The 56293-nt window shown below is 68.0% G+C and carries 49 protein-coding genes and 1 pseudogene (2 of these 50 only partly in view); 27 read left to right on the top strand and 23 right to left on the bottom strand.

The window, feature by feature from the left end:
- Positions 1-1163, top strand: the 3' portion of a protein-coding gene (creD, locus tag AAW51_RS27370) for a cell envelope integrity protein CreD (RefSeq protein ID WP_047198389.1). The gene continues 262 nt to the left of window position 1, outside the view; 1163 of the gene's 1425 nt are visible here — the last part of the coding sequence; its start codon lies beyond the left edge, outside the window; its stop codon occupies positions 1161-1163.
- 128 nt (positions 1164-1291) lie between these two features.
- On the top strand, positions 1292-1873 hold the full coding sequence (locus tag AAW51_RS27375) for a hypothetical protein (RefSeq protein ID WP_053013959.1): 582 nt from the start codon (positions 1292-1294) through the stop codon (positions 1871-1873).
- A gap of 4 nt (positions 1874-1877) precedes the next feature.
- Here AAW51_RS27375 and AAW51_RS27380 read toward each other — a convergent pair whose 3' ends face one another.
- Complete coding sequence (locus AAW51_RS27380; RefSeq protein WP_047197148.1) at positions 1878-2774, bottom strand: LysR substrate-binding domain-containing protein; 897 nt, start codon at positions 2772-2774, stop codon at positions 1878-1880.
- Between the two features lie 104 nt (positions 2775-2878).
- Here AAW51_RS27380 and AAW51_RS27385 point away from each other — a divergent pair, with 104 nt between their 5' ends.
- From AAW51_RS27385 to AAW51_RS27395, 3 genes are all read left to right on the top strand, one after another.
- Positions 2879-3481: a short chain dehydrogenase gene (locus AAW51_RS27385; protein ID WP_047197149.1), complete on the top strand. Its 603-nt coding sequence runs from the start codon at positions 2879-2881 to the stop codon at positions 3479-3481.
- A gap of 186 nt (positions 3482-3667) precedes the next feature.
- On the top strand, positions 3668-4039 hold the full coding sequence (locus AAW51_RS27390; RefSeq protein ID WP_047197150.1) for a NirD/YgiW/YdeI family stress tolerance protein: 372 nt from the start codon (positions 3668-3670) through the stop codon (positions 4037-4039).
- 252 nt (positions 4040-4291) lie between these two features.
- Complete coding sequence (locus tag AAW51_RS27395) at positions 4292-5968, top strand: GMC family oxidoreductase (protein WP_047197151.1); 1677 nt, start codon at positions 4292-4294, stop codon at positions 5966-5968.
- A 22-nt stretch (positions 5969-5990) separates the two neighbouring features.
- Here the strand turns inward: AAW51_RS27395 and AAW51_RS27400 are convergent, their stop codons facing one another.
- The 5 genes from AAW51_RS27400 to AAW51_RS27420 form a co-directional block, all read right to left on the bottom strand.
- A complete protein-coding gene (locus AAW51_RS27400) occupies positions 5991-8297 on the bottom strand; it encodes a PAS domain-containing sensor histidine kinase (protein ID WP_047197152.1) in 2307 nt (768 codons plus the stop codon).
- 25 nt (positions 8298-8322) lie between these two features.
- Positions 8323-9753 carry a superoxide dismutase family protein gene (locus AAW51_RS27405; protein WP_053013960.1) on the bottom strand — a complete coding sequence of 477 codons (1431 nt, stop codon included), beginning with the start codon at positions 9751-9753 and terminating at the stop codon, positions 8323-8325.
- 1 nt (position 9754) lies between these two features.
- On the bottom strand, positions 9755-11008 hold the full coding sequence (locus AAW51_RS27410) for a PQQ-dependent sugar dehydrogenase (protein WP_047197153.1): 1254 nt from the start codon (positions 11006-11008) through the stop codon (positions 9755-9757).
- Positions 11009-11153: 145 nt separating this feature from the next.
- On the bottom strand, positions 11154-12443 hold the full coding sequence (locus tag AAW51_RS27415; RefSeq protein WP_047197154.1) for an HD-GYP domain-containing protein: 1290 nt from the start codon (positions 12441-12443) through the stop codon (positions 11154-11156).
- Positions 12444-12605: 162 nt separating this feature from the next.
- Positions 12606-13274, bottom strand: a complete 669-nt coding sequence (locus tag AAW51_RS27420; RefSeq protein ID WP_047197155.1) for a glutathione S-transferase — start codon at positions 13272-13274, stop codon at positions 12606-12608.
- Between the two features lie 402 nt (positions 13275-13676).
- Between AAW51_RS27420 and AAW51_RS27425 the strand changes: the two genes are divergently transcribed.
- The 3 genes from AAW51_RS27425 (at position 13677) to AAW51_RS31060 (ending at position 17321) form a co-directional block, all read left to right on the top strand.
- On the top strand, positions 13677-14441 hold the full coding sequence (locus tag AAW51_RS27425; RefSeq protein ID WP_047197156.1) for a TSUP family transporter: 765 nt from the start codon (positions 13677-13679) through the stop codon (positions 14439-14441).
- 160 nt (positions 14442-14601) lie between these two features.
- Positions 14602-16476, top strand: a complete 1875-nt coding sequence (locus AAW51_RS28660; RefSeq protein WP_169788096.1) for a sensor histidine kinase — start codon at positions 14602-14604, stop codon at positions 16474-16476.
- 188 nt (positions 16477-16664) lie between these two features.
- Complete coding sequence (locus tag AAW51_RS31060; protein WP_053013962.1) at positions 16665-17321, top strand: PEP-CTERM sorting domain-containing protein; 657 nt, start codon at positions 16665-16667, stop codon at positions 17319-17321.
- A gap of 49 nt (positions 17322-17370) precedes the next feature.
- On the opposite strand, the gene AAW51_RS27440 is transcribed toward AAW51_RS31060, so the two are convergent.
- Together AAW51_RS27440 and AAW51_RS27445 are read right to left on the bottom strand one after the other, a co-directional pair.
- Positions 17371-18906: a malonate--CoA ligase gene (locus AAW51_RS27440; RefSeq protein WP_047198394.1), complete on the bottom strand. Its 1536-nt coding sequence runs from the start codon at positions 18904-18906 to the stop codon at positions 17371-17373.
- 146 nt (positions 18907-19052) lie between these two features.
- Entirely contained in the window at positions 19053-19991 is a 939-nt protein-coding gene (locus AAW51_RS27445; RefSeq protein WP_047197157.1) for a LysR family transcriptional regulator, read from the bottom strand.
- A 120-nt stretch (positions 19992-20111) separates the two neighbouring features.
- Between AAW51_RS27445 and AAW51_RS27450 the strand changes: the two genes are divergently transcribed.
- Complete coding sequence (locus AAW51_RS27450; protein WP_047197158.1) at positions 20112-20756, top strand: glutathione S-transferase family protein; 645 nt, start codon at positions 20112-20114, stop codon at positions 20754-20756.
- Positions 20757-20794: 38 nt separating this feature from the next.
- Positions 20795-21784 carry a pyridoxamine 5'-phosphate oxidase family protein gene (locus tag AAW51_RS27455; protein WP_047197159.1) on the top strand — a complete coding sequence of 330 codons (990 nt, stop codon included), beginning with the start codon at positions 20795-20797 and terminating at the stop codon, positions 21782-21784.
- 44 nt (positions 21785-21828) lie between these two features.
- Here AAW51_RS27455 and AAW51_RS27460 read toward each other — a convergent pair whose 3' ends face one another.
- The 3 genes from AAW51_RS27460 to AAW51_RS27470 form a co-directional block, all read right to left on the bottom strand.
- Entirely contained in the window at positions 21829-22206 is a 378-nt protein-coding gene (locus AAW51_RS27460) for an Hsp20/alpha crystallin family protein (protein WP_047197160.1), read from the bottom strand.
- A 26-nt stretch (positions 22207-22232) separates the two neighbouring features.
- Positions 22233-22688, bottom strand: coding sequence for an Hsp20/alpha crystallin family protein (locus AAW51_RS27465; protein ID WP_047197161.1), 456 nt, complete (start codon positions 22686-22688; stop codon positions 22233-22235).
- A gap of 180 nt (positions 22689-22868) precedes the next feature.
- Positions 22869-23906 (bottom strand): phytanoyl-CoA dioxygenase family protein, encoded by a 1038-nt coding sequence (locus AAW51_RS27470; protein WP_047197162.1) that lies wholly within the window; start codon positions 23904-23906, stop codon positions 22869-22871.
- 177 nt (positions 23907-24083) lie between these two features.
- On the opposite strand from AAW51_RS27470, the gene AAW51_RS28670 reads away from it, so the two are divergent.
- Genes AAW51_RS28670 through otsA form a run of 4 tightly spaced genes read left to right on the top strand, consistent with a single transcriptional unit; the run spans position 24084 to position 28435 of the window.
- Positions 24084-24320 carry a DUF2061 domain-containing protein gene (locus tag AAW51_RS28670; RefSeq protein WP_053013963.1) on the top strand — a complete coding sequence of 79 codons (237 nt, stop codon included), beginning with the start codon at positions 24084-24086 and terminating at the stop codon, positions 24318-24320.
- Positions 24321-24356: 36 nt separating this feature from the next.
- Positions 24357-25127 (top strand): trehalose-phosphatase, encoded by a 771-nt coding sequence (otsB, locus tag AAW51_RS27480; RefSeq protein WP_047197163.1) that lies wholly within the window; start codon positions 24357-24359, stop codon positions 25125-25127.
- A gap of 58 nt (positions 25128-25185) precedes the next feature.
- Entirely contained in the window at positions 25186-27012 is a 1827-nt protein-coding gene (locus AAW51_RS27485; protein WP_047197164.1) for a glycoside hydrolase family 15 protein, read from the top strand.
- 34 nt (positions 27013-27046) lie between these two features.
- Entirely contained in the window at positions 27047-28435 is a 1389-nt protein-coding gene (otsA, locus tag AAW51_RS27490; RefSeq protein WP_047197165.1) for an alpha,alpha-trehalose-phosphate synthase (UDP-forming), read from the top strand.
- 31 nt (positions 28436-28466) lie between these two features.
- On the opposite strand, the gene AAW51_RS27495 is transcribed toward otsA, so the two are convergent.
- On the bottom strand, positions 28467-28727 hold the full coding sequence (locus AAW51_RS27495) for a zinc/iron-chelating domain-containing protein (RefSeq protein WP_047197166.1): 261 nt from the start codon (positions 28725-28727) through the stop codon (positions 28467-28469).
- A gap of 263 nt (positions 28728-28990) precedes the next feature.
- On the opposite strand from AAW51_RS27495, the gene mnmG reads away from it, so the two are divergent.
- The 9 genes from mnmG (at position 28991) to AAW51_RS27540 (ending at position 40794) form a co-directional block, all read left to right on the top strand.
- Positions 28991-30976: a tRNA uridine-5-carboxymethylaminomethyl(34) synthesis enzyme MnmG gene (gene mnmG, locus AAW51_RS27500; RefSeq protein WP_047197167.1), complete on the top strand. Its 1986-nt coding sequence runs from the start codon at positions 28991-28993 to the stop codon at positions 30974-30976.
- The gene (gene rsmG, locus AAW51_RS27505; protein WP_047197168.1) at positions 30976-31659 is read left to right on the top strand and encodes a 16S rRNA (guanine(527)-N(7))-methyltransferase RsmG; all 684 of its coding nucleotides are present in this window, start codon (positions 30976-30978) and stop codon (positions 31657-31659) included. The genes mnmG and rsmG overlap by 1 nt, the downstream gene beginning before the upstream one ends.
- A 485-nt stretch (positions 31660-32144) precedes the next feature.
- Positions 32145-32915: a ParA family protein gene (locus AAW51_RS27510; RefSeq protein WP_047197169.1), complete on the top strand. Its 771-nt coding sequence runs from the start codon at positions 32145-32147 to the stop codon at positions 32913-32915.
- A 22-nt stretch (positions 32916-32937) separates the two neighbouring features.
- On the top strand, positions 32938-33753 hold the full coding sequence (locus AAW51_RS27515) for a GNAT family N-acetyltransferase (protein ID WP_047197170.1): 816 nt from the start codon (positions 32938-32940) through the stop codon (positions 33751-33753).
- Positions 33750-34289, top strand: coding sequence for an RBBP9/YdeN family alpha/beta hydrolase (locus AAW51_RS27520; RefSeq protein ID WP_047197171.1), 540 nt, complete (start codon positions 33750-33752; stop codon positions 34287-34289). The genes AAW51_RS27515 and AAW51_RS27520 overlap by 4 nt, the downstream gene beginning before the upstream one ends.
- A gap of 29 nt (positions 34290-34318) precedes the next feature.
- Positions 34319-35224: a ParB/RepB/Spo0J family partition protein gene (locus tag AAW51_RS27525; RefSeq protein WP_047197172.1), complete on the top strand. Its 906-nt coding sequence runs from the start codon at positions 34319-34321 to the stop codon at positions 35222-35224.
- Between the two features lie 627 nt (positions 35225-35851).
- A complete protein-coding gene (locus tag AAW51_RS27530) occupies positions 35852-37774 on the top strand; it encodes a PrkA family serine protein kinase (RefSeq protein ID WP_047197173.1) in 1923 nt (640 codons plus the stop codon).
- 189 nt (positions 37775-37963) lie between these two features.
- Complete coding sequence (locus tag AAW51_RS27535; RefSeq protein ID WP_047197174.1) at positions 37964-39253, top strand: YeaH/YhbH family protein; 1290 nt, start codon at positions 37964-37966, stop codon at positions 39251-39253.
- On the top strand, positions 39250-40794 hold the full coding sequence (locus AAW51_RS27540) for a SpoVR family protein (protein ID WP_047197175.1): 1545 nt from the start codon (positions 39250-39252) through the stop codon (positions 40792-40794). Before AAW51_RS27535 ends, AAW51_RS27540 begins: the two co-directional genes overlap by 4 nt.
- 39 nt (positions 40795-40833) lie before the next feature.
- Here AAW51_RS27540 and AAW51_RS27545 read toward each other — a convergent pair whose 3' ends face one another.
- Positions 40834-42255 (bottom strand): FAD-binding oxidoreductase, encoded by a 1422-nt coding sequence (locus AAW51_RS27545; RefSeq protein ID WP_047198396.1) that lies wholly within the window; start codon positions 42253-42255, stop codon positions 40834-40836.
- A 406-nt stretch (positions 42256-42661) separates the two neighbouring features.
- Here AAW51_RS27545 and AAW51_RS27550 point away from each other — a divergent pair, with 406 nt between their 5' ends.
- From AAW51_RS27550 to AAW51_RS27560, 3 genes are all read left to right on the top strand, one after another.
- Positions 42662-43384 carry a hypothetical protein gene (locus tag AAW51_RS27550; RefSeq protein ID WP_157360091.1) on the top strand — a complete coding sequence of 241 codons (723 nt, stop codon included), beginning with the start codon at positions 42662-42664 and terminating at the stop codon, positions 43382-43384.
- Between the two features lie 331 nt (positions 43385-43715).
- Positions 43716-44144, top strand: coding sequence for a hypothetical protein (locus AAW51_RS27555; RefSeq protein ID WP_047197177.1), 429 nt, complete (start codon positions 43716-43718; stop codon positions 44142-44144).
- Between the two features lie 146 nt (positions 44145-44290).
- Positions 44291-44887 carry a cob(I)yrinic acid a,c-diamide adenosyltransferase gene (locus tag AAW51_RS27560; protein ID WP_047197178.1) on the top strand — a complete coding sequence of 199 codons (597 nt, stop codon included), beginning with the start codon at positions 44291-44293 and terminating at the stop codon, positions 44885-44887.
- A gap of 371 nt (positions 44888-45258) precedes the next feature.
- Here the strand turns inward: AAW51_RS27560 and AAW51_RS27565 are convergent, their stop codons facing one another.
- From AAW51_RS27565 to AAW51_RS31475, 9 genes and pseudogenes are all read right to left on the bottom strand, one after another.
- On the bottom strand, positions 45259-45609 hold the full coding sequence (locus AAW51_RS27565; RefSeq protein ID WP_053013964.1) for an EF-hand domain-containing protein: 351 nt from the start codon (positions 45607-45609) through the stop codon (positions 45259-45261).
- Positions 45610-46133: 524 nt separating this feature from the next.
- Complete coding sequence (locus tag AAW51_RS27570) at positions 46134-47255, bottom strand: 3-deoxy-7-phosphoheptulonate synthase (RefSeq protein ID WP_047197179.1); 1122 nt, start codon at positions 47253-47255, stop codon at positions 46134-46136.
- A gap of 267 nt (positions 47256-47522) precedes the next feature.
- Positions 47523-48014: a hypothetical protein gene (locus AAW51_RS27575; protein WP_047197180.1), complete on the bottom strand. Its 492-nt coding sequence runs from the start codon at positions 48012-48014 to the stop codon at positions 47523-47525.
- Positions 48015-48246: 232 nt separating this feature from the next.
- Positions 48247-49710: a metalloprotease TldD gene (gene tldD / locus AAW51_RS27580; protein WP_047198398.1), complete on the bottom strand. Its 1464-nt coding sequence runs from the start codon at positions 49708-49710 to the stop codon at positions 48247-48249.
- Positions 49711-49775: 65 nt separating this feature from the next.
- Positions 49776-50930: a GGDEF domain-containing protein gene (locus tag AAW51_RS27585; protein WP_053013965.1), complete on the bottom strand. Its 1155-nt coding sequence runs from the start codon at positions 50928-50930 to the stop codon at positions 49776-49778.
- 86 nt (positions 50931-51016) lie between these two features.
- Positions 51017-51796 carry a helical backbone metal receptor gene (locus AAW51_RS27590; RefSeq protein ID WP_047197181.1) on the bottom strand — a complete coding sequence of 260 codons (780 nt, stop codon included), beginning with the start codon at positions 51794-51796 and terminating at the stop codon, positions 51017-51019.
- A 31-nt stretch (positions 51797-51827) separates the two neighbouring features.
- A complete protein-coding gene (locus AAW51_RS27595) occupies positions 51828-53045 on the bottom strand; it encodes a zinc ribbon domain-containing protein (protein WP_047197182.1) in 1218 nt (405 codons plus the stop codon).
- Positions 53046-53105: 60 nt separating this feature from the next.
- Positions 53106-53828 (bottom strand): hypothetical protein, encoded by a 723-nt coding sequence (locus tag AAW51_RS31065; protein ID WP_053013966.1) that lies wholly within the window; start codon positions 53826-53828, stop codon positions 53106-53108.
- Between the two features lie 501 nt (positions 53829-54329).
- Positions 54330-54482: pseudogene (locus AAW51_RS31475) on the bottom strand (zinc-ribbon domain-containing protein); the annotation flags it as partial.
- A 437-nt stretch (positions 54483-54919) separates the two neighbouring features.
- Between AAW51_RS31475 and AAW51_RS27610 the strand changes: the two are divergent.
- Positions 54920-55354 carry an RNA recognition motif domain-containing protein gene (locus AAW51_RS27610; RefSeq protein ID WP_047197184.1) on the top strand — a complete coding sequence of 145 codons (435 nt, stop codon included), beginning with the start codon at positions 54920-54922 and terminating at the stop codon, positions 55352-55354.
- 146 nt (positions 55355-55500) lie between these two features.
- Here the strand turns inward: AAW51_RS27610 and fumC are convergent, their stop codons facing one another.
- Positions 55501-56293: the 3' portion of a class II fumarate hydratase gene (gene fumC, locus AAW51_RS27615; RefSeq protein WP_047197185.1), read on the bottom strand. Its footprint extends 608 nt past the window's final position; the window shows 793 of its 1401 coding nt (coding positions 609-1401); its start codon lies off the right edge, out of view; its stop codon occupies positions 55501-55503.

The following is a 56293-nucleotide window of genomic DNA, read 5'->3' on the forward strand; positions in this document are numbered from 1 at the left end:
TGACCGCCGTGCCGACGCAACTCGACGTCGAGGCCAGCGTGGCGATCGAGCCGCGCCAGCGCGGCCTGTTCAAGGTCAACACCTATGTCACCAAGGCCCGGCTGCAGGCACGCTGGCCGCATCTCGGCGCGCTGCTGCCCAAGGCGAAGCGCACCGATTCGCACGTGGAGTGCAGCGCGCCGAAGCTGATGGTGTCGCTCGGTGACGCGCGCGGCATCCGCGTGGCACAGGTGCAGGTCCAGGGAGGTGCACTGGCGGTGTTGAGTGGCACGGGCCACCCCGCTCACCGGCGCGGCTTCCACAGCGTGCTGCCCGAAGCGCTGCGCAACGACCGCGACGCCGTGCAGGCCGAGGTGCAGCTCGAGCTGCTCGGCACCGGCTCACTCGCGCTCGCGCCGGTGGCCGAAACCACTCAGGTGCACCTGACGTCCAACTGGCCCCATCCGTCGTTCGGCGGGCGATTCCTGCCGGCGTCGCGCGAGGTCAAGCACGACGGCTTCGAAGCCAGCTGGCGCGTGTCGTCGCTCGCCACCAGCGCCGCTGCCGATTTCGCACGGGGTGCGACCCTGTGCAGCCTGCGCGGCGAGGCCGATCTGTCATCCCAGGAGGTGTCGGGCGGGACGGCGGCACCTCAGCCGGCCAGCTGCATCGAAACCTTCGGCGTGTCCTTTATCGACCCCGTCAACCCCTATGTGCTGAGCGACCGTGCCACCAAGTACGGCATGTTGTTCGTCGGCCTGACCTTCGTCGCCGTGGGCATCGTCGAGGTGTTGCGCCGGCGCCGTGTGCACCCGGTGCAGTACCTGCTGGTGGGCAGCGCGCTGGTGATCTTCTTCCTGCTGCTGGTGAGTCTGTCCGAGCACCTCGCCTTCGGCCTGGCCTATGGCCTCGCCAGCTTCGGCTGCATCACGCTGCTGACGTACTACGCAAGGCACATGTTGGGCAGCTGGGGCGCCGGCCTGGCCTTCGGCGTCGGGGCGTGCGCCTTGTACGGCGCGCTCTACACGCTGCTGCAGATGGAGCAGACCGCCCTCGTGATGGGCTCGCTGCTGCTGTTCGTGGTGCTGGCCCTGGTGATGGTGGCGACCCGCAAGCTCGACTGGTATGCCCTGCCGTCGACGCTCGGCACGCTGCAGGCGGACGACGACACGGGTCGACGGTGAACACACCGGCGCCTGCCGGCATGCGCGTTGCCTCTTGGACCTGAAGGGCTTGCGCGCGGCACGGCAGGCCTCGCGGCGGCGAGGCCCGGGGCTGGTCTGCGGCACAACCCACAGGAGGAGAAGCTTCGGTGACCCGCGACGCGCTGCTGTCGATGCTGATGTATTTCGTGATCCCGATCTGGTTCATCGCCGGCATTGCCGACTGGCTGTGCCACCGCGCGACCCGCATCGAGCACACCAGTGGGCCCAAGGAGTCGCTGATCCATTTGCTGATGTTTGCGCAGGTCGGGCTGCCGCTGGCAGCGGCGCTGATGTTCGAGATCAACGCCCTGCTCATCGCGTTGTTCATCGTGATGTTCTTGCTGCACCAGGCCACGGCGTTGTGGGACGTCAGCTACTCCGTGAAGCTGCGCCCGATACCCCCCATCGAGCAGCACGTGCACAGCTTCCTCGAGATGTTGCCGCTGATGGCGATGCTGATGGTGTTCGCGATGCACTGGGGCCAGTTCCTGGCCCTGTTCGGCCAGGGTGACGAAGCGCCCCGCTTCGTGCTGGAGCTGAAGGACGATCCGCTGCCGCTGCACTACGTGGTCGGCGTGCTGGTGGCAGCGGCCTTGATCGAGTTCGCACCTTTCGTCGAGGAACTGATCCGGGGTCTGCGGGCGCGCGCCCGCGTCGGCAACCGCCGCACCGACGCACCCCGCCCCTGAACGTTCAGGCCACCGACGACGGGGCCATACACGCCAGCAGGTGCGCGATGAAGCTGCGCAACTTGGGCAGGGCCTGCCGATCGGGCAGATAGACGAGGTGCACCGGCCGCGGTGCCGGCAGGAAGTCGTCCAGCACCGGCACCAGTCGCCCCGCCGCCAGGTCGTCGGCCACCAGCACCTCCGGTTGCATCAGCAGCCCGGCGCCTTGCAAGGCCGCGCGGCGCAGCGCCTCGCCATTGTTCGACGCGAACACCGCGTCCTGCGGCCAGTCGCCGCCCGGCTCACCGCCCATCAGCTGCCAGCTTGTGCGGCGTGTCCACACCAGGTGGCTGAGGCAACGGTGCCGGGGCAGATCGGCGGGTGACAGCGGCCGGCCATGGCGGCGCAAATACTCGGGCGCCGCGCACACCACCACGCGGTAAGGCGCCAGCGGCCTGGCCACCAAGTGCGCGTCGACGCGCTCGCCGATGCGCACCGCCAGGTCGTAGCCCTCCTCGACCAGATCGACCAGGCTGTCGCTGAGCACCAGTTCGACACGCACCTGCGGATGGCGCTGCAGGTAGTCGCCGACGTGCGCGGCCACCACCGCCGCCCCCAGCGTGACCGGCGCGCTGACGCGCAGCAGCCCGCTCGGCTCGGACCGCAGCCCCTCGATCGAGGCCTCGGCCCAGCGCACCTGTTCCAGCACCTTCTTGCAGTCTTCACAGTAGGCACGCCCGGCCTCGGTCAGGTGCTGGCGGCGGGTGGTGCGCTGGATCAAACGTGTGCCCAGATAGGTTTCCAGTTCCTGGACATGCTTGCCGACCATCACGGCCGACAGGTCGAGCCGCCGCGCCGCCGCGGCGAAGCTGCCCGCCTCGGCGACCGCGACGAAAACCTCCATGCTGCGCAGCTTGTCCATCGATTCAAAACCAACAGTTTCGGATGCGCGAAATTTATCGCCATTTATCGCATCGAGACGAAGCAAAACAATCGGGCTTCCTTCCACCTCTCTCAGGAGTCCTGATGAAAAAAATCCTCCTCATCGGTGCCACCGGCACCGTCGGCTCGGCGGTCGCGCAGCAACTCGGCGAGCGTCACCAGGTGATCCGGGTCGGTCGCCGCGGCGGCGACCACCAGGTCGACATCACCGACGCCGGCAGTGTCGACCGCTTGTTCGCCGCCGTCGGCCGGGTCGACGCGATCGTCTCGACGACCGGCCAGCTGCACTTCGGACCGCTCGCCGACACCACCCCGGACCAGTTCGCCATCGGCCTGCACGACAAGCTGCTCGGGCAGGTGCGGTTGGCGCTGGTCGGGCAGCACCACCTGAACGACGGCGGCTCGATCACGCTGACCACTGGCATCGTGGCGCAGGAACCGATCGCGCAGGGGGCCAACGCGACCACCGTCAATGCTGCGCTCGAAGGTTTTGTGCAGGCCGCCGCCATCGAGCTGCAGCGCGGGCTGCGCATCAACGCGGTCAGCCCCAGCGTGCTCACCGAGTCGTGGGCCGGCTACGGACCGTTCTTCCCGGGCTTCGAGCCGGTCCCGGCCGCGCGCGTCGCGCTGGCGTATCAGCGTGCGGTCGACGGCGCGCAGAACGGGCGTGTCTACCGCGTGTGGTGAGCCAGGCGGCCCCGGCTGGCAAGTTTTGCTCCCGGGCCGCAATAGTTGCCGGGCCAGAGGTGGCAGGTCCTGCCGCACCTGACGGCAGCGGGGCCTTGGGGCCCGGCACGCTTTCCGCTACTGGCGATGGCCGGCTCGGCGCGGCACCTGGGGCCAGGTGCCGCCGGCTGCGACCAGGAGACCGCCATGCCCAGCTCGATCCAACTGCTCTTGCCCGTGCTCGTGATGCTCGGCGGCCCTCGCGTTGGCGCTCAGGCGCCGGCCCCGGCGCCGCAGGCCCAGCAGCCCCAACAACAGGCCGTCTCGGACATCTTGCGCGCCCCCATCGAAGGCCGCGAGGTGCGGCTGCGGGGGCGGTTGATGCGCGGCGTCGGCGAGGGCAAGTATCTGTTTTCGGACGGCTCCGGGACCATCCGGCTCGACGCCTCCCAGATCCAGCTGCCCCACGACACCAAGCTGAGCGGCCAGACCACCGTCGAGGTGATCGGCGAGGTCGGCAGCGGCGTGTTCGACGCGCCTTCGGTGCAAGTGCACAGCGTCACGCTGATCTCGCCCTGACCCCGGCCACGCAGCAGCGCGGCGCGTCGTAGACTGCGCCTGCCGCCAGGGCTGTTCACACGCTTGCAGGCCACCGGCCCTGCGGGCGATCTCCGCAAAGCGAGGTCTTACAGGCACCGCTTTGTGTCCTCATGCGAGTCCTCGCAGCGTGTGAACAGGGCACCAGACACGAACAACAGGCCGCGCGGCGCGACCGGCATCCGCACGCCCCCCTGGCGGCTCCGGCGCGCACAGCGTGCCGCGGAGACCCCCGTGCCGAGTTCCTCGACTTCCGACAGCTTCGACTACGTCATCATCGGCGCCGGCACCGCCGGCTGCCTGCTCGCCAACCGTCTGAGCCGCGATGGCCGCCACCGGGTGCTGCTGCTGGAAGCCGGGCGGCGTGACGACTACCACTGGATCCACATCCCGGTCGGCTACCTGTACTGCATCGGCAACCCCCGCACCGATTGGCTCTACCACACCGAAGCCGAGCCCGGCCTCAACGGCCGTCAGCTGCGCTACCCGCGTGGCAAGGGGCTGGGGGGCTGCTCGAGCATCAACGGCATGATCTACATGCGCGGCCAGCGGCGCGACTACGACGGCTGGGCGGCCCTGTGCCGCGACGACAGCTGGCGCTGGGACGCCTGCCTGCCCTACTTCAAGCAGCATGAAAACCACTGGCGCCTGGACCCCCTGCACGCCGACCAGGCCTCCGACGCCTTCAAGGCCGCCCATGGCCACGGCGGTGAATGGCGGGTGGAGCGCCAACGTTTGCGCTGGGACGTGCTCGACGCCTTCGCGTTGGCGGCGCAGCAGGCCGGTGTCCCCGCGAGCGACGATTTCAACCGCGGCGACAACGAGGGCGTGGGCTATTTCGAGGTCAACCAGCGCGCGGGCTGGCGCTGGAACACCGCCAAGGCGTTTTTGCGCCCGGTGTGTTTGACCCGGCCCAATTTCGTACTCTGCACCGGTGCCCATGTGACACGCTTGTCGACCGAGCGCGATGCCGACGGCGTGTTGCGGGCGACCGGCTGCGAGGTGGTGACGCGCGAGGGCCGCCGCACGGTGACGGCGACGCGGGAGGTGATCCTCGCGGCCGGCGCCATCGGTACGCCCCAACTGCTGCAGCTGTCGGGCATTGGTCCGGCCGACTGGCTGCACCGGCATGGCATCGCGGTGCAACACGACCTCCCGGGCGTCGGCGAGAACCTGCAGGACCACCTGCAGATCCGCGCGGTGTATGCGGTGCAAGGCGTGAAGACGCTCAACACGCTGGCCCGCTCGTGGTGGGGCAAGGCCATGATCGGGCTCGAATATGCCTGGCGTCGCAGCGGGCCGATGAGCATGGCGCCTTCGCAGCTGGGCGCGTTCACGCGTTCCTCACCCGAGCAGCCCTGGCCCAACCTCGAATACCACGTGCAGCCGCTGTCGCTCGACGCGTTCGGCGAGCCGCTGCACCGGTTCAACGCCTTCACCGCCAGCGTCTGCAACCTCAACCCCAGCAGCCGCGGCCACGTGCGGGTGCACTCGCCCCGCTTCGAAGACGCACCGCAGATCCGCCCGTGTTACCTGAGCACCGAGGCCGACCGGCAGGTCGCGGCCGACTCCTTGCGCATGACACGGCGCATCGTGTCGCAGCCGGCCTTGCAGCGCTTCAGGCCCGAGGAAGTGAAACCCGGCGTGCAATACCAGAGCGACGAAGAACTGGCGACGCTGGCCGGCGACATTGCCACCACCATCTTTCATCCGGTCGGCACCTGCCGCATGGGCCGGCCCGACGACCCGATGGCGGTGGTCGATCCGCGTCTGCGCGTGCGCGGTGTGCGTGGGCTGCGGGTGGTCGACGCGAGCGTGATGCCCACCATCACCAGCGGCAACACCAATTCACCGACCTTGATGATGGCCGAACGCGCTGCGGAGTGGATTCTGGCGGCCTCCACCGGCTGAAGAAGAAGGTGAAGGCCTTGGCCTAATTCCGCGCCGCAGCCACCCGACGCAGATCGGCCGCCACCTCGCCCAAGTCGATCGGCTTCGTCCAATAGCCGGTGAAGCCAGCTTCGCGCGCACGGCGGATGTCGTCGGGCAGCGCATCGGCCGAGCACATGAAGGCCGGCACGTGCTCGAGGCCGGGCACCTGGCGCAACTGCGCCAACAACTCGAACCCGTTCAGGTCCGGCAGATTGGCATCGAGCGCCAGCACGTCGGGCGGCCATACACGTGCCAGTTGAATGCCCTGCTCGGCGCTGTCGGCCACGCGCAACTCGACCTCGGTCTGCAGCCGCATGGCCTCCTCGAACAGCAAGGCATTGACCGGGTTGTCCTCGACATACAGCAGCCGCAAGCGTGCGCCGCCGCCCGCGGCGTCCGGCACCGGCACCGACAACGGCGGTGGCACCGGGGGTTCGGCCGGCCCGGCCGGCCGCCGCAGCAGCACCGCCATCACCAGCGGCAGCTCGACGCAGGCCTGGGTGCCTTGTTCCGGGACGCTGCTCAGCCTGAGCGTGCCGCCCATCTCCTCGAGGAAGCGGCGCGCGATGATCAGACCGAGGCCGGTCCCTTCGATGGCCGAGCTTTCGTGTCCGAGGCGCTCGAAGGGCTGGAACAAGGCCGCCATCTGCGCTTCGGTCATGCCGTGCCCGGTGTCCGCGACCACCAGACGGATCGCACCCTCCTGGGTCTCTTCGGTCGACAGCCGCACGCTACCGCCGTGCCGGTTGTACTTGATCGCATTCGAGACCAGGTTCAGCAGCACCTGGCGCAAGCGTTGTTCGTCGGCCTGCACCATCACACCGGCCGGCACGTGCTGCTGCAGGTGCACGTTGTTTTGCTCGGCGAGCGGCCGGAGCAGTTCGGCCGTCTCGGCCGCAACATGGCCCAACTCGACCGGCCCGAGCTGCAGCTTCAGCGCGCCCTCCTCGACCTGCTGCAGGTCGAGCACGTCGTTGACCAGCGCGACCATGTGCCGCCCCGCGTGCAGGATGTGATGCAGTTGCTCGGCCTGCTCGGTGTCGCGGCGCTTGGCGGCCTGGTGCGCGAGCAGTTGGGCAAAGCCCAGCACCGCATTGAGCGGCGTGCGCATCTCGTGGCTGAGCCGCGCCAGAAAGCGTGTCTTGGACCGGCTGGCGCGTTCTGCGGCCTCGGCCACGTGCCGTGTGCGTTCGGCCTCGTGCAAGGCCGACACGTCCCGAAAGTAGACAGCCAGGCCCAGCTCCGACGGATAGGCATGCACCTCGAGCCAGCGCCCGAGCGGCGCGTAGTACTCCTTGAAGTTCACGGCCTGGTGCTGCGCCATCGCACGTTCGTATTCGCGCTGGAACACGCTGCCGACCGCGGTCGGAAACTCGTCCCAGACGTTGCGGCCGAGCAAGGCCTGGCGCGGCCGCTCCAGCACCTCTTCGGCGCGCCGGTTGATATAGGTGAAGCGCCAGTCGCGGTCGAGCGTGAAGAAAGCGTCGGTGAAGCTTTCCAACGTGGTGACCAGCCGGTCCGCCAGCTCGCGCAACTCGCCTTCGGCCTGCTTGCGGTCGGTGATGTCCTGGATGGCCCCGCTGACCTGCACGATCGTGCCGCCGGCGTCGCGCTGCGCCAGACCGATCACACGCACATGGCGTCGCTTGCCCTGGGCGGTGATCAGCTCGGTCTCGAGATCGTAGGGGGTGCCGCGGTGCAGGCATTGCATCACGGCCTGCTGCAGGCGCGCGCGGTCGCGCTCCACGTAATAGCCGAGGGCGGTCTGGAGATCCGGCGTCCAGCCGGGCGGGGTTTCGTAGATGGCCGCCACTTCCTCCGACCACCGCAGGCGCGAGGTGGCCGCGTCCAGCGACCACGCCCCCAGGTGCGCCACGCTGCCCGCGATGCGCAGCAAGGCCTCGTTCTGCCGCAGCCTGTCTTCGGTGCGGTGTTGCTCTGTGAGATCCGAGGCCACTACGAGCGACGCTTCGCGCCCTGCGAAGCGGACCGCTTCGCTGATCAGCTCGACGTCGATCAGCGTGCCGTCGCGGCGGCGGTGGCGCAGGCTGGTGCGATGGTGACGCCCGTCGGACGCCGGCAGCCCAGGGCCCGCGCTGGGATCGGGCGGCGCGTGCAACTCGCCCAGGCTCATCGCCAGAAACTCCGCTTCGCTGTAGCCGTAGTGCTGCAGCGCGGCCCGGTTGACCGCCAGCACCCGCTGCGTCTCGATGCATACCACCCACATCGGCAACGGGTTGCGTTCGAACAAGGTACGCCAGCCCGACGGGTCCTGGCCGCCCCTGTCCTGCGGGTGCTCCTGGCTCATCGCGCGCCTCGCTTCGGCGGCGGCGTCAGGGCCGACCGACCTCGATCACGTCGAAGGGCAGCAGCGGTGGCGGGTTCTTCTGGCGTTCCAACTGCCCGTTGACCACCAGGAGGCCGGCGCCGCGGCCCGCGGCCAGGGTCGTGGGATGCTTGAACGGCAAACCCGTCGTCCGCTGTGCGACGCGGGCCCGCGTGTAGCCCTCGTCGAGTTCCAGCCGCACCAGTTCCGACTCGACATTGCGCACGACGAACAAGCTGCGCCCTTGCAGCAGCAGGCCGTCGCCATGCAGCAGCGACCCGCCGTCCACCGGGATCTCTCGCACTTCGCGGCTGCGCGGGTCGATGCGCCACAACTGGCCGGTGCTGGTCTGCACCGCCAACAGCCAGCGGCCATCCGATGTGGCGACGATTCCGTTGAGGTTGGGTGCGTCGCCGCGGTAGCGGACCGGCGTGGCGCCGAGGTCGAGCCACGCTTCCAGTTGGCGGGGCAAGGGGCCCGCATGAGCTGCCCGGAACAGCACGGGGCGGGCTGAATCGGTCACATAGGCAAAACCGTCGGCGGCCAGCACCACGTCGTTGAGAAAAGTCTGCGGGCCAGATGGAGTGTCGAGCACGGCCTGGGTGCGGCCGGTGGCGGCATCCACCACCGCCAGCTTGCCGCTCGCGCCGCCCGCCACCCACAGCCGGCCCTGTGCGTCGAGCTTCAGGCCGAGGGCGGCCTCGCGGCCCGGCGACCCGCCGAGCGCGAGCAGTTCGGCCTTGGCGCGGCCGGGCACCAGCTTGTAGAGGTGGCCCTCGGACGACGAGCCCACATAGGCCACGCCGGTCTTCTCGTCGACGGCGATGCCCTCGGGAAACACGTTGGCGCCGTCGAAGGTGTGGCGTGCCAGCGGCGTGCGCCCCGGCAAGTCGATCACACCACAGGCGATGCGGGGTCCGGCATTGCCGGCCGGGTCGCTGCGGTAGTCGTCGGGCCGCTCGTGCACCACCAGGCTGCGGCCCAGCACCGAGGTCTTGTCACCTGGCCGGGCCGTCAGCTTGGCGCTGCGCAGCGTGAGGCGGGCACGCCCGTCGGGGCCGACGGCGAGGTTGGGCAGGTCGCCGCCGTGCACCTGGTCGGCCGGGGCGGAGGGGTCGCCGTGGTTGCGGCTTTGGGTCGGGTCGAAATGCGGGCCGGCGGCACCGAAAGGCACCACCTTGTTTTCGGCCGGGTCGGGCCCGGGCGCGCACTCGCCATGGCGGTGCACATGCACGGCATGCTGGCCCGGCGGCAACCCCTGCAGGTCGAGGTCGATCTGCAGGCCTTGCGGCGTGTCGGTGAAGCGGGCCGTGCCTTTGGCAAGGCCGGCGCTGTCGACCAGCGTGGCCGAGGCAGCGGAAGCCGGGGGCTGGGCGGTCGCGGAGCCGACCAGCATGAGCAGGGCTGCGAGGGTGTGGGCGTGGTGGTGCTGCTTCATCTCATTTGCCCTCGTAGCGCACGCGGTAGATCACGCCGTTTTCGTCTTCGGCCACGAGCAGGGAGCCGTCCGCCGCTTGCGCCAGCCCGGCCAACCGGCCGAAGCGCGCCGGCCGGCGCGCCTCCTGGTGCTCGTCGGCGGCCGTGCTGCCCCCTGGCTGCGTGAGCGGCGCCGGCGGCGGCATCAGCCAACCGGAAACGAAGTCGTCGATGCCGACCGGCTTGCCGGCATTGTCGAAGCGCACCCGCACCACCTTGTAGCCGCTCGGCGCGGCGCGGTTCCACGACCCTCGCATCGCGACGAAGGCACTGTGCCGGTACTCCGCGGGGAACTGGCTGCCGGTATAGAAGAGCAGCCCCAGGGGCGCGGCATGCGCGGTGTAGGTGAGCACGGGCGGCTCGGTGCGCAAGCAGAACTCGGCCTTGGTGGTATGCGGCGGCTCGTTGGCCTGCAGCCGGTCGACCTGCCGGTCGCCATAGCAATAGGGCCAGCCGTAGTGCTTGTGCTTATCGATGCGGTTCAGCTCCTCGGGCGGCTGGTCGTCGCCACGCCCATCGGACCCATGGTCGAAGCCATACAGCGCGCCCGTCACCGGGTGCCAGGCGAAGCCGATCGTGTTGCGCAAGCCGCGCGCATAAACGTCGCGCGCCGAGCCGTCGGGTGCGGCGACGAGCAGCGTGGCACTTTCGGCGTTGGTCTCGCGGCAGTTGTTGCAGGTGGAGCCGACGGTGATGTAGAGCAGGCCGTCGGGGCCGATGGCGAGCGTGCGGTTCGGGTGCTGCCCGGCATCGGGCAAGTCCTTGATGAGGACCCGCGGTGTGCCCAGGCCACCGTCGGGCTGCACGTCGGCCACCAGCACCTTGCGGTCGGACGCCAGGTAGAGCTGCCGTCCATGCAGGTACAGGCCATTGAGCCACTTGATGTTCTGCGCGACCGTCTTGCGCTCGTCGGCCACGCCGTTGCCATCGGTGTCACGTAGCAGCAGCACGTCGCCCTGCTCGCGGCGCGACGCGTAGACGTCGCCGTTGGGCGCCACCTGCAGCCAGCGCACGTTCTGCAGGTCACGCGCGTACACCGACACCTTGAAGCCCGGCGGCACGGTCAGCCGTGACAGCAGCCGTTCGTCGAACGGCACCGGGGTCGGGTCCACCACAGCACCCGTCAGCGGGTGCGGCCCGTCTCCGGGCGGCAACTGGGCCAGCACCGCCGGTGCAGCCACGATCAGGCCCGCCAGCACTGCGAGGGGCGAGGTCATCACATGCTCTCCTGGGAATTTGACCCGGGCGCACTGAGCACGGCGACCTGCCGTACTTCGCCCGTTGCAAGCCAGGCAGCAAGAAGCAATCCCAGATGGGACGGCGCCTGGCGCCCTTTGCAGCGCCTGTCGCGGCCCGTCCGGTTCAGGTGCCAGCGTTGAAGATGGCCACCACTTCCACCGCCAGATCGGCGTGCTGCGCGGAGGTGCGCTGAACGCGCAAGGTCAGTTCGCGGCCCAACTCCTGCAGGCGCCAGCGGATCTCGCGCAGCACCAGCGTGAGCTCGAGTTGGATGGCAGGCGAGACCTCCCCCTGGCGCAGGCGCTGCAACTCGTCGGGGTTGCGGGTGTTGACGCCGGCGCTGATGAGGGCCATGCAGATGCGCTCGTAGCGAAACGCGGCGCCGCTGAAGGTATGCCGCGTCGCCGGGTCGATCGTCGCCAGCCGGGCGGCCAGCAGGGGTCGCAGTTGGTCGACCCGCTGCATGCCCGCCACCAGGTGCTCGACTTGCGCCAGCGTGTCGTCCCAGGGCGGCAACACCGGCGCTTCGAGTTCGGCGGCCAGAGCCGCGCGGTTGGACGCCACCGCATCGATCAGCGCGCGGTCGAACTCGTCAGGCACCAGCTTCAGCGCCACGCAGGCGCTGTTGAGCGGCGTGCGGCTGCCCTCTGCGATACCGGCCAGCAGTTCGCTCGCGCCCAGGATGCGCCCGGGCCTGCCGATCGCATCGCCCTTCAGGCCGGCCGGGTAGCCGAAGCCGTCGAGGCGTTCATGGTGCTGCAGCACCGCCTCGGCCACGCTCTTGTGGAGTTGCGGGATGTCGCTGATCAGGCGGTGAGCCACCAACGGGTGGACGCAGACCTGCTTCCATTCGGCCAGGCTGAGCGCGCCACCGCTTTGCAGCACCGCGGGGTCGATGTAGAGCTCGCCGACATCGTGGAACAGGCCCGACAGCATCGCGGCCTGCAGTTGCGTCTCGTGGTCGTGCTGCAGGCGCTGGTGCAGCGAGATGGCCAGCAGGCTCACGGCGACCGCATGGTCGAGCTTGTGCGGGTCCTGGCCGCAATAGAGCGTCAGCAGCGTCTGCAAGGTGTCGATCGACGGAAAGGCACTCAAGCAGCCGAGCGCCGACTTGGTCGCCGCGGGCAGTCGCACCGCCTTCAAGGTCGCGTGCTGTTCGAGCAGACGCAGACCGGCCTCGGCCAGTTGCTCGCTCGACACGCCGCCGGCCACGCGCAAACTGCTCTCCAACGGCTTGCGCAGCTTGTACTCCAGCAGCCGCTCCCTGACGCGCTCGTCGATGCGCGCGCCCTTGCTGAGCAACTTCATCCCGTTGCCCGCGACGATGTCCTCGGTTGCCTCGATCTCCTGCGACTTGGCCGCATCCATGACCCGGTCGAGGTAGTGGCGGTTCACATCGGCAGGGGCGGTCATGGCGGGCACCGGCAGCGGCGCGGCAAGCAGGCCGCTGCTCGGGAAGCAGTCGTGGTGACCGTTTTATCGGCCGGTACGTCGCCGCCCTTGAGCAGCGCCGTGCGCAAAAAGTCCAGAACGTGCTGACAACGGGCTGAACAAGGTACAGGGCCCGCCCTGCGCTTACTTCAGCCGGAACGGCCCGCCTTTTTCCAGCGCACGGCGATAGGCAGGGCGGGCGTGGAGACGCTCGAGAAAGTTCATCAGCCGGGGCCGGCTCTGGTCGAGCCCTGCTCGCGCGGCGGCCGCCTCGAGCGGGAAGCTCATCTGGATGTCGGCCGCACTGAAGGTGTCGCCGGCAAACCAATCACGCCCGGCCAGTTCACCCTCGAGGAAATCGAGGTGACGAGCCAACTGGGGCGTGACCATCATCGCCTTTGCGCGGCCGGCGATCGAGCGGGCCACGGGCTTGGCGAAGAACGGCATCGGCGCGGTCTCGATGCGATCGAAGATCAGCTTCAGCAGCAAGGGTGGCATCGCCGAGCCCTCGGCATAGTGCATCCAGTAGGTGTAGCGCAGCCGCTCGGGGCTGCCTTCCGGCGGCACCAGTCGGCCGGCGCCATAACGCCCGGCCAGGTACTCCAGAATGGCCCCGGACTCCGCCAGCGTCAGGTCGCCGTCGCTGATCACGGGCGACTTGCCCAGCGGGTGCACGGCGACCAGCGAGGCCGGCGCGAGCATGGTCTTCGGGTCGCGCTCGTAACGCTTCACTTCATAAGGAAGTTCGAGTTCTTCGAGCAACCAGAGCACACGCTGAGAGCGGGAGTTGTTGAGGTGGTGGACGACGATCATCTGCACTCCGCAAGGCCGTGACGGGCCGGTGACGAGGCCGCCAGCATGCCCGAATTGGGCGCGAGACGGTGCCCAGCCGAGAGGCCGAAGGCCGTCGGCAAAGATTCGACTGCTCGAAAATAGGGCAGGAAAACCCCTAGTGCTGACGTGCGATCATCAGCCTACAGTCACGTCACTCGCTGCGAGCCCGGCCTTCCAGGTGCTTGCACAGGGCGGGGGTCTGAGGAGACACAGAGAAGCAGTACAAAAGTACTCTGTGACGCATAGCGAATGTCACAATTGCGAGGGCGCTGGCCGATGTCAGCGCCCTTTGTTTTTGTGCTGCGCCATGGCGGCATCGCGGCCCACATGCCCGCGGCAGCCCGCGGTCGAGGCGCTTCAACTCTTCACCATGTCCCTCTGATGTTCGAGTTCGTCTTCGTCACGCTCGCGTCCGGGTTTGCCGGTTTCATCGACGCGATCGTCGGCGGCGGCGGCCTGATCCTGGTGCCGGCACTGTTCGGTGTTTTCCCCGGCGCCGCCCCCGCGACGCTGTTCGGCACCAACAAGGGTGCCGCGGTCTGGGGCACGGCCTGGGCCACGCTGCAGTACGCCCGACGGGTCGAGATGGTGTGGTCGGCGCTGCTGCCCGCTGCCGCGGCAGCCTTGTGCGGCGCGGCGCTGGGTGCCTGGACCGTCACGCAAGTCTCTCCGGAGGGCCTGCGCAAGGCGCTGCCGCTGATCCTGCTGGCGGTGCTGCTCTACACGCTCGCACGCAAGGACCTGGGGCGCGAGCATGCGCGCCGTTTCGGTGGCGGCATCGAGGCCGCCCTCGCCTCGATCATCGGCCTGCTGGTGGGCTTTTACGACGGCTTTTTCGGCCCGGGCACCGGCAGCTTCTTCGTGTTCCTGTTCGTGCGAGTGCTCGGCTACGACTTCCTGCACGCGTCGGCCAGTGCCAAGCTGTTGAACACCGCCACCAACCTGTCGGCGCTGGCCCTGTTCATCTCCAAGGGGCACATCTGGTGGCACTACGCGCTGGTGATGGCGGTCGCCAACATCGCCGGCAGCCTGCTCGGCACCCGGCTGGCCCTGCGCCACGGTGCGGGCTTCGTCCGCGGCGTGTTCATTGCCGTGGTGTCGGCGCTCATCTTGAAGACCGGCTACGACGCCTTCCTCGCTGCTTGAAGCCCTCGGTGCGGTGGCCACCGTTGTGGCCCTGCTTCACCTGCCAGGGGTCAAGCGTGCAATCCGCCACCCCATCAGGCGATCAAGCCCGCAGGCGCCTGGGTCGATGCGCCATGCGCTGCGCATGCGAGTACAGTCCGGCGCCATCCACGGATGGAACATGCGCAGCAGTACCCTTGCCCTACCGTCGCGGCGCCGCTCCGGCGTGAGCACGCGCGTCAAGATCGGGCTGGGGTTCGGCAGCCTGGCCCTCGCCGTGTTCTTGTTCGTCGGCTGGGCGTCGGCCCGATCGGCCCGCCTGCAGGTCACGGCCGACGCCGGCCTCAGCCTCGCCGAAGTCGCACGCCACCTGTCGTCGTCGCTCGACGCGGGCATGGGCGAACGCTACCGTGAGATCCAGAACATCGCGGGACTCGAACACCTGCACCGCCGCGAACTGGACCCCGCCGCCTGGCGTGTGGTTCTCGAACAGCTGCAGCAATCGTTTCGCCACTACGCCTGGATCGGCGTGACCGACCCGCAGGGTGTGGTGGTGGCCGCCACCGGCGGCGTGCTCGAAAAGCGCGACGTGGCGCAGCGCCCGTGGTTCGTCGAAGCACGCACCCGGCCCTTTGTCGGCGACGTGCACGACGCGGTGCTGCTGGCGCGCTTGCTGCCGCAGGTCGACAACGAGCCCCTGCGTCTGGTCGATGTGGCAGCGCCGATACGCGAGGGCGAACGTATGGTGGGCGTGCTCGGCGCCCACCTGAGCTGGAAATGGGCTCAAGAGCTCCGCGAGCAGGCGCTCGCGCCGGTGGAGGCGGCACGGCACATCGAGGTGATCGTGGTCAACCGCGCGGGCGAGCAGCTGCTGGGCCCCAAGGGCGGACCCCGCGTTCCATTGGCACCGGCCACCGTCGAACGGCTGACGCAACAGCGCCATGGCATCGAGCCCTGGCAGGACGGTCGGCGCTACCTCAGCGCCGCCCATCGCGCCGGCCCGCGCGCCGGCTACCCCGGCCTGGGTTGGACCGTGCTGGTGCGCCAGCCGGTCAGCATCGCGACGGCGCCGGCGCGCCACCTGCAGTGGCGGATCTGGGGTTATGGCCTGTTCGGCGTGCTCGGCTTCGGCCTGGCCGGCTGGTGGCTGGCCGGACGGCTCGCCGCGCCGTTGCGCCGCGTCGCGCGCGAGGCGCAATTGCAAGCGCCGCAACACGACGCGGTGGGCGGTTCGCCTCAGGACGAAGTGACGCAGCTGGCGTATGCCCTCGGTGCCCTGGTGACACAGCTGCGCGACCGAGAGCGCGAACTGGTGAGCTTGAACGAGACGCTGGAGCACCGGGTGGCCGAACGCACCCGGGCTTTGGAGCAGGCCAATGCCGATCTGCAGAGCTTCACACGCACCGTCTCGCACGACCTCAAGGGCCCGATCGGCTCGGTGGGCAGCGCCACCCGCATGGCGCTCGAGCTGAGCGGCCCGCAACTCGACACGCGTGCGCGCGACCTGCTCTCGCTCTCGGCCGCCGAGTGCGACCGCCTCGGGGTGCTGGTCGACGAGTTGCTGGCGCTGGCGCGCGTCGACCAGCAGGCGTTGCGCCGCGAGCCGCTGGACATGAAGGCGCTGGCCCAGGCGGCCGCGGCCGATGTGTTGCGCAGCGCTGCGCCCGCCGCCGTGCCACTCGACCTGCGGATCGACGACCTGCCACCGATCGACGGTGACCCGGTGCTGCTGCGACAGGTCTGGCACAACCTGTTGTCCAACGCCGTCAAGTTTTCTCGCCGTGCTGCACAGCCGCGGGTCGAAGTCGGTGTCAGCAGCGACGAGCGGCGCCATGTGTTCCATGTGCGCGACAACGGCGCCGGCTTCGACCGCCAGCTGGCCGATCGATTGTTCGACGTGTTCCAGCGCCTGCACTCTCAAGACGAGTTCCCCGGCACCGGGGTGGGCCTGTCCATCGTCAAGCGCATCGTGAACCGCCACGGCGGCGAGGTGTGGGCCGAGGGTGCGCCGGGCCAGGGCGCCTGCTTCTACTTCGCGTTGCCCCGCTCGGCGTAGGCATGGGATCGGCGTGAAACGCCGAAGGCACGTCCCGCCGCGGCCCACCCTTCCCGCAACAGTTCGACACCAGTGCTTACCCGGGCCTCACCCGGGGCCTTGCACGATGCGTTGGCGGCCTTCCGGGCCGTTTTCCCTCTTCCCGCGGCCGCGGCCGTGCCCTTCGACGATACGACCAGGAGATCTTCATGCAAGCTCTGTCTCGCCAGGCGCGCGCCTGCGCCCTCGTCCTCGGCAGTCTGTTCGCGGCCGGCAGTTCGCTCGCCGCCACGGTGGCCGGTGAACTGTTCGATGTGTCCTATGACGACACCGGCTTCCCCGCAGGTAGCGGCTTCAGCCTGGTCGCGCCCGACACGGTGCGCTTCACGCTGCGCGGTGACGGTGACATCACGGTGGGCCCGACCCCTGACTCGATCGAAACCGACTCGGCCAGCGACTCACTTGGCTTCACGCTGCTGCCGAAGGCGGGCATCACGGTGAGCGGCGTGCAGATGTTCGTCACCGGCAGCTTCGACAACCCGACCGAAAGCGCGACGCTGACCTACAGCGAATCGCTCGCCGCCGCCGGTGCAAGCGACGGCGACGCGGTGTCGTTGGGGGTGTTCACCTCCGGCGCGCTGCCGAGCGGCTCGGAGGTCAGCTTCGCCGGGACCACCCTGCCGGTGGCCGTGTCGTTCAGCTATTTGCTCAACGGCTTCAGCAGCGACCCCTTCGTCGCCTCGACCGCATCGCTGGCCTACATCGATTTCCGCGTCGCGGCCGTGCCCGAGCCGGAAACGTATGCGCTGCTGTTGGCAGGCCTGGGTCTCACCGCCGCCGTCGCGCGGCGTCGCAAGGCCGGCTGAGCGTACCGGCAACGGCTCGGGTTGCAAGCCAGCAGGGCCCGAGCCGGCTTCAGGATGCGAACAGCCGTTGGTGCTGCTCACGCAGTAGCGCCTTCTGCACCTTGCCCATCGCGTTGCGCGGCAACTCGGCGTCGAAGAACACCCGCTTGGGCACCTTGAAGCCGGCGATGCGGTCCTTCAGCGCGGCGATCATCGGACCTTCGGCCAACTCCACGCCCGGCTTGGGCACCACCACCGCCACCACCGCTTCGCCGAAGTCGGGGTGCGGCACGCCGATCACCGCCGACTCGGCCACACCGTCCATCTCGTTCAGATAGCCTTCGACCTCGGCCGGGTAGACGTTGTAGCCGCCGCTGATCACCAGGTCTTTGCTGCGGCCCACGATGGTGAGGTACCCCTCGGCGTCGAAGCGGCCCACGTCGCCGGTCTTGAACCAGCCGTCCGCGGTGAACTCTTCACGCGTCTTCTCGGGCATGCGCCAGTAGCCGGCGAAGACGTTGGGGCCGCGCACTTCGATGCCGCCGATCTCGTTTGCCGGACATGGAGCCCCCGTCTTGGCATCGGTCACCCGCACCTGCACGCCCGGCAACGGCCGGCCGACGGTGCCGCCGCGCCGCTCGCCGTCGGCGGGCTTGCAGGGGTTGGAGGTCAGCATCACCGTCTCGCTCATGCCGTAGCGCTCGAGGATGGTGTGGCCGGTGCGGTCGCGAAAGGCCTCGAAGGTGTCGAGCCGCAGCGGTGCCGAGCCGCTGATGAACAAGCGCATCGAGCGGCAGGCCTCGTGTGTCAGTCCGGGCTCGGCCAGCAGGCGCACATAGAGCGTGGGCACGCCCATGAACACGGTCGCCTGGGGCAGGTGCTCGATGACACGCTGGGGATCGAACCGCGGCAGCCAGATCATCTTGCTGCCCGACAACAGCGCGCCATGGATGGCGACGAACAGGCCATGGATGTGGAAGATCGGCAGCGCATGGATCAACACATCGTCGGGCTGCCAGTCCCAGTAGGCTTTCAAGGTCAGCGCATTGCTGAGCATGTTGCCGTGGGTGAGCATGGCGCCCTTGCTGCGCCCGGTGGTGCCCGAGGTGTAGAGGATCACCGCCAGCTCGTCGTCGCCGGGCTCGACCACCGCGTGTTGGTCGCTCATGTGCGAGGCACGTTCGAGCAAGGAGCCGCTGCGGTCTTCGTTGAGCGTGAAGACATGGGCCGTGCCACGCGAGAAGGCCAGCTTGCTGATGGCCGAGAAGTTGCGCCCGGCGCACACCACCACGCTGGGTTGGGCGTCTTCGATGAAATAGGCCAGCTCGTCCTGTTGGTAGGCGGTGTTGAGCGGCACGTGGACATGGCCCGCTCGCAAGGTCGCGAGGTAGAGCATCAAGGCCTCGACCGACTTGTCGGTCTGCACCAGGATGCGCGCGCCGCGTGGCAGGTCGAGCGAGGCGAACAGGTTGGCGATCATCGCGCTGCCGCGCTCCAGGTCGCGCCAGCGGTAGCGCAGGCCGTCGTCGGTCTCGACGGCGATGGTGTCGAGGTCGTCGGGAAAGGCGGCCCGCAAGGCGGCGTAGAGGTTGGGATGGGCTGGCATGGGGGTGTCGTCGCAGAGGTTCGAGGGGCGCGCACACAGGGCCGGCGCGTCGGCCACGGCAGGCTGCCGAGGGTAGCACCGTGGGACGCGGCATCGGCAGGCCGGTCTCTACCGACTCAACCCTGTGGCATCAGGTGCACTCGCCCTCACCTGCCCTCGGCCTCGGCTGCTGCAGGCATGGGCTCCGGCGCCGCCAGTTGCAGCCGTTCGCGCAGACGGGGCGCGGCAAAGTCGACGAAGGCCCTGACCTTGGCGGCGGCCTTGCGGCCCTCGGGGTAAACCAGATGGACCGGTGTGGGCGGCGGTTCGTGCTCGGCCAGCACGATCTGCAAGCGCCCTGCCACCACGTCAGCGGCGACCTGATAGGACAAGGCGCGTGCGAGCCCGTGGCCGGCCAGCGCCGCACCGATTGCCACGTCGCCGCTGTTGACCACCAGCCGCACGGCCGGCTCTGCGGCCGTGGCATCGCGGCCGAAGCGCCAGGGTGCGGCACGGCCGCCGGTCTGGGCGATGCCGATCGCATGGTGGCCTTGCAAGTCGGCCGGCACGGCCGGTATCCCCCGCCTGCCGAGATAGTCGGGCGAGGCCACCACGACGGCGCGCACCGAGCCGACGCGCACAGCGGTGAGCGACGAATCGGGCAGGCGGGCGATGCGCACCGCGACATCCAGGCCTTCGTCGACCAGGTTCACCACCCGGTCGACGAACAGGCTGCGCACGTTCACCTTGGGATAGGCCGCGAGGAAGTCGAGCAGCAGGGGCGCGACGTGCAGGCGGCCGAACATCGACGACGCCGTCACCGCGAGCCAGCCCTGCGGTTCGGCATAGTCGCCGCCGGCCGCCGCATCGGCTTCCTCCAGGTCTTGCAGGATGCGCTTGCAATCGGCCAGGTAGCGCTCGCCCGCTTCGGTCAGCCGCACGCTGCGGGTGGTCCGGTGCAACAGGCGTGCACCGACCCGCTGCTCGAGCGCCACCACCGCGCGGGTCACCGCCGGGGCGGACAGGCGCAGATGGCGAGCCGCGGCCGCAAAGCCGGCCTGTTCGGCCACGGCGACAAACACGCGCAAGGTGTCGAGACGGTCCATGTCGCTATTCCACGCGGTGGAATGCTGAAGTGTCAACAGCGGCGATTCTGCAAGCGCAGGGCAATGGATAAGGTGGCGGCTGTAGTTTTCACCTGCTCATCGACACACAAAAGGCTTCCCATGAACCCCAACGGCACACACCCCCTTCCCTCACAGCCCCTGCGCCTCTACCGCCATGAACTGTCGGGCCATGCGCACCGCGTCGAGCTGTTGTTGTCGCTGCTGGGCCTGCCCTTCGAGCGGGTCGACGTCGATTTGCGCCGGCGCGAACACAAGCAGCCGGCCTTCCTCGAGAAGAATCCGTTCGGCCAGGTGCCGGTGATCGAGGACGGCGAGCTGACGCTGGCCGACAGCAACGCCATCCTGGTCTACCTCGCGACGCGCTACGACGGCAGTGGCCGCTGGTGGCCGCGCGACCCGGTGGGAGCGGCCAACGTGCAGCGCTGGCTCAGCGTCGCCGCCGGAGCGCTCGTCAACGGGCCCGGCAATGCCCGCCTGGCAGTGCTGTTCCGGCAGCAAGGCGACCCGCAGGCGCAAGAACTCGCGCACGTGTTGCTCGAACGCCTCGAGGCGCACCTTGGGACCCGCGAGTACTTCGCAGCCGATCATCCGACCGTGGCCGACGTGGCCCTCTACAGCTACACGGCGCATGCGCCCGAAGGCGGCGTCTCGCTACAGCCCTATGCACGGCTGCGGGCCTGGCTGCAACGGATCGAGGCACTGCCCGGTTTCGTGCCGATGCAGCGCTCGCCCACGCTGGCTTGAGCGCCATGTCCGCTGGCCCAGATCTGAAGGCGGCTTCCATGTCGCCCCCGCCCCCCGCCTCGCCCGAGACCCTGCCCGGCTGGCCCGGCCCGGGCTCGCCGTTTCATCCGGGCGAGCGCGAACTGCAGGAGCGGGCCGGCCTGCGCGAGCGCATGGAGCAGGTCGGCCGCAAGGTGGTCCGCGGCATGATGCCGGCGCAGCACCGGGAACTGTTCGCCCAGCTGCCCTGGATGCTGGTGGGCAGCCTGGACGCGCAGCAAAGACCTTGTGCCTCGGTGCTGGTCGGGCCGCCCGGCTTCGTGCACGCCCAAGACGAGCGGCATCTGCGCATCGCCTGCCTGCCGCGGGCAGACGAGCCGCTGGCCGCGCATTTGGCGCTCGGCAGCCCGGTGGGCCTGCTGGGGCTGCAGCTCGAGACGCGGCGGCGCAACCGGATGAATGGAGCGGTGGCCGCGCTCGACGAGCAGGGCTTCACGGTGCGAGTGGAGCAGAGCTTCGGCAACTGCCCGCAGTACATCCAGGCGCGCACCCCTCGCTTTGTCGAACGGCCCCACCTGCCCGCCGCATCCTGGCCCGAGGGCACGCTGTTGAGCGAGCATGCACGATCGCTGGTCGCCGGTGCCGACACCTTGTTCATTGCATCGGCGGCGGCGCCGGTGCCGGGTGATGCGTCGCGCGGAGTCGACGTCTCGCACCGCGGCGGACGCAGCGGCTTTGTGCGGCTGTCCGAGCGCGACGGGCAGACGCTGCTGACGCTGCCCGACTACCGGGGCAACTTCATGTTCAACACGCTGGGCAACTTGCAGCTGTGGCCTCACGCCAGCCTGCTGTTCATCGACTTCGATCGGGGCGATGTGTTGCGCCTGGCCGGGCAGACGGAGATCGTCTGGGACGGGCCTGAAGTGGCGACCTTTCCCGGTGCGCAGCGGCTGTTGCGCGTGCAAGTGGAGGCCGGCACGTGGCAGGCGGGGGTGCTGCCGTTGCGGTGGTCGGCGCCCGAGTGGGCGCCGCAACTGCGCGATGCATGAAGCAGGGCGCGCGCGTACAAGGCGCGAGCCCTGCGGCAGTGGCCTCAGGCCACCTGCACGGCGATACGCCGCGGCTGTGCGTGCTCCTGCTTGGGAATGCGCAGGTTGAGCACGCCGTCTTTCAGCGTGGCCTCGATACGGCCGGCGTCGAGTTCACGGCTCAGCGTGAAGGCGCGCCGGTAGCGCGGCACGCGCACTTCGGCATACACCGCTTCCAGGCCTTCGGGCGTGGCTGAGGCCACCGGCCCTTCGATCTGCAGCGTGTCGCCGTCGACCTTCAGCTCCAACTGGTCTTTGGAAACGCCCGGCAGATCGGCCAGCAGCGTGATGCCGGCGTCGTCTTCGAGCACGTCGACACGCGGCACCATGGCACGCACTTCAGTGCCGTTCTGGGGGGTCGTCAATGGCTTGTTGTCGCTCATGATGTTTACCTCCTGGTGCAGCTGCTTCACTGGATCGCGATACGTTGCGGCTGCGGCGATTCACGTCGCGCAATGCTCACGTGCAGCACGCCGTCGCGGTAGGTGGCGGTGACCCGCGAGGGGTCGATGTCCTCGGGCAAGGTGATGGCGCGCTTGAAGCTGCCGTACACCCGCTCGCGGCTGTACACCGTGACCTTGCGGTCTTCCCCTTCGGGCAAGGTCGACGCTCGCTCGCCGGACAGCGTCAACACGCCACGGTCCAGCGTCACGTCGAGCTTGGCAGGGTCGAGGCCAGGCGCGAAGGCGTAGATCTCGACACTGCTCGGTGTGTTGCCGATGTTGAGCGCCGGGAAGGTGCCCGGTGCCACCGAACGGAGGCTGGTCGGCAGACCGGCGCTGCCGAACACGTCGTCCAACTCCCGGCGCAGGCGGTCGAATTCGCCGAACAGGCTGGCCGGGAAGCTCTGCAGGGATGCGTACATGATGCTTCCTCCTCGTGATGTGGGCGGAGCCCGTGCTGCAGGTGTGCACGCCATCGTGGACACGGTTGCAGAGGGCCTCCAGGCCCGAGATAGTTCTGCGCTGCCTGTTTTCAAGAGGCCGCAAGAGGTGGGTTCGCGCGTCGTGCGGCAATGGCCGCAGGCGCCCTCTTTCCGATAGCGTTAGTCGCCGGGTGGAGCCCCGGGCGTCTTCAGCCCGACGTCACGCCATGGATTGCGGCGCCCGCCCCAGCGCTCACGACGGTCCAGCGCGGCCCAGTACCAAGGTGCGCGCGCCGGTGCGAGAGCGGGCAGCGACAGCAAATCACCTCCGGTCCACGGCAGGAACGGGTTGCGGCGTCCGTAACCCCACAACTCGATGCGCATCGACGGCCGTACGCTGGGCCCTCGCGCGTGGAAGCCGAAGGTGTCGGCCACCACCAGGGTGTTGGCCGGCACATCGAACAGCCGCGGTGCCGGCAGCCCCAGCCGGGCCAGCGCGTCAGGCGCGATGCGGAACGAGCCGCGCGCGGTGTAGCGGTCGGGGTGCCGGTGCGCGATGAGGCTCAGCTCGCGTTCCCACGCGAGGCGTTCGTCGCTGAGCCGGTGGGAGCCGGGCACGTAGCAAAAGGCGCCTTCGTCGGCGCGCACGTCAGTCAGGAAGTACCAGGCCTTCACGGTGGGATGGAAGGTGTCGGCGTGCAAATGCGTCTGGGGGTCGGGCGCTCCCGGGCGCGCCTGCGACAAGATGGTCTGGATGTAGGCCACGGGGCGCTGGTCGAAGCTGCCCGCATAGCGGGTCAGGCCGCGCCACAAGGCGCCTTCGACGATGCCGAGCAGCTCGGGCACGGCTTGCAGCACGGTGTGGTCGAGCGCGATGCGGCGTGTCACGGTGTCGCCTTGCACCATCTCGCGAGCGGGCGCTGGCCGGGCCAGCAGGCGCTCGCGCAAGCGTGCGAAGTCGGCGGGCGGCAGCACGTCGCGCCGCACCACATAACCGTCACGGTCGAAAGCGGCACGGTCTGACGGCGCCACGCCGTCGGCGAGGCGCCGCCGGCGTGCGGCGGCCAGCGCATGGGCGCAGCGCAAGCGGCGTTCATGCAGCCCCCAGGCGTTGAGCCGCGGCGAGCCGATCAGCGGGTGGTCGTGGAAGGACTTGGCCGAGGTGAACAAGGACAGCAGCCACCAGGGCGCCAGCGCGACGTGCTTCAAGGGGTTCATGGCGTGACCGTAGCAGCGAGGCACGTGCCCGCGCCGGGCGCGGGCCGTGGTCCGCCCAGCCCGCGTGGCCGCTATCCGTGTCATCGAAGCAAGCAATTGGCTTCGGAGGATGATTAACTTCACACTATCACCTACCGACTGCCCCGCAGCCCCACCTTCTCTCGCAGGAACCGTCCCATGGCCAAAACCGCAAGCTTCGGCGTGATGCACCTCGGCATCGCCTTCACGGTCAGCTACATGCTGACCGGCAGCGTCGCGATCAGCGGGGCGATCACCATCGTCGAGCCCTTGTGCAACACGGTGGCCCACTACTTCTTCGACAAGTACTGGGGCCACCCGCCTCTGGTGGCCCAGGTGCGCCAATGGCGCGACAACCTGTTGCGTCCCTTGCGGCGATCGTCGGTGCCCGTCTGACGGTCAAGGAGCGGTTTTTGCTCTAAGGTCGGGGCCATGCAACTGCCGCCCCGACCGGAGCCTTTGTCCCCCTTGTCCTCGCCGCGACCCTCGATCGACGCCAACACGGCCCTGTTCCTCGACTTCGACGGCACCCTCGCCGACCTGGCGCCCCGCCCTGACGCGGTCCACGTGCCGACGTCGTTGATCGACACCCTGCTGCTCTTGCAGCAAGTTCTGCAGGGCGCCCTGGCCATCGTCTCGGGCCGGCCCATCGCACAACTCGATGCACTGCTCGCACCCTTGCGCGCGCCGGCGGCCGGCGTCCACGGCGTGGAACGTCGCTCGGCCGACGGTTATGTGTGGCACCTGGCGGCACCTTCGCTCGACCGGGTCGAGGCCACCGCCCGCGCGCTGCAGGCCGAAGTGCCGGCCCTGCTGATCGAACGCAAGCCCGGCGCGGTCGCGCTGCACTACCGCCAGGCGCCCGAGCTGGCGCAGCATTGTTTCGACGCGATGAGCGCGGCGGTGCGCGAGTCCAGCGGCCTGACGCTGCTGCACGGCAAGATGGTGCTGGAGGTGAAGCCGGCGATCGCCACCAAGGGCCACGCGATCCAGGCTTATCTGCGCGAGCCTCCCTTCCTCGGCCGGCGCCCGCTGTTCGCGGGCGACGACGTCACCGATGAGGCGGGCTTCCAGGCGGTGCAGGCGGAAGGTGGCGAGACGATCAAGGTCGGTGAAGGCGAGACGGTGGCGTCGCACCGGATGGCCGATCCCGGCAGTCTGCGACACTGGCTGGCCGAGTGCGCTGCACGCCTCGCGCCATGACATCACGACACGGTGTAGGGCACCCTGCAGACGCACCTCATCCATGAGGAATCACAACATGAGTGCCCATCCTGCCGACGCCGCAGGCCCGCGCGGTCTGCCGCCCCCTTCTTCGCTCGACGTCGGCGTCATCGGCAACTGCGCCTACAGTGCTTTGGTCGATCGTTACGCCCGCGTCGTCTGGTGCTGCTTGCCCAGGTTCGACGGCGACCCGGTGTTCAATGCCCTGATCGACCCGTCGGACGACGGCGCGCTGTGGAGCTTCGAGCTGGAGTCGTTCGCGCGCAGCGAGCAGTACTACGAGCCCAACACGGCCATCTTGCGCACGCGCTTGTACGACACGCAGGGCCAGGGCATCGAGGTGGTGGACTTCGCGCCCCGCTTCATCAGCCGCAACCGCATGTTCCGGCCGCTGACGCTGGTGCGCCGCGTCAAGCCCATCGCCGGCGCGCCACGCATGCGTGTGGTGCTGCGCCCTCGCTTCGAATGGGGCACGGTGCGCCCTACGCTGACGCAGGGCAGCCACCACATTCGTTATGTCGGCCCGACCCAGACCTTGCGGCTCAACACCAACGCGCCGCTCAGCTACATCTTCGCCGAGTCGCACTTTGTGGTCGACCGGCCGATGGACTTCATCCTCGGCCCGGACGAGACGCTGCAAGAAGGCATCCGCGAAGTGGCGCGCGCCTTCGAGCAAGACACCGCTGCCTATTGGCGCACGTGGAGCAGCCGGCTGCACATCCCGCTCGAATGGCAGGAAGCGACGATACGCGCGGCCATCACGCTCAAGCTGTCGCTGTTCGAGGACACCGGCGCGATCATCGCGGCGATGACCACCAGCATCCCCGAGGCGCCGGGCAGCCAGCGCAACTGGGACTATCGTTATTGCTGGCTGCGCGATGCCTTTTTTGTCGTGCGGGCGCTCAACAGCCTGTCCGAGATCGGCACGATGGAGGACTACCTGCGCTGGCTCGGCAACGTCGTCGCGCAAGCGGCGGGGGGGCACATCAAGCCCTTGTACGGCATCGGCCTCGAGCTGGACCTGCAGGAGCAGGTGCTGCCCCACCTGCCCGGCTACCGCGGCATGGGCCCGGTGCGGGTGGGCAACCAGGCGCACGAGCACTTTCAGCATGATGTGTATGGCAACGTCATCCTGGGCGCCGCGCAAGCCTTCCATGACCGACGTTTGCTGCGGCCCGCCGGCCTGGCCGAGTTCCAGCAGCTGGAGCAGGTGGGCGAGCAGGCCTGGCGGGTGCACGACCAGCCCGACGCCGGCATGTGGGAGCTGCGCACGCGCGCCCGGGTGCACACCTCGTCGTGTTTGATGAGCTGGGCCGCCTGCGACCGGCTGGGCAAGATCGCCACACGCTTCGGTCTCGGCGACCGGGCCCAGTTCTGGCACCAGCGCGCCCACCACATCCGCGAGCGCATCCTGCGCGAGGCGTGGTCGGAACGGCGCCAGGCGTTTGCCGAAAGTTTCGGCGGCCAGGACCTGGACGCCAGCGCCTTGCTGATGGCGGAGGTCGGCTTCATCGAGCCGCGCGACCCGCGCTTTGTCGCCACGGTGGACGCGCTCGAACGCAGCCTGTGCGACGGACCCTACATGCGCCGTTATGAAGCGCCGGACGATTTCGGCAAGCCCGAGACGGCCTTCAACATCTGCACCTTCTGGCGCATCGACGCCCTCGCGCGCATCGGCCGTACCGCCCAGGCGCGCGAGATCTTCGAAGCCATGCTGGCGGCACGCAACCATCTGGGCCTGCTGTCCGAAGACACCCATCCGCTGACCGGCGAGATGTGGGGCAACTTTCCGCAGACCTATTCGATGGTCGGTCTGATCAACGGAGCGGTGCGCCTGTCGGTGCCGTGGGACACCCAGATCTGACCGACATCTACACACAAGCAACAAGGAGGACCGCATGGGACGAGTCGTCGTCGTTTCGAACCGCCTCGCCGACCCTCGCAAGCCCGCAGCCGGCGGCCTGGCCGTGGCCCTCGGTGAAACGCTCAACGCCACCGGCGGCCTGTGGTTCGGTTGGAGCGGCAAGATCGTCGAGGCCAGCGAGGGCGGCACCCCCGGCGAGGGGGAGTTGCACCTGCAGCAGGCCGGCAATGTGAAGCTGGCCACGGTGGACCTGTCGCGAGACGATCACGACAGCTATTACCTCGGCTATTCCAACCGGGTCCTGTGGCCGGTGTTCCATTACCGCCTGGACCTCGCCGACTTCAACACCAGCCATCTGGCCGGCTACCGCCGCGTGAACCAGTTGTTCGCGCGCAAGCTGATGCCGCTGCTGCGCTCGGACGACGTGATCTGGGTGCACGACTACCATCTGATCCCGCTCGCAGCAGAACTGAGGGCGATGGGCTGCGCCAACCGGATCGGCTTCTTCCTGCACATTCCGTTGCCCCCGCCGCTGATGCTGGCCGCCCTGCCCGGCCACGAATGGCTGATCCGCGCGCTGTTCGCGTATGACCTGGTGGGCCTGCAGAGCGAGGCGGACACGATGCACTTCGCGCGTTATGTGCAAGCCGAAGCCGGCGCCGAGGAACTGGGCAACGATCACTACCGGGCCTTCAACCGCACCGTGCGGGTGAGTGCCTTCCCGATCGGCATCGACGTCGATGAGTTCTCACGGCTGGCCGAAGGCAAGGAGGCGCGCGAGACCTATGAAACCATGCGGGAGCAGTACTCGCGCCGGCGACTGTTGATCGGCATCGACCGGCTCGACTACTCCAAAGGCCTGCCGCAGCGCATTCGGGCGTTTCAGGAGTTGCTCGCCAGCTACCCCGAAAACCACCGCAGCGCGACGCTGATCCAGATCGCCTCGCCGACCCGCGAGAGTGTCGACGCGTACGCCGACATCCGGCACGAGCTGGAGCATCTGTGCGGACAGATCAACGGCGACTACGGCGAGCTGGACTGGATGCCGGTGCGCTACATCCACCGCACGGTGGCGCGCAAGCGGCTGCCGGGGCTGTGCCGGGTGGGCCGGGTCGCGCTGGTGACGCCGTTGCGTGACGGCATGAATCTGGTGGCCAAGGAATACATCGCCGCGCAGGACCCGGCCGACCCCGGCGTGCTGGTCTTGTCCCGTTTCGCCGGCGCCGCCGAACAACTGCGCGAGGCCTTGCTGGTCAACCCGTACGATGTGCAAGGCACCGCCCAGGCGATCCAGCAGGCCTTGCAGATGCCGCTCGAAGAACGCCAGGCGCGCCACAGCAAACTGCTGGAGCGCATCCGCCTGCACGACGTGCACTGGTGGCGGCGCGCGTTTCTGGACGCGCTGGCACAAACGCCGACCTGAGCCACAGGCGCCTTCCGGGGCGCCCCTCACCTCACGGCAACGGGCCGGTGGCCTGTTCCACGTAGCCCAGCCAGCGCAAGGCCTGCTCGCGGCTGTCGCCGCACATCTCCGGGTCGGGCCGCAGCGAGCCGCACACCGCCGGCCGCTCGGCATGGCCGAACAGCCGACAGCGCAGCTCCTGGTCGAGTTGCACGCAGGGCACGCCGGCCGGCTTGCCGTTCGGCATCCCGGGGATCGGGCTGCTGATCGACGGCGCGATACAGCAGGCGGCGCAACGGGGGCGGCATTCCATGATGGCGGTGGACGTGTGGGGCGTGAGGCCCTTCAAGGTGAGTGGGCCGGCAAGCGCAGGATGGAGGCGAGGCGGGAACTTTAGCGGCATCCCGACCACGGTGCGCGTGGGCAGTGGCCACCAGCGTGCAAAGTTGCCCGCACCAGGCGAAGCAAGCCCCGACCCCCTAGAGTGACTTCCCTCCGGGGCACTTCTAAAATCACACGTTTGCCCCTTCCTTTTCCTCTGCGGCCCGACGGCTGGCCGCTGCACGAGGTCTCAAGATGCTTTACCCGAAAGAGTTCGACGTCATCGTCGTTGGCGGCGGCCACGCCGGCACCGAGGCGGCGCTGGCCGCCGCCCGCATGGGCTGCGACACCCTGCTGTTGACGCACAACATCGAGACCTTGGGGCAGATGAGCTGCAACCCGTCCATCGGTGGCATCGGCAAAGGCCATTTGGTGAAGGAGATCGACGCCGTCGGCGGCGCGATGGCGGCCGCCACCGATGAGGCCGGCATCCAGTTCCGCATCCTCAACAGCTCCAAGGGGCCGGCGGTGCGGGCGACCCGGGCGCAGGCGGACCGCATCCTGTACAAGGCCGCGATCCGCCGCCGGCTCGAGAACCAACCCCATCTGTGGTTGTTCCAGCAGGCGGTGGACGACCTGATGGTCGAGGGCGACAAGGTGGTCGGGGCGGTCACGCAGGTGGGCATCCGGTTCCGCGGCCGCGCGGTGGTGCTGACGGCCGGCACCTTCCTCGACGGCAAGATCCACGTCGGACTGCAGAACTATGCCGCCGGCCGCGCGGGCGACCCGCCGGCCGTCTCGCTGTCGGCCCGGCTGAAGGAATTGAAGCTGCCGCAGGGGCGGTTGAAGACCGGCACGCCGCCGCGCATCGACGGCCGGACCATCGATTTCAGCCGGCTCGAGGAGCAGCCGGGCGACCTCGACCCGGTGCCCGTCTTCAGCTTCCTGGGTTCTGCCGAGCAGCACCCGCGCCAGGTGCCCTGCTGGATCACCCATACCAATGCGCGCACGCACGAGATCATTCGCTCCGGCTTTGACCGCAGCCCGATGTTCACCGGCGTCATCGAAGGCGTGGGCCCCCGCTACTGCCCCAGCATCGAGGACAAGATCAACCGGTTTGCGGACAAGGACTCGCATCAGATCTTCCTGGAGCCGGAAGGGCTGGAGACACACGAGTTCTATCCGAACGGGATCTCCACTTCCCTCCCCTTCGACGTGCAATTGGCCGCCGTGCAATCGATGCCCGGGTTGGAGGCCGCCCACATCCTGCGGCCGGGCTACGCGATCGAGTACGACTACTTCGACCCGCGCGAGCTGAAGTCGAACTTCGAGACGCGGGCCATCGCCGGGCTCTTCTTTGCGGGCCAGATCAACGGCACCACCGGTTATGAAGAGGCGGCGGCGCAAGGACTGTTCGCCGGACTCAACGCGGCGTTGCAAGTACGGGGGCAAGCGCCGTGGGTGCCCGGGCGCGAGCAGGCTTATCTAGGTGTGTTGGTGGACGACCTGATCACCAAGGGCGTGACCGAGCCCTACCGGATGTTCACCAGCCGCGCGGAGTTCCGGCTGCAGCTGCGCGAGGACAACGCGGACCTGCGGCTGACCGAAGTCGGGCGTCAACTGGGGCTGGTGGACGATCGCCGCTGGGAGGCCTTCAACCGGAAGCGCGATGCGGTTTCACGTGAAACAGAGCGACTGCGTTCGACCTGGGTCCACCCCGGCATCCTGTCTGCCGAACAGGCGGAACGCTGGGTCGGGAAAGCATTGGAACGTGAATACAGCCTGGCCGACTTGCTGCGCCGTCCTCAGGTGGGGTACGCCGAGGTGGAACAAGTGGCGCGCGCCGCTCGCCCTGACGCTGGTGTTTCACGTGAAACCTTGGTTGGAGAGTTGGGCGCCGCCCTCGCCGACGCAGTGCTCGAGCAGGTGGAAATCGGCATCAAATACGCCGGGTACATCGACAAGCAGAACGAGGAAGTGGCGCGTGCGGCCTATTACGAACACCTGCAGCTGCCCGAGGATCTGGACTATTCGCAGGTCACCGCCTTGAGCCACGAGGTCCGCCAGAAGTTGAACCGGCACCGCCCGCAAACCTTGGGACTCGCGTCGCGCATTTCCGGGATCACGCCAGCCGCCATTTCCCTGCTGCTGATCCACCTGAAGAAGGGCCGCTTCAAGGGTTTCACAGATGCGGCCGGCCCGAACGGCACCGGGCGCCCGACCCCGGCGGAAACGGCGTGATGCCGCCCCTTCTGACACACGAGCTCGCGCCGACGCTAGAGCTCGGCGCGCAGCAACTCGCCCTCGCCCTGACCCAAGAAACGCAACAGCAGTTGCTGCGCTACCTCGACCTGATGGGGAAGTGGAACCGGGTCTACAACCTCACCGCGATTCGCGACCCGCGCGAGATGCTGAGCCAGCACCTGCTGGACAGCCTCGCGGTGGTCGGCCCGTTGCAAGAGCACTTGCGTCGGCAGGCGCCGCCGACGGAGCAGCCGTTGGTGCTGGACGTTGGCAGCGGCGCCGGGTTGCCGGGGGTGGTCCTCGCGATCTGCATGCCCACACTGCGCGTCGTCTGTGTCGACGCCGTCGCAAAGAAGATCAGCTTTTTGCGCCAGGTGGCGGCTGAGCTCCACCTGCCGAACCTGGACCCGCGGCACGCCCGCATCGAAGAGCTGCCGCCCCTCGATGCCGACGTGGTCACCTCGCGCGCCTTTGCTTCGCTGCAGGACATGGTGCAGTGGACCCGCCGCCACGTGGCGCGTCACGGCGTTTGGATGGCGATGAAAGGCCGGCGACCGGAAGCCGAGATCGAGGCGGTCGCTCGGGAGATCGACGTGTTTCACGTGGAACAACTCCAGGTGCCCTTGTTGGACGCCGAGCGCTGCCTCGTGTGGGCCCGCCCCACCCACACGAATCGCTAAATCACCCGATGCATTTCGGGAAGTCGAGAGAACGACGGCTCGTGGGGCCCACTTGCCTTGACGCCCCTATCGGCCACCCGGACAATCGGTCGAGTTTGCAAATCAGCCCGATGGACAGCACCGCCGGCCGCCTCAAGGTCCACCCCCACCCGCCCGCCCCGCCCCAACCCACCCCAGGTGGCGTGACGGTCTCGGCTCGTCGCATTCGGCAGCGGGCGCCCCGCCGCACGACTGCCACCATCGCCGCCGGGACGGCGCGGCATGTCATGAGCCGCACCCGGACGGTGCACAGCGGCCCGGCTGCCTCCGGCCCCGAACGGAAGACGCTCACCCACGAAGGCCGGCACTGAGATGCCGGCTCCTGCTCCGACTCGCACCGCGCCACACTTCGCCGCGGCGCTTCCAGACCGCCAATCCCACCCGCCGCTGCGCCTGCGGCGGGCCGCTGCCTCCGACCGACGAGCGACCACCTCCGACCTTTGAACATGGCCAAGATCTTTTGCATCGCCAACCAGAAAGGGGGCGTCGGCAAGACGACCACCGCCGTCAACCTGGCCGCCGGCCTCGCCAAGGTCGGGCAGCGCGTGTTGCTGGTCGACCTCGACCCGCAGGGCAACGCGACCATGGGCTCGGGCGTCGACAAGCGGGCCCTGAGCACGACGGTGTACGAGGTGCTGCTCGAGTCGGCGAGCATCGCGGAAGCCAAAGCGCGCTCTGAACTCGGCGGCTACGATGTGCTGGGCGCCAACCGGGAACTGGCGGGGGCTGAGGTCGAACTGGTGGCGCAGGAACGCCGCGAGCGTCGGTTGAAGGGCGCACTCGATGCCGCGGACGGCGACTACGACTTCGTGCTGATCGACTGCCCACCCAGCCTGTCGATGCTGACCCTCAACGGCCTGGTGTCCGCCCACGGCGTGATCGTGCCGATGCAATGCGAATACTTCGCGCTCGAGGGCTTGAGCGATCTGGTCAACACCATCAAGCAGGTGCACGCCAACCTCAACGCTGACCTGAAGATCATCGGTTTGCTGCGGGTGATGTACGACCCGCGCATCACCTTGCAAAGCCAGGTCAGCGAACAGCTGAAGCAACACTTCGGCGACAAGGTGTTCCACACCGTCATCCCCCGCAACGTGCGCTTGGCTGAAGCGCCCAGCTTCGGCCAGCCCGGCGTCGTGTTCGATCCGGCATCGAAGGGCGCGCAGTCCTATGTGGACTTTGCCCGCGAGATGGTCGCCCGCATCTCGGCGATGTGAACACCCGCCTTAGCGCCAATCCATGCTGACACGCGACTTTCCCTTGACGCTGCTGTCCCGCACCGAGGACGCAGGCCTGAACGCGGCGGCACCGCCCGAACAACGCTGGGTCGACGGCTGGCTGGTGCGCTACAACGCGGGCAAGGCCAAACGGGGCCGTTGCATCAACGCGCTCGCCGCCGGCCAATTGCCTCTGGCGCAGCGGTTGTCGCTGTGCGCAGAGATCTATCGCGCCGCGCAACTGCCGCTGATCGTCCGGGTGACGCCTTTTTCGGCGCCCGCCGACCTCGACACGCAGCTGGCCCACCTCGGCCTGCCCCGCTTCGAAGACACCCGCGTGATGGTGCTGGCGCGGGGGATGCGTTCTGGTGCCGACGAGCCGCCCCGGGTCGAAGCCGTCGATTGCCAGACCTTCGCTGAAGTCGTCGGCGAGCTGCGCGGCTCGCCGGTCGCCCAACGCCGGGCCCACGCCGAACGCCTGCGCCATGCACCGGTCCCGCTGCGCGGCTTCGTCTTGCGCGATGCCGACCACCAGGTGGTGGCCTGCGGCCAGTACACACTGGAGTCGACCATGGCAGGTCTGTACGACATCGTGACGGCCGAGCGCGCCCGCAACCAGGGATGGGCCACCCGGTTGTGTACCCAGTTGCTGCAGCAGGCCTCCGCCGACGGCGCGCGCAGCGCCTATCTTCAGGTCGATGCCGACAATCACGCCGCCCGCGCCCTGTACCACCGCATCGGCTTTCGCGATGCCTACGCCTACCACTACCGCGGCGAGAACCGGCTGCCGCCATCGGGCGCCGCAGCGCTGTCACCTCCTGCCCACACCACTGCATGACCACGCCTCGCATCCTCGTGTTGCCCGGCTGGCAGGGCTCGGGCCCGGACCATTGGCAAAGCCGCTGGGAACGCCTGTATGGTGACCAACGCGTCGAGCAGGACGATTGGCATTGGCCCAAGCGAGGCGACTGGATGACGCGCCTTGAAGAGGCGGTGCTCGCCGACGACCGACCTGCCTTGCTGGTCGCCCACAGCCTGGGCTGCCAGCTGGTGGCCGCGTGGGCGGCCCATTCCCGGCACACGGACCGGGTCCAGGGCGCCCTGCTGGTCGCGCTGCCCGATACCGAGCGCGAGACGATACCGCCGCAGCTCTATTCGTGGCGGCCGATGCCCCGGCAACCGCTGCCCTTTCCGGCCACCGCCGTGATCAGCACCGACGATCCTTTCTGCACCCCTGAACGCGCGGCCGAACTCGCCGCCGCCTGGGGCGCGACCCTGCTCAGCCTGGGAGCGCGCGGCCACCTGAATGCCGACTCGGGGCTGGGCGACTGGCCAGAAGGCCGCGAGTGGGTCGCCACGCTCGTCGGCCCCTGAAAACACACCTTCGCACCGACACCGCCACCATGGTCACCAAAAAACCGAAAGGCCTCGGCCTGGGTCTCGAAGCCTTGCTCGGCCCCAAGGTCAGCGACACCCCTGCCTCGGCCTCCGCAGCACGCGGCGACGGCCGGCCGTCGACCCTCAAGTTGGGGCAACTCCAGCCCGGCAAGTACCAACCGCGCACGCGCATGGACGAAGGCTCGCTCTACGAGTTGGCCGAGAGCATCAAGGCACAAGGGGTGATGCAGCCCATCTTGGTGCGTCCGGTCGGGCCGGACCGGTACGAGATCATCGCGGGCGAACGACGTTCGCGTGCGGCCAAGCTGGCCGGCCTGGACGAAGTGCCGGTGTTGGTCAAGGAGGTGCCCGACGAAGCCGCGGCGGCGATGGCGCTGATCGAAAACATCCAGCGCGAAGACCTCAACCCGCTCGAGGAAGCACAGGGCCTGCAGCGGCTCGTCAGCGAGTTCGGATTGACGCACGAGCAAGCGGCGCAGGCGGTGGGCCGCTCGCGCAGTGCCGCCTCCAACCTGCTGCGCTTGTTGAACCTGGCCGAACCTGTGCAACAGATGTTGATGGCCGGCGACCTCGACATGGGCCATGCGCGCGCCTTGTTGCCGCTCGAAGGTGCACAGCAGATCCTCAGCGCCAACGAAATCGTCTCGAAGAAGCTGAGCGTGCGGGAGGCCGAGAAGCTCGTGACCAAGGCTGGCCACGCACGCCAGTCGCCGCTGCTGCGCGTCAAGAAGGACAAGTCGCGCGACATCACGCGCATCGAAGAGGAACTGTCCGACCATTTGACGGCACCGGTCGAGATCCGCATCAAGAAGCGCACCAAGCGCGGCGAACAAGGCGAGGTCGTGATCGGCTTCGGCTCGCTCGACGAACTCAACGGCCTGCTCGAGAAGCTGGGGCTGGCGGAGACATAGCCCGTCCGAGGGGCGAGCGTCTTGTGCTGACCCGCCCCCGCCCCTGTGGCGGGACTGAAGAGACAGCCGCCCGGGCTTCAACCTTGCCTACCGCGGGGCCACCCCCCTTGCCCCTGTCGCGGTTCCGTCTGCACGTTGCGACGGATGGGACGAAGTTGGTGCATCACAGCGTGCCTCCCACCCCCTGATCGCAGCGTGCGTTACACGCAACACTGCGCGCGCAGGACTCCCGCCATTCGTCCCCCTCGGCCGGCAAGCGCCGCCACCACCCTTCGTGGGCCCTTTCCAGAGGGAGTTGGACCTTGCAGCCCGCTGAACCCTGCGTCTGCGGGGGTGTTTGCACGCGCAGGATGTCACATGTCGATGCGGATGACGGCAAATACCCCGTGGAACTTTCCGCGCGGCTGTGCTCTCCTTGGGACAGGCGTACGCTGGATTGCATCGGGTGTCGCCACCCCTCTCGGGGAGGGCACGCTCCTTGCACACTGGAGGTCATAGAACAGACGGTTCACGCTGCCTGTTCTGCGCTAACGCGCAACAGTTATCGCCCATGCTCAAACCATGGCAATGCGCAAGGCCCGAAGATGGGTTGAACGCGGAGTCGGAAAGGGATCTAGGAGGTCTGCGATGGACGTCATGAGCAACTTCGCCGCTCGCTACGAGCGCACCCGGGAAGAGGAATTCTCCTTGCAGGAGTACCTCGACATCTGCAAGCGTGATCCCTTGGCATACGCCACGGCCGCCGAGCGCATGCTGAAGGCCATCGGCGAGCCCGAAGTGGTCGACACGCGCAACGACACGCGCTTGTCTCGCATCTTTGCGAACAAGGTCATCAAGATCTACCCGGCCTTCCGGGAGTTCTATGGCATGGAGGACTCGATCGAACAGGTCGTGTCCTATTTCCGCCACGCCGCCCAGGGGCTGGAGGAAAAGAAGCAAATCCTGTATCTGCTGGGTCCGGTCGGCGGCGGCAAGAGCTCGATCGCCGAGCGCCTGAAGCAACTGATGGAGCACGTGCCCTTCTACTCGATCAAGGGCTCACCGGTGAACGAGTCCCCGCTGGGGCTGTTCGACCCGGACGAAGACGGCGGCATCCTGGAACGCGAATACGGCATCCCGCGCCGCTACCTGCAGCGCATCCTGTCGCCGTGGGCGGTCAAGCGGCTGGAAGAATTCGGCGGTGACATCCGCAAGTTCCGCGTCGTCAAGCGCTACCCGTCGATCCTCAAGCAGACCGGGATCGCCAAGACCGAGCCGGGCGACGAGAACAACCAGGACATTTCTTCCCTCGTCGGCAAGGTTGACATCCGCAAGCTCGAAACCTATGCGCAGGACGACCCGGACGCCTACAGCTATTCCGGCGGTCTGTGCCTGGCCAACCAGGGCCTGCTCGAGTTCGTCGAGATGTTCAAAGCGCCGATCAAGGTGCTGCACCCGCTGCTGACCGCCACCCAGGAAGGCAACTTCAAGGGCACCGAAGGTTTCGGCGCCATCCCCTTCGACGGCGTGATCCTGGCGCACTCGAACGAGAGCGAATGGAAGGCGTTCCGCAACAACAAGAACAACGAGGCCTTCCTCGACCGGATCTACATCGTCAAGGTGCCGTACTGCCTGCGCGTCAGCGAAGAGATCAAGATCTACGAGAAGCTGGTGCGCAACTCGTCGTTGTCGCAGGCGCCTTGCGCACCGGGCACCTTGAAGATGATGTCGCAGTTCGCCGTGCTCACACGTTTGAAGGAGCCCGAGAACTCGAGCATCTTCAGCAAGATGCAGGTCTACGACGGCGAAAGCCTCAAGGACACCGACCCCAAGGCCAAGTCGCTGCAGGAGTACCGCGACTATGCGGGTGTCGACGAGGGCATGACCGGCATCTCGACGCGCTTCTCGTTCAAGATCATCTCCAAGGTCTTCAACTTCGACTCGACCGAGGTGGCCGCCAACCCGGTGCACCTGATGTACGTGCTCGAGCAGCAGATCGAACGCGAGCAGTTCCCGGCCGAGACGGAACAGAAATACCTCTCGTACATCAAGGAGCTGTTGGCGCCGCGTTATGCGGAGTTCATCGGCAAGGAGATCCAGACGGCGTATCTCGAAAGCTATTCCGAGTACGGCCAGAACATCTTCGACCGCTACGTCACCTACGCCGACTACTGGATCCAGGACCAGGAATACCGCGACCCCGACACCGGCGAGATCTTCGATCGCTCGGCGCTCAACGGCGAGCTCGAAAAGATCGAGAAGCCGGCCGGCATCAGCAACCCGAAGGACTTCCGCAACGAGATCGTCAACTTCGTGCTGCGCGCCCGCGCCAACAACGCCGGCAAGAACCCGTTGTGGACGAGCTACGAGAAGCTGCGCACGGTGATCGAGAAGAAGATGTTCTCGAACACCGAGGAACTGCTGCCAGTCATCAGCTTCAACGCCAAGTCGAGCGCCGACGAGCAGAAGAAGCACGAGGACTTCGTCAACCGCATGGTGCAAAAGGGCTACACGCCCAAGCAGGTGCGGCTGCTGTGCGAGTGGTACCTGCGGGTGCGCAAGAGCTCCTGAGGGAGCTCGGCAAGGTGCGCCTGAAGTGCAAGGCCCGGACGGATCGGCAACACATGGGGAGGCTGTGCGGCATGGACATCTCACCGCGATATTCAGGCACTGCTTCCCCCCTGTTGCCCCCCGCCGGGCTGCGAACTCCCGGCGCGCTGCGTAGGTCCAAGCTACAGCTACCCCGGAAAGTACACGACCATGCCCATGCTCCAACAGATCATTGATCGGCGGCTGTCGGGCAAGAACAAGTCCATCGGCAACCGCGAGCGCTTTCTGCGCCGCTACCGTGACCAGATCCGCGAGGCGGTGCGCCGCGCGGTGAGCGGCCGGGGCATCCGCAATCTGGAGCAAGGCGAAGACATCACCCTGCCCCGTCGCGACGTGTCGGAGCCGGTGTTTGGCCACGGCCAGGGCGGCAAGCGCGATTACGTTCACCCCGGCAACAAGGAATACATCAAGGGCGACCGCATCCAGCGGCCGCAAGGCGGCGGCGGCCAGGGCGGCGGCTCCAACGCCAGCGACAGCGGTGAAGGCGAAGACGACTTCGTATTCCACCTCAGCAAGGAAGAGTTCATGCAGGTCTTCTTCGAAGACCTGGCCCTGCCCCATCTGATCCGCACCCAGCTCGCCGAGGTGCCGGAATGGAAGAGCCACCGTGCCGGCTTCACCAGCGACGGCACACCCAACAACCTGCACGTGGTGCGGTCGATGCGCGGCGCCTTGGCGCGGCGTATTGCGCTGGGCGGCGAATCACGCCGCGAACTGCGTCAACTCGAACAGCATCTGCTGCATTTGAAGCAGCATCCGCACCCGACCGACCTGATGGTCGAGCGCGAGATCCGCGAACTCGAACTCGCCATCGAAGCCCTGCGGGCGCGTTTGCGGCACATCCCCTATCTCGACCCGATCGACCTGCGCTACCGCAACCGGGTGCGCGTGCCGGTGCCGAGCGCGAAGGCCGTCATGTTCTGCTTGATGGACGTGTCGGGCTCGATGGACGAGGCGCGCAAGGACATGTCCAAGCGCTTCTTCATGCTGCTGTACCTGTTCTTGACGCGGCACTACGAGAAGATCGAGCTGGTGTTCATCCGCCATCACACGCAGGCGGCCGAGGTCAGCGAAGACGAGTTCTTCCACGCCACCGAGACCGGCGGCACCGTGGTCTCGAGTGCGCTGACGTTGATGCAGGACATCATCCGCGCGCGCTACCCGAGCGGCGAGTGGAACATCTACGGCGCGCAGGCGAGCGACGGCGACAACTGGCACCACGACAGCGGCCGCTGCCGCGAACTGCTGTCCGAGCAGATCCTGCCACTGTGCCGCTACTACGCCTACGTGCAGGTGGCAGAAGCCGAGCAGAACCTCTGGGAGGAATACACCCAGTTGGTCGAGCGCCACAAGAACTTCGCGATGCGCAAGGTTTCCGAAGCGTCGGACATCTACCCGGTGTTCCGCGATCTGTTCAAGAAAGAGGGAGCACCTGCATGAGCCCCGATGCTGTGATCACCGCCCCCGTCGAACGCGCGCGCGAGCCGCTGCCCAGCCCGTCGGACTGGACCTTCGACCTGATCGAGACCTACCACAACGCGATCGCCCGCACCGCGGCCGGGTACAAGCTCGACACCTATGCCAACCAGCTCGAGATCATCACGGCCGAGCAGATGATGGACGCGTATGCGTCGGTCGGCATGCCGGTGATCTACCGCCACTGGTCCTACGGCAAGCAGTTCATCGCGACCGAGAAGAACTACCGCCGTGGTTTCATGGGCCTGGCCTATGAGATCGTCATCAACTCCGACCCCTGCATCTCTTACCTGATGGAAGAGAACACGATGGCGATGCAGGCACTGGTGATCGCCCACGCGGCCTATGGCCACAACAGCTTCTTCAAGGGCAACTACCTGTTCCGCATGTGGACCGATGCGTCGTCGATCATCGACTACCTGGTCTATGCGAAGAAGTACATCGCCGAATGCGAAGAGCACCACGGAGTCGAAGCGGTCGAAGACCTGCTCGACTCCTGCCATGCGTTGATGAACCACGGCGTCGACCGCTACCGCCGTCCGCAGAAGCTGTCGCTGGCCCAGGAGCAGGCCCGCCGCACCGAGCGCGAGGCCTATTTGCAGCAACAGGTCAACGACCTGTGGCGCACCCTGCCCCGGCGCGCCGACAAGAGCGCCGAAGAAGAGGAAGCGGCCAAGCGTTTCCCGGCCGAGCCGCAGGAGAATTTGCTCTACTTCATCGAAAAGAACGCGCCGCTGCTCGAACCGTGGCAGCGCGAGATCGTGCGCATCGTACGCAAGGTGGCGCAGTACTTCTATCCGCAGCGCCAGACCCAGGTGATGAACGAAGGCTGGGCCACGTTCTGGCACTACACGCTGCTCAACACCATGTACGACCGCGGCCTGCTGGCCGACGGCTTCATGCTGGAGTGCCTGAAGTCGCACACCAATGTGATCTACCAACCGCCGGTGGGCCACCGCGCGTACAGCGGGCTCAACCCCTATGCCTTGGGCTTCGCGATGTACACCGACCTCAAGCGCATCTGCGAGGCGCCCACCGAGGAAGACCGGCGCTGGTTCCCCGACATTGCGGGCAGCGACTGGCTCACGACGCTCGACTATGCGATGCGCAACTTCAAGGACGAGAGCTTCGTCGGCCAGTTCTTGTCGCCCAAGCTGATGCGCGACTTCCGGCTGTTCGCGATCCGCGACGACGAGAGCGAGCCTGAACTCGAAGTGGCCGCCATCCACGACGACAGCGGCTACCGCGAACTGCGCGAAGCCCTGTCACGCCAGTACGACCTCAACCACCGCGAGCCGAACATCCAGGTGTGGAGCGTCAATCTGCGCGGCGACCGGTCGCTCACGCTGCGCCACACGCAACACAACAACCGACCGTTGAACGACGATGCGCAGGAAGTGCTCAAGCACGTCGCCCGCTTGTGGGGCTTCGACGTCCACCTCGAAAGCGTGGACGGACGCGGCCACATCCAGCGTCAATGGACGGTGCCGGCGCCCAAGCTCTGATCAGGGCGCTTGCGTCCCGCCGCCATCGTCGTCGCCTGCCTACCAGGCGAACACCTTGCCGGGGTTCATGATGTTGTAGGGGTCGAGGGCGTGCTTGATCGACCGCATCAAGGCCACCGCCCCCACCCCGGCTTCCTCGATCAGGAAGTCCATCTTGTGCAGCCCGATGCCGTGCTCGCCGCTGCAGGTCCCGCCCAGCCGCAGCGCCCTGGCCACCCCCTGGCGGTTGAGCCGCTCGGCGAGGTCGCGCTCTTCGGGGCGCGCCGGGTCCAACAGGTAGCCGACATGAAAGTTGCCGTCGCCGACATGGCCCACCACGAAATACGGCAAGCCCGACACCTCGGCTTCGGCCACGGTCTCGATCAAACACTCGGACAAGCGTGAGATCGGCACACAGGTGTCGGTCGTCACTGCGCGGCAGCCGGGGCGCATCTGCAGCGCCGCGAAGTACGCATGGTGGCGCGCGGTCCACAGCCGCGTGCGCGCCTCGGGTGTGGTCGCCCATTCGAAGTCTTCGCCGCCCTGCTCATGCGCCAGCTGCTGCACCGCTTGCGCCTGCTCCTGCACGCTGGCCGGCGTGCCGTGAAACTCCATCAGCAGCATCGGCACTTCCCGCAGGCTCAGACGGTCGTGCCGGTTCACCGCGCGCACGGCGTTCACATCCAACAATTCGCAGCGCGCGATCGGCACACCCGACTGGATGATGCTGATCGTGGTGGCCACCGCCGCATCGAGGCTGCCGAAGCTGCAGACCGCGGCCGATACCGCCTCGGGCAAGGGATAGAGCCGCAAGGTGATCTCCGTCATCACACCCAGCGTGCCTTCGCTGCCGACGAACAAGCGTGTCAGGTCATACCCTGCACTCGACTTGCGCGCCCGCGTGCCGGTGGTGACGCTGTCGGCGTCCGCCGTCACCACCTTCAAGCCCAGCACGTTCTCGCGCATGGTGCCGTAGCGGACGGCGTTGGTCCCGCTGGCGCGCGTCGCGCACATGCCGCCGATCGACGCGTCGGCGCCCGGGTCGATCGGAAAGAACAGCCCGGTGTGTCGGATCTCGTCATTGAGTTGCTTGCGCGTGACGCCGGCCTGCACCGTGACGGTGAGGTCTTGCGCGTCGACGGCCAGCACCTGGTTCATGCGGCTCAAGTCGATCGACAAGCCGCCCTGCACCGCAAGCAAGTGCCCTTCAAGCGAGGACCCGACACCATACGGTATCACCGGCACCCGGTACTGCTGCGCGAGCCGCACCGCGTCGGCCACGTCCTCGGAACTCTCGGCATACAGCACCGCATCGGGCGGCGCCACATCGAAAGGTGATTCGTCGCGGCCGTGCGCTTCACGCACCGCCCGGGAGGTCGTGCAACGGGGACCGAAGCGAGCCGCCAAGGCCTCCAACATCGCCCCAGGGATCGGGCGTGGCTGCAGGTCGGCAGCGACCTCGGCAGCGGGAACGGCGGGCATCACATCCATGGACTTCTCCGGCGGGCACACGGTTCATTCTAGGCACCGCCGAGGCACCCCTGTTGATCCCAGCAGGTTCTATGTGAAAGCCACGAAGCGACACAAGCCCTGACATCTCGTCGCCACGCGGATCCACCGGTCAGAGGGCAGAACTGCCCACAATAGGTGCTACTACAAGCAACTAGGGCGCGCCCCGAAGGGCGCAGAGGGAGGACCCATGGGCACTGTCCCGCAACATTGGCCGCCGGGTCATCGAAGTGGCGGCGTCGAGCTTTGGCGAGGATGCCACCCGCCATACCGACATCGCTTGCACCACGCGTCACACCATCCGTCCGACCTTACATCGGACCCATCCCACCCGCGGTCGTTCTCACGCCCCCACTCGTCAGCGCGGCCAAAGATCCCGGTGCTCACCCGAGTGCTGACGCCAAGGCCGGCCACGCCCGTGCGGCCCTGCCGCCATCGCCGCCGTGCGACCAACACGCCGACACCCGGCAGCGAGAGCGGCCGCGCCGGCCCGACGCCCGCACAGCCGGTCGATGCCGATCACCGCGCCGATCACCGCAGCTTGCACACCGGTGGTTGTCCTCGGAGCCATCCTCTCGCGGGCACTGCTGGCCGGGAACACCGCCGCTGGACCGGCCGAAGGGCGCATCACCGGCCGCGACTGGGGTGCGCCGCCATCGCGCTGGGGCCACTGCTGTGGGCACAAGCAGCGCTCGCTTGCGCACTGCCGCAGCTGGAGGTCGAGGCCAGCGAACCGCTGACCTTCCCCCTGCGGCTCGCCCCGATCGTGTCGATCAGCCTCCGCGCCGAGCGCGGTGGGGCCGACGCGAGGCCGGCCGCAACGGAGGACTGCCGTCGCTTCCGCCCCTCGGTCGAGGACGTGCGGCACTACCTGCAGACAGCGCGCGAGCTCTCGAGCCGCGACCACCGAGGGCCGCGCCCGTCGGCACCCTGCTCGGTCGCCGGCATGGTCCGCTTCGCCGACGGCCGCACAGCCCAGTGGCGCATGCAGCAAGACATGGGCGGCACGCTGAGCTTCGTCAACGGGCGCGAGCATTACCTCTATTGCCGCACCTGCCAGATCACCGCGGCGCCAACGCTCCCCGGGTCGGCCGACCCCTGACCGCAGCAGCAGCGGGCGACGCCGCGAAACGCGAGACCGCCCGAGTGATGTCGCCCGGGTCTGAGGGCGGCGCTGTGGGTCGTCCGTGCACCGCGAGCAGTGTTTCTGCTCGCGACCGGCCCACCTCGCACGCGACGCCTGACACCCGCGGCATCGGCGCCTACATGTTCCTCCAGTCTCAGAGGCCATGCATTGGAGGGCTGTGCCCGCCGCGGCTGTGCCCGCCGCATTTGCACCGGCCGTCGCCCGGCGGTTTCGTATCGGTGGCGTCGTCCCGCTGGACCCCCCAACCGCCGCCCGCGGCGGCTTCATCTGCCATCGAAGGATCGCCATGTCTGATTTCTACGCCTACTTCAAACAGAACATGGACAGCCTCGGGCTGCCGGCGCCCGAGTCGCTGTTCGGCCAGGTACAACAGGCGGTGAACAACACCAGCACGCTGCTGGCGCAGGTCGACCGATTCGGTACGGCCGTCACGCTGCGCGAGATCTCCGGGGCCGGGTCCAAACTGGAGGTGCTGTCCGTGCTCGGCGGTTTTTCTGCCGCCTTCTATGTGGGTGCCGTCATCGGCAGTTTGGCCGTCGCCACCGGTCGCTCGCTGGCGGGGGGCACGTCGCTCGCCGACGTGTTGCTCCATGCTGCGCAGCACCGGCTCCACCGACCCTGGTTGATCTCCAGCCTGCAGCGCTGGCCCGGCCTCTACGATGCGCAGGTCAGCGACCGCCACCTCTACCGCTACCAGCTCGTCACCCCCGCCTGACCCTGCGTCCACCCGCAGGCCCTGACGGCAATCCGCCCGGCATGCAGAGGGCCGGCTGGGTGCCATCGCCAAGCCCTCGCGACAGACGCACACGCGCCCGACAGAGACAACCAGACTTTGAGGAAGCGATCGACTAGCATCACCGGATGGGAAACCGCTTGACGCAGATTGCCACGCGCACGGGCGATGACGGCAGCACCGGACTCGGTGACGGCAGCCGTGTGCGCAAAGACCACCTTCGGGTGCATGCCCTCGGCGACGTGGACGAACTCAATTCGCAACTCGGCGTGCTGCTGGCCGAAGCGCTGCCGTCCGACGTGCGCGAGCTGTTGGTGGTCGTGCAACACGAGTTGTTCAACCTGGGCGGTGAGCTGTCGATGCCGGGGCACGAGTTGTTGGCCACCGCCGCGGTGGCCCACCTCGACGAGGCGCTGGCGCACTACAACACCTCGTTGCCCCGCCTCAAGGAATTCATCCTGCCCGCAGGCAACCGCGCCGCCGCGCTCGCCCATGTGGCCCGCACCGTCGCGCGCCGCGCAGAACGTGCCGTGGTGGCGTTGGGCGCGGCCGAGCCGGTGCGCGACACGCCGCGCCACTACCTGAACCGCCTGTCCGACCTGTTGTTCGTGCTCGCGCGCGTGCTGAACCGCGCCAATCTGGACGGACGCAGCGGCGACGATGTCTATTGGAACAGTGAGCGGCTGCGACGCGACGCCGCAGCCGATGGAGCCGAGCCGCAATAGGGCGAGTGCACGACGTGTCTCCACCGCCGGCGTCCGGTAGCCCGTGGACGCGCGCAGGCCGTTGCGCCATCCCTACCGCCCGAACGACGGCCCCGCCGCGAAGTCAGGGCGCCCGGTCACCGCGTTGTGCCAACCCGCCCGACCAACCGGAGGCGCTTGAGGCGGCGACGTGGCGCGCCGGCGGGTGCCGGGGTGCTTCCTGGGATGCGGGCCGGGGAGCTGCTGAGACGCCTGCGACTCGATCGCGAACCGATCCCTCATACCCCCCCGCTAAGGCCCTGTGGGGTGTTGCTGAGGGTCAAGGACGCGCTCCCGATGACTTACCGGAGCTGCCCGATACGCGCAACGCACAAGCTCGCCACAGCAGCCCTTCAACGCACCGGTGCGACCGCCCCGGCCTGGAACTCCGGCAAGCTGAGCGCGCCGTCCGCGTCGACGTCGAATTCGTCGAAGCGAGCCGAAATGGCGGGCAACCGGACGGCCTCGTCACGGCTGAGCTTGCCATCGCCGTTTTCATCCACCCGCACGAACAAGGCCTGGATGGACGTCTTCTTGGGCGCCTGCTCTCCATTGCGCACCTCGCCCTGCGCCGAGCCTCCGGGGACCGCCGCGCCGGACTGGGCTTGCACCCCCAGCGCCAAAGTACCGAGAGTCACCAGCAGCACACGGCGCACTTGCACGACCAGGCCTCGGTCGAAGGTTCGTTTGGACCGACAGGACATCGGTGTTCTCCAGCATGAGACAGGCGAACCATTGAAACGGCGCGATCCGGGAGATGCCAGCAGTTTTTCGCCGCCTTACCCGCGTTACAGCCACCCCTCAGGGAAATCCTGTAGGTGAGCCCTCGCTCCGTTGAAAGGGGGCACACGGCGTACCGTCGTCGCCCGGAGATGCGCCGCAATGCAGGCCAAAAAAAACCCGCCGAGGTTCGAGAGAACCAGGGCGGGCGTATCCCACTCGACGTGGGCTCTGCTGAGGGAAATCGAACAATTCAACGGAAAAACAGCAACGCGGCAAATAGCGCCGCAGACGATGAGCATCCCACCCGGTCGCCGGCAACACCGGCACCCGGCAGGCGGCTCAAGGCCCCTCTTCCCGGTCAGTGCTCATCGCACCAATCCGGTACTGATGTGCGAATTCCACTACGACAGCGCCCCCCGCGCCAGCCTTCTTGCCGCTCCTTACTGCGCTTACAAGGCCCCGCATACGGCCCGCCGGCCGCTGCGGCCGCTCCGGCAGCACCGGCTCAGCGGGCGCGACGGCGTCGCACCGCGTCCGACAACACCTCGAGCACCTCGAGCGAGTCGTCCCAGCCGATACAGGCGTCAGTGATGCTCTTGCCGTATTCCAGCTGCCGCGCGTCGTCCTTGCCGGGCGTGAACTTCTGTGCGCCGCCCTTGAGATGGCTTTCCACCATGACGCCGAAGATGCGCCGCGAGCCCGCCGCCACCTGGTCGGCGATGTCTCGCGCCACGGCAACTTGCCGCTCGTGCTGCTTGCTGGAATTGGCGTGCGAACAATCGACCATCAAGTTGCAGGGCAGCTTGGAGGCTTCCAGGTCGCGGCAGGCTGCCTCGACGCTGGCGGCGTCATAGTTGGGCGCCTTGCCGCCGCGCAGGATCACGTGGCAGTCTTTGTTGCCCTTGGTCTCGACAATCGCGACCTGCCCGTTCTTGTGCACGGACAGGAAATGATGGGGCCGACCCGCCGCCTGGATGGCGTCGGTCGCGATCTTGATGTTGCCGTCGGTGCCGTTCTTGAAGCCGATCGGCGCCGAGAGGCCCGAGGCCAGCTCGCGGTGCACCTGGCTCTCGGTGGTGCGGGCGCCGATGGCGCCCCAGGCAATCAGGTCGCCGATGTACTGCGGCGAGATGACGTCGAGGAACTCGCTGCCGGCTGGCACGCCGATACGGTTGATGTCGATGAGCAGTTGGCGGGCGATGCGCAAGCCCTCGTCGATGCGGAAGCTCTCGTCGAGATAGGGATCGTTGATCAACCCCTTCCAGCCGACGGTGGTGCGCGGCTTCTCGAAATAGACCCGCATCACGATCTCCAGCGTGTCGGCGTACTTCTCGCGCTGAGCCAGCAACTGGCGTGCGTAGTCGACGGCAGCGGCGGGGTCATGGATCGAACAAGGGCCGATGATGACGAGCAGGCGGTCGTCCTTCTGCGCCATGATCTTGCGGATGCGCTGGCGGGTCTCCCCCACAAGCGCCTCGACCGGCGTGCCGCGGATCGGGAAGAACCGGATCAGATGCTCGGGCGGTGGCAGCGGCGTCACGTCCGTGATCCTTTCGTCGTCGGTCTGCGAGGTCTTGTCGACTGGCGCATACCACCCCTCGACAGCGCTGGTGGACTTGGCGTTCATGAGACGGGTTCTCCTTCGTTTCGGGTTGCAGTGCTGGAGGGGTGCCGGCCAAAAAAAAACCGCCGGGGGGACCCCGGCGGTTTCTCGGATTCGGTTCGCTCGTTTTGCCTACGCGCTCGCCTCTCCTCCGCCGGTGCGGTGCGAGAACCAAAAGAAAAAGAAAGCGTAGGCGCGAGACATGGGCGGTAATGTAGCACGCAGCATTGCCTGGCGGTCAAGTGCTGTCGTGCGACGGTCGCCGCATCGCGTGGCGTGCCCGACCCCCACTCACACCAGGATGTCGGGCTCCGGCGGCGGCCCACCCGGCTCGGGGCGCAGCCCGCGCGTGATGGCGGCCCACCACCCGGGCTTGCGGCCCGGGGGATCGAGCACAGGGTCGGGCTGCCGCAATACCTCCAGCTCGCCCAGCATGCGGGTGGCCACGTCGATGAAGTCGTGCCGCAGTTCCTGGTCGTCGCCGGTGTTCCGCTGCGTCGCCTCGATCCAGGCGTCCAGCAGCCATTGCACCTCGGTGAAGGTGACGGCGTAGTGCCGCAAGGTCTCGGGGAGGACATGCTGCCCGCCGAGCATTGCCGCGCGCTCGGCTTCCAACCGCTCGCGCATGTCCTGCTGCAGCTTCGCACGCACTGGCCCAGTGGCCGTGCGCACCTGGCGCACGAACTTCATCAGGTCGGCGTTGATGCGCTCCGCCCGCTCAATGACCAACGGGTCGGGCGGGGCACGAGGAGGAGGCGGCGGCAGCGGATGGTCGTCAGACATCGAAAACCAGCACGACCCGATGCCGTGCTCGCGTCAGCGTATCCGGTCACGTAGGGCGCCGCAAGCGCCCGCGCCACCCAGTCGACCCTGCCGTGAGAAAGCTCTCAGTCGGCAGGCGGCGGACCATCGGCGCACGGTCTGGCGCCACCGGCGGGACCACCGCGCCGGTCAGGGCACCGCGCCGGTCAGGGCACCGCGCCGGGCCGGCTTCAGGCCGCTCCGGCGCAGCCTCTCAGGCCGTCCCGCCGACGGTCAGGCCGTCGATGCGCAGCGTTGGTTGGCCGACGCCCACCGGTACGCTCTGGCCTTCCTTGCCGCAAGTGCCCACACCGGTGTCCAGCTGCAGATCGTTGCCAATCATGCTGACGCGGGTCAGCGCGTCGGGGCCGTTGCCGATGATGGTCGCACCCTTGATCGGGTACTGGACGCGCCCGTTCTCGACCCAATAAGCCTCGCTTGCCGAAAACACGAACTTGCCACTGGTGATGTCGACCTGGCCGCCGCCGAAGTTGGTGGCGTACAAGCCCTTCTTGATGCTCGCGACGATCTCGTCACGGGTCTTGTCGCCGGCCAGCATGTAGGTGTTGGTCATGCGCGGCATCGGGACATGCGCATAGCTTTCGCGGCGACCGTTGCCGGTCGGGCGCACCTTCATCAGGCGCGCGTTCATCGCGTCCTGGATGTAGCCGCGCAGGATGCCATCCTCGATCAGCACGTTGCGCTGCGTCGCATTGCCTTCATCGTCCACGTTCAACGAACCGCGCCGGTCGGGCAAGGTGCCGTCGTCGAGCACGGTCACACCCTTGGCCGCCACCCGTTCACCGATGCGCCCCGAGAAAGCGCTCGACCCCTTGCGGTTGAAATCGCCCTCCAGCCCATGCCCCACCGCCTCGTGCAGCAGCACGCCCGGCCAGCCGGGACCCAGCACCACGGTCATTTCGCCGGCGGGGGCGGGACGGCTTTCGAGGTTGGTGAGCGCCGCGCTCACGGCGTCGTTCACATAACCTTCGATCACGGAATCATGGAAGTACCCCAGCCCGAAGCGGCCACCGCCGCCGCCGGAGCCGACTTCGCGACGGCCGTTCTGCTCGGCGATCACGGTCACCGACAGCCGCACCAGGGGCCGGACGTCGGCAGCGATGGTGCCGTCGGCGCGTGCCACCATCACGACGTCGTATTCCCCCATCAGGCCGGCCATCACCTGCACGACGCGCGGATCGCGCGAACGCGCCATCTTCTCGACACGTTCGAGCAGCGCGACCTTCTGCGTGCTGTCGAGCGTCGCGATCGGGTCCATGGGCGCGTACAGCACCCGGCTTCCGGCCACCTGGGGCGCACCGCCCACCTTGACACGTCGGCTCTGGCCACCTGCGGCGATGGTTCGCACGGTACGCGCCGCATCGAGCAAGGCCTCGAGGGAGATGTCGTCGGAGTAGGCGAACGCGGTCTTCTCGCCCGCCACCGCGCGCACGCCGACGCCCTGCTCGATGCCGAAGCTGCCCGATTTGACGATGCCCTCTTCCAGGCTCCAGCCTTCGCTGCGGGTGTACTGGAAATAGAGATCGGCGTCGTCGATCCGGTGCTCGCCGATGACGCGCAGGGCCTGCGCGAGTTTGGCCTCGTCGAGGCCAAACGGATCCAAGAGCAGCGACTTTGCAATCGCCAGACGTTCGAGGGTGGGTTCGCGCGAGATCATCGGGCCATTGTAGGCCTGCACCCCAACCCCGCAAGGGTGTCAGGGACGGTGGCGGAACCGGCTGATCAGGCCGGCGTACCGTCGAGCACCAACCGCCCGCGACCGCCCTCCTTGGCCCGGTACAGCGCGCGGTCGGCGCGCGCCACCACCTCCGCGAGCGACGTGTCGTCGGCCTGCAGTTCGGCGGCGCCGGCACTGAAGTCGAGCGTGAAACCGAGTGCCGGCGACACGTCCGCCGCCAGCGTCTCCCGCAACCGCCCGTCGACCGCGCACGCGGCCTCCAGGCCCGAGAGCGGCAGCACCACGCAGAACTCCTCGCCGCCGTAGCGCCCTGCCAGGTCGGACGGCCGCATGCCCCGCTGCAAGGCCTGGGCGAACAACACCAGCGCATGATCGCCCACCGGGTGGCCCCGCTGATCGTTGATCTGCTTGAAATGATCGATATCGAGCATCAACACCGCCAGCCGCTGCCCGTGGCGACGCGCCAGTGACCAGGCTTGCTCGCCGCGCTCGAGCAACACACGTCGGTTGAGGCTTCCGGTCAGGCCGTCGATATTCGCGCGCCGCTCCAACTCCTGCTCGGCTTCGTCGCGGTGCGCGAGCAGGAAGGCCAGCGTGGCGATCATCAGTCCCGCATTGGCCACCACCAGGCCCAGCACATTCAGAGGATGGGGCGAGTCGAAGGCGGGGTACTCACTTGGCGCCCACATCGCCAGCACGGTGCGGGCGAACACCAGGAGCGCCGAGGCGAGCAGCGCTGTGCCCGCCAGCCAGCGCCAACGCCAACCCGCGTGGCCCACGCGGGGCCTCAGCAGCAGCCACGCCAGCCACGACATCTGCGCCGCGAGCGCCGCATTGACGACGGCAATGCGGACCGCGAAATGATGGAAGCTGATCCAATGCAGCAGGGTGGCCGCGGCCGGCAACCCATACACCCACCATCTGTGCGCCGGCTGCCGCAAATAGGCCTGCGCCGCCAGATACGCGCAGCTGTGGCTCGCCAGCAGCGCGCCGACGCCGGCCGTCGAGAGTTGCATCGGCCAGATGCGGTACGCCCCCATCAACAAGGCCCATCCCAGCGATTGCAGCCACATCGCGGCATGCCACGCGCGGATGCCGCTGCGCGCCTGGCGCCAGTTGACGCCGATCAGCAATGCGATGCTGGTGAGCGTCACATTGGCCCACATCGAGAGGAACAATGTCTGGGCGTCGAGTTTCATGGTCCTTTGGAGGGTGCATTCCTAGCCTAGATCGGCCACGCGCCGGCGGACTTGAGCGGCACCGGGGCGCGGCCCAGGCCGCCGCCTCAGTCGGCGCGACGCGCTAGCTCGCGCAGGTAGCGCACACCGGCCACCGCGCGGCTGCCGTACCAGCTCAGCCGTTCGCCGTCGACACGTCGCACGCCGGCCCGCAGGCCGTGCAGCGCCAGAAGGCGCCGCACTTCGTCCTCGTGCGCGGCCTGGAAGCGGTAGGGCTCGCTGCTCAGCAACACCTCGTCCACCTCTGCGAGCCAGCCCTCGGACCACTCGAAGCTGGGATAGCGTGCGGCGCCACAGAGCCCGCCCTCGACGTGTGGCGCCGTGAGCCAGCCGATCAGCGCCAGCATGCGCGAGATGTACGTGTCGCGCGCCACCGTCATCCAGGGGTCCCGCCAAATGCAGTAGAGCACCCTGCGCCGCGGTCCCGCAGCGGTGGCCTGCAACTCCGCCTCCAGGTCGCGAGCGACACGGTGCGCCCGCTCGGCCACGCCATCGACGGCTCCGAAGACGTCGGCCATCTGGCGGTACAGGGCGAAATTGTCCTGCGGACCGCACGGATGGGTGACGACCACGTGTGGCACGAACTGGCGCAAGGCGTCGACCGTCTCGCGGGTGTTCTCGTCGACGTTGACCACCACATGCGTCGGCGCCAGCCGCCTCAACTTGTCGACCTGAACGTCTTTGGTGCCGCCGACCTTGGGCACCTGCGTCAGCAAGGAAAGCGGGTGCACACAGAAGCCGGTGCGTGCCACCAGCCACGGTGCCAGCCCGAGGTCTGCCAGCAATTCGGTCACCGACGGGACCAGGCTGGCGATGCGCAGGGTCATGCGGTGCGCCGTCCGAGCCCGTGCCCGGACCTCACAGCGTCGGCCTCAAGACCGCACCGCATGTCCCGCAAAAACGGTCGTCGCGTGCGATCGCGTGGCCGCACACCGGGCAGGCAGGCGACGGCAGATCGTCGAGCAGCAGGTCGACCTCGCCGGTCGGCGTGCCATGGCGGTCGCCGCCGTAAGGCGCGCGAGCCATCGTGATGGTCGTGTCCAGCCCACTTGGCGGCGGCGGCGGGGCCAGGATGCCGCGCAGCGGACGTCGCGCGGTGGCGGGAGGCGGCGACACGGGCGGCGGCTCGTGCGCGTCGGTCTTGCGGAAGGCCGCGGGCTGCTCGAGCGCCAGTGCCACATCGACGTGAGCGAGATACACCGCACACGCACCCCGCAGGTAGACCAGCCCCGGCAACACCAGGCCGACCGCGAACACCACCCCACCGCCGATGAGCGCGGCCACCGCATAAGGGCTCGCCCCCACGTTGACGCCGGCCCCGGCCATGCTACGCACACCAAAGCCGAACATGCCCGCCATGAGCTGCTGAACCGTGGTCTCTCCGCCCAGGATCGCCACGGCCAGCCGGGCCACCGCCTGGCCACCGGTCATCACGACGAACATCACCATCGCGCCGACCAGACTGGCCAGCAGCCCGACCACCAGCATCATCACGACAACACCGATGAGCCGTTCGCGCGCGATGGCGAACAAGCGCGTGCCACATTGCAGGGTGTCCGCGCCGTCCCACACCGCGGGTGCCGCCAGCGGCATGATCACGGTCGGCAGCGCCAGCAGCGCCAGCCCGCACACGACCACGGCCACCGGCATCACGAAGGTGAAGGCGACCGGCCCGAACAGCGGAATCTTGCAGATCAGCAGCACCACGGCCAGCACCAGGGCACCCGCGCCGTAGGTCACCGCGATCAGCCCCAACACCCCCAGCAGACGATGGGCGGTGCGCAGCGCCACGGACAGCGCATCGGCCACCGAGCGGCGAGGTTTGGCTTGCTTGACGTCGTCCATCAGCACGATGCCGGCCGCGTTGCATCCGTAGAACGCCGCGACCAGGGCCAACAGGCCATAGACCGAGCCAGCGACCGTTTTGCCCTGGTTGAACGCCTGCCCGGTCATCGCGAGCAGCAAGCCGGACACCGAGAACGTGCCGAGCAGCAGCACAAGGGCGCGGCCGTTGCGCACGGCCTCGAGACTGCTCAGAAGAGCGTCTGCAAACCGGAGGTTCTGGCTGATGGACATGGTGGATGGGTCAAGTCGCGCGGCGCGTCCGACGCATGCAGCAAGGGGCGCGCCGGCGTGTCAACGGAACTGGCTCTGCTCCTGACGTCGACGCTCCTGATCGAGGTACTCCACGCACTTGGGATGCCGGGCCGGGCCCGGCTTCTGGCATTCGACCCTCAAACAGCTGTACAAGGAAATGAACACACGGCCAGCACAGACATCCTGTGCGGCAGGTTCGACCGGCTGCGGTGCCGGCGCCGCCGCGCGCTGTGTCTCCGAGGGCCTGGCCGCCGTGCCCTGCGGCGTCTCCGCCCTGGCCCGCGCCTTCGCCTCGGCCTCAGCCTTGGCTTTGGCCCGGGCTTCGGCACGCGCTTTGGCGCGCGCTTCGGCTTGCGCCTTTTTCGCATCTTCCTTGGCAGACGACAAGGGTGCGGGCGGCGCCGCAGGTTCAGACGCCGCGGCCACCGGCGCCGCGGGCGGTGCCGGCGTGGCGGGCGGGGGGAGCGGTACGGCACCCGCCACCGGGGGCGCCGGCGCAGGCTCGACCGGCGGGGCAGCAGGTTCGACAGCGGCCTGGCCCGACGGCATCGCGTCGGGCGCCGAGGCGGGGGCCGAGGCCAGCTCGGCCGGCGGTGCTGGGATCGGTTCGGGAGCCGGTGTCGGTGCCGGCGCTTGTGCCGGCGGCGAAGTGATCACCGGTGGCGGCGCTACCGCGGACACAGCGTCGGGCGGCGTTTCAGGCGTTTTGACCAATAGCCACACCGCGGCGCCGACCAGCACCACGGCAGACGCGAGGTACACCAGCGCTGTCGACTTCTTACGGCCACCCGGATCTCTGGCGGGCACCGCGGGGGCCGGAGCCGCCGCCGGTTCGGCGAGCGGTCGCGTGTCGACGGCCTCCGGCCAGACATCAAGAGGTGCTTGCGGCGCAGGTGAGGATGCGGGCATTCCGGGCGCCTCGCGTTCCGAAGCCGGGGACATGGCAGGAGCGGGCGCAGGCGGGAGCACCGCGGGCGGGGGCATGACGGTTTCGGGCGCGGGAGGCAGCTCGGCCTTCGGCACCGAGGTCGGGATGGGGGACGGCGTCGCGGCCGGGGCCGGCCCTGCCGGCGGTTCGACCAGCGGTGCCGGTGCGGCAACGGTCTGTGACGCATCCGGCTCGGGTGCAGCGTCCCCAAGGCCCAGCAACTCGTCGAGCGACGCGGGCGGTTCCGGAGCGAGGGCCGCGCTGGTGAGACTGACGCCGCACACGCGGCACTGTGTCGCCGAGGCCTCGTTGGGGGTGCCGCAGGTGGGGCACGGCTTGAGGCTCGGCCCGGTCGGCGCAGGCGCCGGCTCCATCGCTGGCGGCTCGCCCGAACTGGCGACCACACCGGCCAGCGACGCGCCGCAGCCGCGGCAAAACCGTGCTTTGTCCCGGTTGTCGGTTCCGCATTTCGGGCAAGTCAAACTCATCTAGCGTCCTCCTGATCCGCACTGAACATCAACGCGATGTCGCAAGAGATCACCGCCGGCCGCCCGAAAGGGCTCGCACCGCAGTGCGTAGCACGGAGGTTATCCAATGAGCACCGAGCCGTGCGCGCCAACATCTGGTTCGCGGAAGGGCGCTGCTGTGGGCGCCCGGCGACCAGGGCGCCTGGCCGGGGCGGGGCGATCATACCGAGTGGTGTTTCAATCACCAACCGCGGGGACCCGGAGGGGGTCGACACAGAAAGGGAGATTTTGCCGCGGGAAAAGCGCGCTGAAACAACACTTTTTCACACATCATGCGCACATCCCCCCCCTCCTCCCACATAATGGGTTCCCTGTTCTGGATGCGGCGCCTGGATCTGAGTGGTTCATGATGGGTAGAAGCTCCAACTGTGTGACTGTGTATTGAAAGGAGCTCTCTCATGGGCAACAAGCTTTATGTAGGCAATCTGGCCTATTCGGTGCGCGACGAAGATCTGAACGAAGCCTTCTCGCAATATGGTGCCGTCACTTCCGCCAAGGTCATGATGGACCGTGACACCGGCCGCTCCAAGGGCTTCGGTTTTGTCGAAATGGGTTCCGACGCGGAAGCCCAGTCCGCCATCAACGGCATGAACGGCCAAGCCCTGTCGGGCCGCGCCATCGTCGTCAACGAAGCTCGTCCCCGTGAAGAGCGCCCGGGTGGCTTCGGCGGCCCGCGTGGCGGCGGCGGCGGTTTTGGTGGTGGTGGTGGCGGCGGTGGCCGTCGTGAAGGTGGCTTCGGTGGTGGCGGCGGCGGCGGTGGCCGTGGCGGCTTTGGTGGTGGCGGCGGCGGCGGTGGTCGCGGCGGCTTCGGTGGCGGCCGCGGCGGCTACTGAACCCACGACTGAGGCAGCCGGTGCCAACCGGCACCTGACTGAATCAAAAGCGGCGCGGCGCGAGCCCCGCCGCTTTTTTCATGGCCGCGCAACCATCGCCGCTGGGCCGCCCGGGCCTACGCTGCCCGGCGCCGGACAGCCTCGCTTCAACCCGGCCGCGTCATCTCGAGCGGATTGATCCAGCGGTCGTAGTCCTCCGCGCTGAGCTGGCCGGTGGCCAGCGCCGCTTCTCGCAAGGTCAACCCTTCGTGGTGCGCCCGCTTGGCGATCTGCGCTGCCAGGTCGTAGCCGATATGCCGGTTCAAGGCTGTCACGAGCATCAGGTTGCGTTCCAAGTGCTCGTCGATCACCGCCTCGTTCGGCTCGAGTCCCTGGGCGCAGTAATGGTCGAATGCATGACAGGCATCGGCGATCAGGTCGATGCTTTCCAGCACGTTGTGCACCATCACCGGCTTGTAGACATTCAGCTGAAAATTACCTTGGGTGCCTGCAAACGCGACCGCGGCGTCATTGCCAAACACCTGCACACATACCATCGTCATCGCCTCGCACTGGGTCGGGTTCACCTTACCCGGCATGATCGACGAGCCCGGCTCATTCTCGGGAATGCGCAATTCGCCGATACCACAGCGCGGTCCGCTGGCCAGCCAGCGTATGTCATTGGCCAGTTTCATCAGCCCCCCTGACAAGGTGCGCAGGGCCGCCGAGGTTTGCACCAGCGCATCGTGGGCCGAGAGCGCAAAAAACTTGTCGGGCGCCGACTGGAACGGCCGGCCCGTCAGTTCGGCGAGCCGTTCGGCGACCCGGTCGCCGAACAGGGGATGCGCGTTCAGCCCGGTGCCCACCGCGGTGCCCCCGATGGCCAGCTCCTGCAGGCCGGGCAACACGCCGCGGACGGCGCCGAGGCCGAAGTCGAGTTGCGCCACCCAGGCACCGATT

The organism is Caldimonas brevitalea, from assembly GCF_001017435.1.
GTDB classification, from domain to species: Bacteria; Pseudomonadota; Gammaproteobacteria; order Burkholderiales; family Burkholderiaceae_C; genus Caldimonas; species Caldimonas brevitalea.

What these genes read in the sequence shown, in the direction of transcription:
- AAW51_RS27380 (WP_047197148.1), bottom strand. Translation starts at nt 2,774, where the DNA reads ATGGACAAGCTGCGCAGCATGGAGGTTTTCGTCGCGGTCGCCGAGGCG.
- AAW51_RS27385 (WP_047197149.1), top strand. Translation starts at nt 2,879, where the DNA reads ATGAAAAAAATCCTCCTCATCGGTGCCACCGGCACCGTCGGCTCGGCG.
- AAW51_RS27390 (WP_047197150.1), top strand. Translation starts at nt 3,668, where the DNA reads ATGCCCAGCTCGATCCAACTGCTCTTGCCCGTGCTCGTGATGCTCGGC.
- AAW51_RS27400 (WP_047197152.1), bottom strand. Translation starts at nt 8,297, where the DNA reads ATGAGCCAGGAGCACCCGCAGGACAGGGGCGGCCAGGACCCGTCGGGC.
- AAW51_RS27405 (WP_053013960.1), bottom strand. Translation starts at nt 9,753, where the DNA reads ATGAAGCAGCACCACCACGCCCACACCCTCGCAGCCCTGCTCATGCTG.
- AAW51_RS27410 (WP_047197153.1), bottom strand. Translation starts at nt 11,008, where the DNA reads ATGACCTCGCCCCTCGCAGTGCTGGCGGGCCTGATCGTGGCTGCACCG.
- AAW51_RS27415 (WP_047197154.1), bottom strand. Translation starts at nt 12,443, where the DNA reads ATGACCGCCCCTGCCGATGTGAACCGCCACTACCTCGACCGGGTCATG.
- AAW51_RS27420 (WP_047197155.1), bottom strand. Translation starts at nt 13,274, where the DNA reads ATGATCGTCGTCCACCACCTCAACAACTCCCGCTCTCAGCGTGTGCTC.
- AAW51_RS27425 (WP_047197156.1), top strand. Translation starts at nt 13,677, where the DNA reads ATGTTCGAGTTCGTCTTCGTCACGCTCGCGTCCGGGTTTGCCGGTTTC.
- AAW51_RS28660 (WP_169788096.1), top strand. Translation starts at nt 14,602, where the DNA reads ATGCGCAGCAGTACCCTTGCCCTACCGTCGCGGCGCCGCTCCGGCGTG.
- AAW51_RS31060 (WP_053013962.1), top strand. Translation starts at nt 16,665, where the DNA reads ATGCAAGCTCTGTCTCGCCAGGCGCGCGCCTGCGCCCTCGTCCTCGGC.
- AAW51_RS27440 (WP_047198394.1), bottom strand. Translation starts at nt 18,906, where the DNA reads ATGCCAGCCCATCCCAACCTCTACGCCGCCTTGCGGGCCGCCTTTCCC.
- AAW51_RS27445 (WP_047197157.1), bottom strand. Translation starts at nt 19,991, where the DNA reads ATGGACCGTCTCGACACCTTGCGCGTGTTTGTCGCCGTGGCCGAACAG.
- AAW51_RS27450 (WP_047197158.1), top strand. Translation starts at nt 20,112, where the DNA reads ATGAACCCCAACGGCACACACCCCCTTCCCTCACAGCCCCTGCGCCTC.
- AAW51_RS27455 (WP_047197159.1), top strand. Translation starts at nt 20,795, where the DNA reads ATGTCGCCCCCGCCCCCCGCCTCGCCCGAGACCCTGCCCGGCTGGCCC.
- AAW51_RS27460 (WP_047197160.1), bottom strand. Translation starts at nt 22,206, where the DNA reads ATGAGCGACAACAAGCCATTGACGACCCCCCAGAACGGCACTGAAGTG.
- AAW51_RS27465 (WP_047197161.1), bottom strand. Translation starts at nt 22,688, where the DNA reads ATGTACGCATCCCTGCAGAGCTTCCCGGCCAGCCTGTTCGGCGAATTC.
- AAW51_RS27470 (WP_047197162.1), bottom strand. Translation starts at nt 23,906, where the DNA reads ATGAACCCCTTGAAGCACGTCGCGCTGGCGCCCTGGTGGCTGCTGTCC.
- AAW51_RS28670 (WP_053013963.1), top strand. Translation starts at nt 24,084, where the DNA reads ATGGCCAAAACCGCAAGCTTCGGCGTGATGCACCTCGGCATCGCCTTC.
- otsB (WP_047197163.1), top strand. Translation starts at nt 24,357, where the DNA reads ATGCAACTGCCGCCCCGACCGGAGCCTTTGTCCCCCTTGTCCTCGCCG.
- AAW51_RS27485 (WP_047197164.1), top strand. Translation starts at nt 25,186, where the DNA reads ATGAGTGCCCATCCTGCCGACGCCGCAGGCCCGCGCGGTCTGCCGCCC.
- otsA (WP_047197165.1), top strand. Translation starts at nt 27,047, where the DNA reads ATGGGACGAGTCGTCGTCGTTTCGAACCGCCTCGCCGACCCTCGCAAG.
- AAW51_RS27495 (WP_047197166.1), bottom strand. Translation starts at nt 28,727, where the DNA reads ATGGAATGCCGCCCCCGTTGCGCCGCCTGCTGTATCGCGCCGTCGATC.
- mnmG (WP_047197167.1), top strand. Translation starts at nt 28,991, where the DNA reads ATGCTTTACCCGAAAGAGTTCGACGTCATCGTCGTTGGCGGCGGCCAC.
- rsmG (WP_047197168.1), top strand. Translation starts at nt 30,976, where the DNA reads ATGCCGCCCCTTCTGACACACGAGCTCGCGCCGACGCTAGAGCTCGGC.
- AAW51_RS27510 (WP_047197169.1), top strand. Translation starts at nt 32,145, where the DNA reads ATGGCCAAGATCTTTTGCATCGCCAACCAGAAAGGGGGCGTCGGCAAG.
- AAW51_RS27515 (WP_047197170.1), top strand. Translation starts at nt 32,938, where the DNA reads ATGCTGACACGCGACTTTCCCTTGACGCTGCTGTCCCGCACCGAGGAC.
- AAW51_RS27520 (WP_047197171.1), top strand. Translation starts at nt 33,750, where the DNA reads ATGACCACGCCTCGCATCCTCGTGTTGCCCGGCTGGCAGGGCTCGGGC.
- AAW51_RS27525 (WP_047197172.1), top strand. Translation starts at nt 34,319, where the DNA reads ATGGTCACCAAAAAACCGAAAGGCCTCGGCCTGGGTCTCGAAGCCTTG.
- AAW51_RS27530 (WP_047197173.1), top strand. Translation starts at nt 35,852, where the DNA reads ATGGACGTCATGAGCAACTTCGCCGCTCGCTACGAGCGCACCCGGGAA.
- AAW51_RS27535 (WP_047197174.1), top strand. Translation starts at nt 37,964, where the DNA reads ATGCCCATGCTCCAACAGATCATTGATCGGCGGCTGTCGGGCAAGAAC.
- AAW51_RS27540 (WP_047197175.1), top strand. Translation starts at nt 39,250, where the DNA reads ATGAGCCCCGATGCTGTGATCACCGCCCCCGTCGAACGCGCGCGCGAG.
- AAW51_RS27545 (WP_047198396.1), bottom strand. Translation starts at nt 42,255, where the DNA reads ATGCCCGCCGTTCCCGCTGCCGAGGTCGCTGCCGACCTGCAGCCACGC.
- AAW51_RS27555 (WP_047197177.1), top strand. Translation starts at nt 43,716, where the DNA reads ATGTCTGATTTCTACGCCTACTTCAAACAGAACATGGACAGCCTCGGG.
- AAW51_RS27560 (WP_047197178.1), top strand. Translation starts at nt 44,291, where the DNA reads ATGGGAAACCGCTTGACGCAGATTGCCACGCGCACGGGCGATGACGGC.
- AAW51_RS27565 (WP_053013964.1), bottom strand. Translation starts at nt 45,609, where the DNA reads ATGTCCTGTCGGTCCAAACGAACCTTCGACCGAGGCCTGGTCGTGCAA.
- AAW51_RS27570 (WP_047197179.1), bottom strand. Translation starts at nt 47,255, where the DNA reads ATGAACGCCAAGTCCACCAGCGCTGTCGAGGGGTGGTATGCGCCAGTC.
- AAW51_RS27575 (WP_047197180.1), bottom strand. Translation starts at nt 48,014, where the DNA reads ATGTCTGACGACCATCCGCTGCCGCCGCCTCCTCCTCGTGCCCCGCCC.
- tldD (WP_047198398.1), bottom strand. Translation starts at nt 49,710, where the DNA reads ATGATCTCGCGCGAACCCACCCTCGAACGTCTGGCGATTGCAAAGTCG.
- AAW51_RS27585 (WP_053013965.1), bottom strand. Translation starts at nt 50,930, where the DNA reads ATGAAACTCGACGCCCAGACATTGTTCCTCTCGATGTGGGCCAATGTG.
- AAW51_RS27590 (WP_047197181.1), bottom strand. Translation starts at nt 51,796, where the DNA reads ATGACCCTGCGCATCGCCAGCCTGGTCCCGTCGGTGACCGAATTGCTG.
- AAW51_RS27595 (WP_047197182.1), bottom strand. Translation starts at nt 53,045, where the DNA reads ATGTCCATCAGCCAGAACCTCCGGTTTGCAGACGCTCTTCTGAGCAGT.
- AAW51_RS27610 (WP_047197184.1), top strand. Translation starts at nt 54,920, where the DNA reads ATGGGCAACAAGCTTTATGTAGGCAATCTGGCCTATTCGGTGCGCGAC.